Origin of the sequence: Paenibacillus solani, from assembly GCF_050475945.1 — a bacterium.
Taxonomy (GTDB): Bacteria; Bacillota; Bacilli; order Paenibacillales; family Paenibacillaceae; genus Paenibacillus_AQ; species Paenibacillus_AQ solani_A.
In genome coordinates, this window is record NZ_JBCMXJ010000018.1 from 1 (window position 1) to 57,671 (window position 57,671).

45 protein-coding genes (1 of these 45 running past the window's edge) are annotated in these 57,671 nt (G+C 49.5%); 27 read left to right on the forward strand and 18 right to left on the reverse strand.

Annotated elements, in window-relative coordinates; genetic code table 11:
- Positions 1-86 precede the first annotated feature (86 nt).
- On the reverse strand, positions 87-2,006 hold the full coding sequence (locus ABEQ74_RS23585) for a beta-N-acetylhexosaminidase (protein WP_430124626.1): 1,920 nt from the start codon (positions 2,004-2,006) through the stop codon (positions 87-89).
- Between the two features lie 385 nt (positions 2,007-2,391).
- On the opposite strand from ABEQ74_RS23585, the gene ABEQ74_RS23590 reads away from it, so the two are divergent.
- The 16 genes from ABEQ74_RS23590 to ABEQ74_RS23665 all read left to right on the forward strand — a co-directional run bounded on the left by ABEQ74_RS23590 (position 2,392) and on the right by ABEQ74_RS23665 (position 26,980).
- A complete protein-coding gene (locus tag ABEQ74_RS23590; RefSeq protein ID WP_430124627.1) occupies positions 2,392-10,005 on the forward strand; it encodes a pullulanase in 7,614 nt (2,537 codons plus the stop codon).
- A gap of 334 nt (positions 10,006-10,339) precedes the next feature.
- Entirely contained in the window at positions 10,340-11,149 is an 810-nt protein-coding gene (locus ABEQ74_RS23595) for a copper amine oxidase N-terminal domain-containing protein (protein ID WP_430124628.1), read from the forward strand.
- Positions 11,150-11,433: 284 nt separating this feature from the next.
- Positions 11,434-12,831 carry a stalk domain-containing protein gene (locus tag ABEQ74_RS23600; RefSeq protein WP_430124629.1) on the forward strand — a complete coding sequence of 466 codons (1,398 nt, stop codon included), beginning with the start codon at positions 11,434-11,436 and terminating at the stop codon, positions 12,829-12,831.
- A gap of 53 nt (positions 12,832-12,884) precedes the next feature.
- Positions 12,885-13,739 (forward strand): phosphate ABC transporter substrate-binding protein, encoded by an 855-nt coding sequence (locus tag ABEQ74_RS23605; RefSeq protein WP_430124630.1) that lies wholly within the window; start codon positions 12,885-12,887, stop codon positions 13,737-13,739.
- A 108-nt stretch (positions 13,740-13,847) separates the two neighbouring features.
- Positions 13,848-14,810: a phosphate ABC transporter permease subunit PstC gene (pstC, locus tag ABEQ74_RS23610; protein ID WP_430124631.1), complete on the forward strand. Its 963-nt coding sequence runs from the start codon at positions 13,848-13,850 to the stop codon at positions 14,808-14,810.
- Between the two features lie 2 nt (positions 14,811-14,812).
- Positions 14,813-15,721, forward strand: coding sequence for a phosphate ABC transporter permease PstA (gene pstA, locus ABEQ74_RS23615; protein ID WP_430124918.1), 909 nt, complete (start codon positions 14,813-14,815; stop codon positions 15,719-15,721).
- Between the two features lie 69 nt (positions 15,722-15,790).
- The gene (gene pstB, locus ABEQ74_RS23620; RefSeq protein WP_430124632.1) at positions 15,791-16,546 is read left to right on the forward strand and encodes a phosphate ABC transporter ATP-binding protein PstB; all 756 of its coding nucleotides are present in this window, start codon (positions 15,791-15,793) and stop codon (positions 16,544-16,546) included.
- Positions 16,547-16,965: 419 nt separating this feature from the next.
- Positions 16,966-17,712 (forward strand): hypothetical protein, encoded by a 747-nt coding sequence (locus tag ABEQ74_RS23625; RefSeq protein WP_430124633.1) that lies wholly within the window; start codon positions 16,966-16,968, stop codon positions 17,710-17,712.
- A 15-nt stretch (positions 17,713-17,727) separates the two neighbouring features.
- Positions 17,728-19,416: a VWA domain-containing protein gene (locus ABEQ74_RS23630; RefSeq protein WP_430124634.1), complete on the forward strand. Its 1,689-nt coding sequence runs from the start codon at positions 17,728-17,730 to the stop codon at positions 19,414-19,416.
- A 63-nt stretch (positions 19,417-19,479) separates the two neighbouring features.
- Positions 19,480-20,619: a toxic anion resistance protein gene (locus ABEQ74_RS23635; protein WP_430124636.1), complete on the forward strand. Its 1,140-nt coding sequence runs from the start codon at positions 19,480-19,482 to the stop codon at positions 20,617-20,619.
- A 307-nt stretch (positions 20,620-20,926) separates the two neighbouring features.
- A complete protein-coding gene (locus ABEQ74_RS23640) occupies positions 20,927-22,525 on the forward strand; it encodes an ABC transporter substrate-binding protein (protein ID WP_430124637.1) in 1,599 nt (532 codons plus the stop codon).
- A gap of 101 nt (positions 22,526-22,626) precedes the next feature.
- Complete coding sequence (locus ABEQ74_RS23645; protein WP_430124638.1) at positions 22,627-23,577, forward strand: ABC transporter permease; 951 nt, start codon at positions 22,627-22,629, stop codon at positions 23,575-23,577.
- 16 nt (positions 23,578-23,593) lie between these two features.
- Positions 23,594-24,499, forward strand: coding sequence for an ABC transporter permease (locus ABEQ74_RS23650; protein WP_430124639.1), 906 nt, complete (start codon positions 23,594-23,596; stop codon positions 24,497-24,499).
- A 20-nt stretch (positions 24,500-24,519) separates the two neighbouring features.
- Positions 24,520-25,542 (forward strand): ABC transporter ATP-binding protein, encoded by a 1,023-nt coding sequence (locus ABEQ74_RS23655; protein ID WP_430124640.1) that lies wholly within the window; start codon positions 24,520-24,522, stop codon positions 25,540-25,542.
- The gene (locus ABEQ74_RS23660) at positions 25,526-26,512 is read left to right on the forward strand and encodes an ABC transporter ATP-binding protein (protein ID WP_430124641.1); all 987 of its coding nucleotides are present in this window, start codon (positions 25,526-25,528) and stop codon (positions 26,510-26,512) included. Before ABEQ74_RS23655 ends, ABEQ74_RS23660 begins: the two co-directional genes overlap by 17 nt.
- A gap of 48 nt (positions 26,513-26,560) precedes the next feature.
- Positions 26,561-26,980 carry an OsmC family protein gene (locus ABEQ74_RS23665; protein WP_430124642.1) on the forward strand — a complete coding sequence of 140 codons (420 nt, stop codon included), beginning with the start codon at positions 26,561-26,563 and terminating at the stop codon, positions 26,978-26,980.
- A 162-nt stretch (positions 26,981-27,142) separates the two neighbouring features.
- On the opposite strand, the gene ABEQ74_RS23670 is transcribed toward ABEQ74_RS23665, so the two are convergent.
- The gene (locus ABEQ74_RS23670) at positions 27,143-27,556 is read right to left on the reverse strand and encodes a DUF2500 domain-containing protein (protein WP_430124643.1); all 414 of its coding nucleotides are present in this window, start codon (positions 27,554-27,556) and stop codon (positions 27,143-27,145) included.
- Positions 27,557-27,748: 192 nt separating this feature from the next.
- On the opposite strand from ABEQ74_RS23670, the gene ABEQ74_RS23675 reads away from it, so the two are divergent.
- The 3 genes from ABEQ74_RS23675 to ABEQ74_RS23685 all read left to right on the forward strand — a co-directional run bounded on the left by ABEQ74_RS23675 (position 27,749) and on the right by ABEQ74_RS23685 (position 31,923).
- Positions 27,749-28,138: a GntR family transcriptional regulator gene (locus ABEQ74_RS23675; RefSeq protein ID WP_430124644.1), complete on the forward strand. Its 390-nt coding sequence runs from the start codon at positions 27,749-27,751 to the stop codon at positions 28,136-28,138.
- A gap of 18 nt (positions 28,139-28,156) precedes the next feature.
- Positions 28,157-29,539 (forward strand): DUF5808 domain-containing protein, encoded by a 1,383-nt coding sequence (locus tag ABEQ74_RS23680; protein WP_430124645.1) that lies wholly within the window; start codon positions 28,157-28,159, stop codon positions 29,537-29,539.
- A 344-nt stretch (positions 29,540-29,883) separates the two neighbouring features.
- Entirely contained in the window at positions 29,884-31,923 is a 2,040-nt protein-coding gene (locus ABEQ74_RS23685; protein WP_430124646.1) for a bifunctional diguanylate cyclase/phosphodiesterase, read from the forward strand.
- Between the two features lie 863 nt (positions 31,924-32,786).
- Here ABEQ74_RS23685 and ABEQ74_RS23690 read toward each other — a convergent pair.
- Complete coding sequence (locus ABEQ74_RS23690; RefSeq protein WP_430124647.1) at positions 32,787-34,142, reverse strand: sodium-dependent transporter; 1,356 nt, start codon at positions 34,140-34,142, stop codon at positions 32,787-32,789.
- 330 nt (positions 34,143-34,472) lie between these two features.
- Between ABEQ74_RS23690 and ABEQ74_RS23695 the strand changes: the two genes are divergently transcribed.
- Positions 34,473-34,721, forward strand: coding sequence for a DUF896 domain-containing protein (locus tag ABEQ74_RS23695; RefSeq protein WP_430124648.1), 249 nt, complete (start codon positions 34,473-34,475; stop codon positions 34,719-34,721).
- A gap of 277 nt (positions 34,722-34,998) precedes the next feature.
- Here ABEQ74_RS23695 and ABEQ74_RS23700 read toward each other — a convergent pair whose 3' ends face one another.
- The 3 genes from ABEQ74_RS23700 to ABEQ74_RS23710 are packed head-to-tail and all read right to left on the reverse strand — an operon-like array spanning position 34,999 to position 37,347.
- Entirely contained in the window at positions 34,999-36,294 is a 1,296-nt protein-coding gene (locus tag ABEQ74_RS23700) for a glycosyltransferase family 2 protein (protein ID WP_430124649.1), read from the reverse strand.
- Positions 36,287-36,430: a hypothetical protein gene (locus ABEQ74_RS23705; RefSeq protein ID WP_430124651.1), complete on the reverse strand. Its 144-nt coding sequence runs from the start codon at positions 36,428-36,430 to the stop codon at positions 36,287-36,289. The genes ABEQ74_RS23700 and ABEQ74_RS23705 overlap by 8 nt, the downstream gene beginning before the upstream one ends.
- Positions 36,431-36,471: 41 nt before the next feature.
- A complete protein-coding gene (locus ABEQ74_RS23710) occupies positions 36,472-37,347 on the reverse strand; it encodes a GGDEF domain-containing protein (protein ID WP_430124652.1) in 876 nt (291 codons plus the stop codon).
- 265 nt (positions 37,348-37,612) lie between these two features.
- Between ABEQ74_RS23710 and ABEQ74_RS23715 the strand changes: the two genes are divergently transcribed.
- Positions 37,613-38,545 carry a sigma-70 family RNA polymerase sigma factor gene (locus ABEQ74_RS23715; protein WP_430124653.1) on the forward strand — a complete coding sequence of 311 codons (933 nt, stop codon included), beginning with the start codon at positions 37,613-37,615 and terminating at the stop codon, positions 38,543-38,545.
- On the opposite strand, the gene ABEQ74_RS23720 is transcribed toward ABEQ74_RS23715, so the two are convergent.
- The 6 genes from ABEQ74_RS23720 to ABEQ74_RS23745 all read right to left on the reverse strand — a co-directional run bounded on the left by ABEQ74_RS23720 (position 38,514) and on the right by ABEQ74_RS23745 (position 46,531).
- Positions 38,514-38,960 (reverse strand): carboxymuconolactone decarboxylase family protein, encoded by a 447-nt coding sequence (locus tag ABEQ74_RS23720; RefSeq protein ID WP_430124654.1) that lies wholly within the window; start codon positions 38,958-38,960, stop codon positions 38,514-38,516. The two genes, ABEQ74_RS23715 and ABEQ74_RS23720, sit on opposite strands and share 32 nt — an antisense overlap.
- 217 nt (positions 38,961-39,177) lie before the next feature.
- A complete protein-coding gene (locus ABEQ74_RS23725; RefSeq protein ID WP_430124655.1) occupies positions 39,178-40,824 on the reverse strand; it encodes a DUF4179 domain-containing protein in 1,647 nt (548 codons plus the stop codon).
- On the reverse strand, positions 40,811-41,344 hold the full coding sequence (locus ABEQ74_RS23730; RefSeq protein ID WP_430124656.1) for an RNA polymerase sigma factor: 534 nt from the start codon (positions 41,342-41,344) through the stop codon (positions 40,811-40,813). The genes ABEQ74_RS23725 and ABEQ74_RS23730 overlap by 14 nt, the downstream gene beginning before the upstream one ends.
- Before the next feature lie 273 nt (positions 41,345-41,617).
- A complete protein-coding gene (locus tag ABEQ74_RS23735; RefSeq protein WP_430124657.1) occupies positions 41,618-44,422 on the reverse strand; it encodes a glycoside hydrolase family 3 C-terminal domain-containing protein in 2,805 nt (934 codons plus the stop codon).
- A gap of 268 nt (positions 44,423-44,690) precedes the next feature.
- Entirely contained in the window at positions 44,691-45,440 is a 750-nt protein-coding gene (locus tag ABEQ74_RS23740) for a Crp/Fnr family transcriptional regulator (protein WP_430124658.1), read from the reverse strand.
- A gap of 26 nt (positions 45,441-45,466) precedes the next feature.
- Complete coding sequence (locus ABEQ74_RS23745) at positions 45,467-46,531, reverse strand: FAD:protein FMN transferase (protein WP_430124659.1); 1,065 nt, start codon at positions 46,529-46,531, stop codon at positions 45,467-45,469.
- Between the two features lie 158 nt (positions 46,532-46,689).
- Here ABEQ74_RS23745 and ABEQ74_RS23750 point away from each other — a divergent pair, with 158 nt between their 5' ends.
- The 5 genes from ABEQ74_RS23750 to ABEQ74_RS23770 are packed head-to-tail and all read left to right on the forward strand — an operon-like array spanning position 46,690 to position 50,118.
- The gene (locus ABEQ74_RS23750; protein ID WP_430124661.1) at positions 46,690-47,070 is read left to right on the forward strand and encodes a NusG domain II-containing protein; all 381 of its coding nucleotides are present in this window, start codon (positions 46,690-46,692) and stop codon (positions 47,068-47,070) included.
- Positions 47,054-47,599 (forward strand): Gx transporter family protein, encoded by a 546-nt coding sequence (locus ABEQ74_RS23755; protein WP_430124662.1) that lies wholly within the window; start codon positions 47,054-47,056, stop codon positions 47,597-47,599. Before ABEQ74_RS23750 ends, ABEQ74_RS23755 begins: the two co-directional genes overlap by 17 nt.
- A gap of 14 nt (positions 47,600-47,613) precedes the next feature.
- Positions 47,614-48,486 (forward strand): ATP-binding cassette domain-containing protein, encoded by an 873-nt coding sequence (locus ABEQ74_RS23760; protein WP_430124663.1) that lies wholly within the window; start codon positions 47,614-47,616, stop codon positions 48,484-48,486.
- On the forward strand, positions 48,435-49,292 hold the full coding sequence (locus ABEQ74_RS23765) for an ATP-binding cassette domain-containing protein (protein ID WP_430124664.1): 858 nt from the start codon (positions 48,435-48,437) through the stop codon (positions 49,290-49,292). The genes ABEQ74_RS23760 and ABEQ74_RS23765 overlap by 52 nt, the downstream gene beginning before the upstream one ends.
- Positions 49,293-49,326: 34 nt before the next feature.
- Positions 49,327-50,118 (forward strand): energy-coupling factor transporter transmembrane component T family protein, encoded by a 792-nt coding sequence (locus tag ABEQ74_RS23770; protein WP_430124665.1) that lies wholly within the window; start codon positions 49,327-49,329, stop codon positions 50,116-50,118.
- Positions 50,119-50,954: 836 nt separating this feature from the next.
- On the opposite strand, the gene ABEQ74_RS23775 is transcribed toward ABEQ74_RS23770, so the two are convergent.
- The 6 genes from ABEQ74_RS23775 to ABEQ74_RS23800 form a co-directional block, all read right to left on the reverse strand.
- Complete coding sequence (locus ABEQ74_RS23775) at positions 50,955-51,956, reverse strand: polyprenyl synthetase family protein (protein ID WP_430124667.1); 1,002 nt, start codon at positions 51,954-51,956, stop codon at positions 50,955-50,957.
- Between the two features lie 35 nt (positions 51,957-51,991).
- On the reverse strand, positions 51,992-52,429 hold the full coding sequence (locus tag ABEQ74_RS23780; RefSeq protein WP_430124668.1) for a hypothetical protein: 438 nt from the start codon (positions 52,427-52,429) through the stop codon (positions 51,992-51,994).
- A 121-nt stretch (positions 52,430-52,550) separates the two neighbouring features.
- Positions 52,551-54,422: an FAD-dependent oxidoreductase gene (locus tag ABEQ74_RS23785; RefSeq protein ID WP_430124669.1), complete on the reverse strand. Its 1,872-nt coding sequence runs from the start codon at positions 54,420-54,422 to the stop codon at positions 52,551-52,553.
- A 46-nt stretch (positions 54,423-54,468) separates the two neighbouring features.
- The gene (locus ABEQ74_RS23790) at positions 54,469-55,380 is read right to left on the reverse strand and encodes an FMN-binding protein (protein ID WP_430124670.1); all 912 of its coding nucleotides are present in this window, start codon (positions 55,378-55,380) and stop codon (positions 54,469-54,471) included.
- A 160-nt stretch (positions 55,381-55,540) separates the two neighbouring features.
- A complete protein-coding gene (locus tag ABEQ74_RS23795) occupies positions 55,541-56,473 on the reverse strand; it encodes a dihydroorotate dehydrogenase (protein WP_430124671.1) in 933 nt (310 codons plus the stop codon).
- Positions 56,454-57,155 (reverse strand): dihydroorotate dehydrogenase electron transfer subunit, encoded by a 702-nt coding sequence (locus ABEQ74_RS23800; RefSeq protein ID WP_430124672.1) that lies wholly within the window; start codon positions 57,153-57,155, stop codon positions 56,454-56,456. The genes ABEQ74_RS23795 and ABEQ74_RS23800 overlap by 20 nt, the downstream gene beginning before the upstream one ends.
- A 164-nt stretch (positions 57,156-57,319) precedes the next feature.
- Here ABEQ74_RS23800 and ABEQ74_RS23805 point away from each other — a divergent pair, with 164 nt between their 5' ends.
- Positions 57,320-57,671: the 5' portion of an NAD(P)H-dependent oxidoreductase gene (locus tag ABEQ74_RS23805; protein WP_430124673.1), read on the forward strand. It continues 185 nt past the right edge of the window; 352 of the gene's 537 nt are visible here — the first part of the coding sequence; the start codon lies at positions 57,320-57,322; the stop codon falls past the right edge of the window.

The following is a 57,671-nucleotide window of genomic DNA, read 5'->3' on the forward strand; positions in this document are numbered from 1 at the left end:
CTTTGAGGGGATAATACCAATACCGGGGCTTTTTCGTTATGGTTGGTGAATGACATGAACTTGAAAATATCCGACGACCCTTATCCTTAAAACGGATTCAGTACATGATAGAATGCGTTAGGAGAAGCCATGCGGTAATAATGACTGCACCAGCCGACGCCTTTATGGTTGTCGCGGTTTGTTGTGCTGAATACCAACCGCTCTTGCTCAAGCTCTTCGATTCGGTTGATGCGTCCCTCCGTGAACTCCAGGATACGGAATGAAGCGGTATCCAGGCGGGTGATGACACCGCCATAACGAATGTCGATGACTTCCCACCCGAACGGCTTGAACATGCGATGCCACTGCGTACGGTGAGCGATTCGCAGTTCCTGAACCGCTGAAGAGATCGCCGGCAGCACATTTTTGGCCATCTGTTTCAGGGTATCGGTATCTTGGCGGTCATAGGCCTGCTTCAGCGCAATTCCAATCTCGCTCTTGCGTTTGAGGACTGTACACAGCTTCTCTGGCATTTCAAACAGATAGTCTAGCTCTGCGCTGGAATCGCGCTTCTCACGTATACTTTGCTCCAATTCGGCATAATGGTTGGACAGGTCCAATCCCTCAATCTGCTTGTCGAATAGCCCGAGGAGTACGTCTTGATAGAGCAGGAACTTTGAAGGATTGCTCTGCTTGGCATTGTTGGGTTCCTGGCCGGGAATCTCGTCCAAATCCTTCAGCTGCAGGAATGTATCCATGTCGATGCCTGTGCAGAACTTCACGCGTTCCGCCAGTTGAGCCTGGGAAGGTTTCTGTTCCGAATAGGCATGCTCGGCATAGAGCTGCAGCCCAAGCAGAGCAGCGAACGGATTCCCTTCATTACCGTCATCACCCCACATCGTAGCATATACCTCGCGAATTCCTTCCTGCTTGCAGACTTGCAGCGCAACATCCGAAGCGTTTAGGGACAGGCCATAGTTAACACCGAAGGTGTTGAAGATCCAGACGGCACCGGCAAACACCAGATTACAGCCGAGCGGACGGTGATTGGCAATAAGCTTCTCATAGTCCTCGGGCTCTTGGTGGCTGTAATCCCAATACACCATGTCCACATCTTTCGGAATACGGCGGGCCATCTCCTCTGGAATGGCAGTTTCTTTATCGTAATACGCCGCGTCACCGCCTCCGCCGGAGGCGAGCTTCAGGAACATATCGCTCCACATCATCGGTTTCAGGCCGCGCTCACGGACAACAGCGAGAACTCTGTCCAGATGGTCAATCATAATATCGAAACGACTAACATAGCCGTTATTATCCAAATATTTTCCCCGTCCAAGCTCTTCCGCCTCGTCCATTCCGATATGGATCTTGTTGCTGCGGAATGGGGCGCTTGCTGTCTCGATCATCCGTTCAATCAGAGAATCGGTCTGCTCGCTGCCCACGAGAAGGGCACCCTTCGTATCGCGATAATGACGGATAGGCTCCCATTTCAGGAACTCTTCTAAGTGTGCCAGGGTCTGAATGCTTGGAAAAGCCTCAATGCCGAATTGGTCGGCATAATCGTCAATTTCTTTCAGTTCTGCTTGTGTATAACGGCCCCGCATATAGCCAAAGTACGGCTCGCCTTCGATCTGATAGGTATCTTCCATATATAACATGACGCTGTTCATTCCCATCAGAGCCATCTTATTCAGCATGAGCTTGAAGCTGTCCACGGTGAGCACGGCATTACGGGACAGATCGAACATGGGCCCGATTTGGTCAAATTGCTGGTTCTCTTGAAGGTGGAATGAGTCGCTCTTGCGGCTATGTTGAATAAGCAAGCCAAGTCCCCGAAAAAATTGATGCTTCCTTCCGTATCGTATATAGGCTTGAGATTGATCCCGGCCAATCTGAAGTTCGCCATCCACTGACGATTCTACTTTAACAGGGAATCCGTCTTCGCCAATTGTTACATTCAGTTCATCCAGCAGCAGTTGTATACCAGGCATTACATGCGTAACGTCGCCCTCGAAACGAAGTTTCATTAAGAAGTCCCCCTGCACCCATGAATTATAAAAACATTATATCATTATAATGTTTAATGTTATGGGAATCGTCTGGGGAAATCAATAATAAGTTTGGATGAATTCCTCATTCGAGTTAGAAAATCTTTTTGAAGAATACGGCAAAATGTGGTTGACGACAAGATGCGGCGATACTACAATAAAAAAGTGCAAACGTTTACACTGTAATCGCTTTCAAATATCTAACCCATCTAATAAGTGTAACAACTTCTCTGCTATTGTCAGGTATTGTCACAGATTATTGGATGGTGACTTAATCCTATTTGTGCAAGCGTTTGCGCAAAGGGTGGTATCGAAATAGCATGAACAGCACGCAAGTCTAAGAACAGAAGGAGGCTATTTGTTAATGAGAATGACTGCAGCAAGTAAAAGAACGTGGTCCATCATCCTGATTTTTTCTCTAGTTATGTCGATGCTCGGCATTCCGCCGTCGGCGGTCCATGCCAAAAGCTCACCCAGCCAGGTCACTCTGGTAGGGGACTTACAGCCTGCGCTAGGGCATGGCTCGGAGTGGGATCCGGCAGCCGCTGCCACTACCATGAAAGATATGGGGAATGGTGAATACTCACTTACGGGGCTACTACCAGCAGGAACGTATGAATACAAAATCGCAATAGACGGTGATTGGACAGAAAATTACGGATTCGCCAATTATACGAACCCTCAGGGTTCTAATCAGGGCGACAATATCGTGATTAAGCTGGACCAGGATTCTGAGGTTACTTTCTATTACAACCACGGGACTCATCGAATCGCGGATTCTACATACTATACACCGCTCGAAGCGGATAAGCTTCCTAGAGTAATCGGCAGCTTTCAATCCGGTATCGGCGAAGCTGTGAACTGGTCCCCTGCTGATGCGCGGTTGATCATGCAGGATTCCAATTATGACAACATGTATACGGTTACAGCTGATGTGTATGGCGGTGATCATGAATATCAAATCGCTCTGGGCAGCGATGCGGCAAGCCAAGTATACCCGGCAAATCGGGAAGCGCTTAACCTGCCGCAAGACGTAAAGGTTACTTTCAGTTACAATGCCGAGAATCATGGGGTTGCAGCTCATTACAACGTACCAACAGATCCGGGAACTCCGGTCCCCGCTAACCACCTGCGGGTTCACTATAACCGGACTGATTCGAATTACAGCAGCATGGGGCTTTGGATCTTTGATGACGTCGCTGCTCCGTCTGCAAACTGGCCAACAGGAGCCACGCCTTTTCCAAGCGGACAGCAGGACAGCTACGGGGCTTTCGTTGATATCCCGTTAAAGGATGCGGCCCAAAAAGTCGGCATTGTCGTCGTGGACCGCATTAGCGGTAACAAAGACGGCGGTGACAAGAAGTTTGCACTACCTTCACCGGACATGAAGGAAGTATGGCTCAAGGAAGGGTTCGATACGGTATACAGCTTCGAACCAGTTGACCTTCCGGCAGATACTGTGCGCATCCATTATCAGAGACAGGATCAAAACTATATTTCCTATGGTTTGTGGTTATGGGGGGACGATGTCGCGGTGCCTTCGAAGAATTGGCCGTTAGACGCGACGATGTTCCCGGCAGGTCAAACTGATCGGTACGGCGCTTATGTCGATATCGCAATGAAGCCGAACGCTCAGAAGATCAACTTCCTTGTATTGGATCCATCCAAGGGAGATGCCGGTAAAGACGGCGGTGACAAGGGCTTCACCTTGGTGGATCGATATCAGCATCTGTTTGTGAAAGAAGGAGACAACACCGTTTATACATCTCCATACGGTGAAGTACCTACAGGGTTAGTGTCGGCAGAAGTACTGGCTCCGGGTAAAATCCAGCTTGGATTTACGATGACCGATGGATTGGAAGCGGATACGCTGAAAAATGAGCTCCAGATCAAGGACAAGGACGGCAATCCGGTAGCGATTCAAAACGTGAAGATCACCGGAAACACTACGATCGAAGTGTCAGCCTCATTCCAGCTGGATCAGATTCCGCTGAGCGTAACCTACGCAGGTAAAACCGTGTCGGCTTCAACTGGCTGGAGAATGCTGGATGAGATGTACGCTTACGATGGTGATGACCTTGGGGCGACATACCAAGCTGGGGGAGCGGAACTTAAACTATGGGCGCCGACAGCGACCGAGGTTACCGTGAACCTGTACAGCAAGGATAATGCAGAGAATTTAATCGGCAATGTCCCCCTGCATAAAGGCGATAAAGGGGTTTGGTCGGTTCAATTGAAGCCGGGAGACCTCGGAATTCAGGACTTTAGAGGATATTTTTATCAATATGAAGTGACCAACGATGGCGTGACCAAGACTGTGCTTGATCCGTATGCCAAATCGATGGCGCAGTTCAGAGTGAACACGAAGGGTGAAGCAGGACCTGACGGTGATACTGTCGGCAAAGCGGCTATCGTTGACTTGAGTCAAACGAACCCTGCGGGCTTTGATTTTGCGGACATTCCAGGCTATGAGCAGCGGGAAGACGCGATCATCTGGGAGATTCACGTTCGGGATTTCACCTCGGATCCAACGATCGAGAGCGACCTGCATAATGCAACTTGGGGATCGTATGATGCTTTCAAAGAAAAGCTGGAATACATTAAATCCCTGGGCGTCACCCATGTCCAGCTGCTGCCTGTAATGGCTTGGTATTACGGGGACGAAGCGGCCATGAAGAATCGGGAGCTGGAATATTCGGCAAAAGACAATGAGTACAACTGGGGGTATGATCCGCACAGCTATTTCTCGCCGGACGGTGCTTACTCCGAGGATCCTACGGATCCTGAGCTTCGAATCAAAGAATTGAAGGCAATGATTGATGCCATTCATGAGGCGGGCATGGGCGTCGTTCTGGACGTGGTGTACACACATATGGCTAAGGCAGAATTTTTGAATGATATCGTGCCTAATTATTATGCCTTCCAGGACGCCAACGGCAATTTCATCGGAGGCTTCGGCAACAATCTGGCAACGAATCACAAGATGGCCGAGAAGCTGATGGTGGATTCCGTAAAATATTGGTTCGACGAATACAAAATCGACGGCATGCGCTGGGACATGATGGGCGATGCCACGTATGAGGCCGTGCAGAACGCTTATGATGCAGCGGCAGCCATCAACCCGAAGGCGCTGTTTATCGGCGAAGGATGGGTCACATTCGGCGGCCATCTATCAGATCCTTCCCTTGCTGGCAAGGGAGCAGACCAGAACTGGATGGATAAGACGGACGACGTGGGCGTATTCTCGGATGAGTTCCGAAACGAGCTGAAATCCGGATTTGGCAACGAAGGTGAGCCGCGTTTCATTACGGGCGGCGCACGTGATATCCAGACGATTTTTAATAATATCAAGGCCCAGCCAAGCAATACGAAGGAAGATGATCCGGGTGACATGGTTCAATACATTGAAGCCCACGACAATCTGCCGCTGTACGATATCATAGCGCAGTCCATCAAGAAGGATCCTTCGATTGCAGCGAATGACCTGGAGATTCATAAGCGCATTCGCCTGGGGAACCTGATTACACTGACCTCGCAAGGGACTTCGTTCCTTCATGCAGGACAGGAGTACGGACGAACCAAGCAATGGCTCGGTCAAGGGGTACCTGAGCAGAAGTACCATGAGTTAGAGGACGAGAACGGGAACAGCTTCGGTTATTTCATTCATGATTCCTATGACTCCTCTGATGCCATCAACATGTTTGATTGGGAAAAAGCAACGAATGAGGTTAAGTACCCGGAGAATAACAAGACCCGGGAATATACAACCGGATTGATCGAGCTTAGAAAATCATCCGATGCTTTCCGCCTTGGCGATAAGTCCATGGTGAATTCCAATGTGACGCTCTTGCAGATTCCTGAAGTGAAGTCGAAGGATCTGGTCATTGCGTATAAGAATAAAGCGACGGATGGAACCGGCAACTATTATGTGTTCGTGAATGCGGATAACCAGTCGAGAACACTTACGCTTAGCGAGGATCTGACTTCCGGCATAGTCGTCGTCGATAACGATGAAGCGGGCGTGACCGGCGTTAAGACGAAGTCTGGATTTACGTTAACGTCTGGCTCGATCACGCTGGAGCCTCTGACAGCTGTTGTCATTAAGACGGATGCTGCGGCAGCTGTACTGCAAGCGATATCTGTGGATCAGGAAAGCTATTCCGTGCAGACAGGAAAAACGCATCAGACCACGGTGTACGCGGAGTACGAGGACGGCAGCAAACGGAGCGTAACGCGGCAAGCAGCCTACACCTCCAGCAACCCGCAGGTGGCTGCAGTAACGGCAGCTGGTCTGGTAAAGGGTATCTCTGAAGGAACCGCAGTCATTACTGCTTCTTATGGAGGGCTCCAGAAAGAGATTAACGTCACGGTTACAGCGGACGCCGTCGACAACAAACGGTATGTGCAGCTTAACTATATTCGGCCGGATCAGGATTATAAGGATTGGAATTTGTGGGTTTGGAATACGGGGGTAAAGAACGAGAAGATTGACTTTGAAAAAATAGAAAATGGTGTGGCTACTGTAAAGATTGAGGTGGCACCCGAAACGACAGGCGTTGGTTTTGTTCTGCGCAAAGGAACGAATTGGGATACGGCCAAGCAGGATATCCCGGATGATCGCATGATTCCGCTTCAGCCTGGCGAAGCCTTCACGAAGGTGAATGTGACCAGCATGGTGCATGAGCTGGACATCCTGCCGAGCATTACGGGGCCGACGCTTGTGGACGGTAATATTACGTTCTTTTATCGGGATGATCAGCTGTTCAGGGATGGACGGATGGATACTATCTCTGACGTGAAAGTGAAGATTAACGGGAAGCTAGAGACGATGGTCTACGTTCCTGACAAGGAATGGTTCAGTTTTACGCTGAAGGGCGTTGCTCCCGGAACGTACGAATACACTTTTATCGTCAATCATAACGGGATCACGAAGGAAATCACCGATCCGAAAAACACAGTGAACGGGAAGTCAGAAGTCATTTACCGCAAACCTGATGTAACTGTGGATGCTGAAGTGAATCCGGGCTCGATCTCTTACAACGAGAATGCAGTTCTAAAATTAAAGGCTTCCTCATCAGAGCCAGTCGACTATAACGAAGCCTATATCGACCTGACAGAGCTGGGCGGTCCGTCTAAAGTGAAGGTCGATACCGAGCTGCTAGAGCAGAGCATTGCTGTTAAAGATACGGTTGTAGCGGGCAGCAAGCGGATTCCTGTCACACTCGTTGACCAATACGGCAATAAGCATACAGGAGAAGCTGCAGTGACTGTGAAGCCAAGAACCGCAGGCGGCAAACTCGATTTCGATTGGGACGAAGCGCGCATTTATTTTGTGCTGACTGACCGTTTCATGGATGGGGATGCTTCGAATAATACGAATGTTGACAAGGATCACCCGGAAGCCTATCACGGCGGGGATTTCAGAGGGTTGATCGATAAGCTTGATTACATCGAGGATCTGGGTGTGAACACACTGTGGATTACACCGATTGTCGACAATATTGACTTCAATCAGGGCGTTGGATTCGGCGGGAAGCAATATGCATACCATGGCTATTGGGCCAAGGATTTTACGAAGATTGACGAGCATTTAGGCGACCTGGACACGTTTAAAGAGCTTATCGACAAGGCACATGACAGAGGCATCAAAATTATGGTGGACGTTGTCGTCAACCACACGGGTTATGGCCTGAAACCGGGTGACAATGCGCCTGGCATCACACAGCAGGATAAGGATCGCTTTAAAGATATGCTCCGTACGGATGGCCTTTCCGCCGATACGGATCCTGTTAAGGGCGAACTTGCAGGACTTCCTGATTTTATCACCGAAGATCCGGCTGTGCGCGAGCAGATCATTGATTGGCAGGCGGGTTGGCTGGAGCGAGCCAAAACCGACCGCGGAGACACGATTGACTACTTCCGCGTAGATACGGTGAAGCATGTCGATGAAACGACGTGGAAGGCGTTCAAGAACGCGCTGACCCAGCTTGATCCGAGCTTCAAGATGATTGGTGAATACTTCGGAGCTACCGTTGATAGCGACGGCGGAACGCTGCAAAGCGGACAGATGGACAGCTTGCTGGACTTCGGTTTCAAGGGGAAAGCCCAAGAGTTCGTAAACGGCAGTGTGGAATCGGTTGAGGCCTATCTGGCTGACCGTGAAGCAAAGCTGGATAACACCCGAATGATGGGACAATTCCTGAGCAGTCATGATGAGGTTGGCTTCCTGTCTCACTTCGTGGACGGCGACAAAGCGAAACTGATGGCGGCTGCAGCGCTGCAGATTACATCCAAAGGCCAGCCGGTCATCTATTATGGCGAAGAACTCGGACGCTCGGGCAAGAATGCCGGGGATATGAGCAAGGGTGAATTCAGTGAGAATCGTGGCGATATGCCGTGGGATCAGATGGAAGCAGAGAAGCAGCTGCTTACGCATTACCAGAAACTCTTGAACATTCGAGCGGCATATTCAAAAGTGTATTCAAAGGGAACACGCACCTCCCTTGCAGCTTCAAATGCCGATGGTTATATCGCATTTGATAAGGAGTATAAGGGAGAGCATATCGTGACCGCGATTCATGTGAAGAATGAATCAAAAGAAGTGAAGCTCCCGGTGCCTTATAAGGCGGGCAGCAAGGTGAAGGATCTTTACAGCGGCAGCATTTATAATGTAAATGCTGGTCAGACCGTAACCGTAGTCCTTCCGTCGATGTCAGATGGCGGGACTGTCATTCTGGCAGCCGTTCCAGGGACCGGAGGAGACAACGGCACCAATCCTGATGTTGGAGGCGGTGTTGTAAGCGAACCGGGTAGTGGAAATGGCAGCGGGGCAGCAGGAGGGAATTCGTCTGCCGATCCGGCAGTAAAACCGAATCCGGGTCAGCGTTTTGTCAACGAAGAGTCATTGCGCAGCGGACAAGAGAAAGTGACGATTCAGCTTGATGCCGTGGATATCGAAGTTATCTTGCCACTGACGGCAGCGGACATCCTGGGAGCGAAGCCGCTGGAGCTGAAGCGGGATGGTATGAGCATACAGCTTCCATCCGCACTGCTTAAAGCACTGCGCCAGCTCGTACCAGATGATCAGGCTAAGGATGCGGTGATCTCGTTCAAACTGGAAGAAGTTGCTTCGCAGACGGCTGCTTCGCTTGTAACCCAAGCAGCCGCTATCGAGAAGGCTAAATTAAAGCAAGGCAGCAAAATGTATAATTATATCCTGTCCGTTCAGACGAAAGACGGCAAGGTATATAAGCTGGAGCATTTTACGGCGTCTGTATTGCTCGGTCTTGCAGTCGACAGCAATATAAACGGTAAGCTGGCCGGCATCTATCATATCTCGAATCAAGGCCAACTGAATTATGCGGGCAGCAGGCTGGTAAACGGTCTGTTGACAGCAGAAGTGAGCTATTTCAGTAAGTTTGTCGTGCTGGAATACGACAAATCGTTTGCCGATTTGACGGGTCATTGGGCAGAGTTGGCGGTCAAAGAGCTTGCCGCCAAACAGGTAGTGAATGGCATGAGCGATACGTTGTTCAGCCCGAGCCAGCAGCTGACACGGGCACAGTTTGCGGCGATGCTCGTTCGGGCTCTGGGCCTTGAAGGTACGCAAAGTACGACCTTTACGGATGTGGACAGCAATGCATGGTATGCTTCCGCCGTTGCGGCAGCTTATCAGCATGGACTGGTAAACGGCAGAGGAAAGGACACTTTTGCGCCGAATACAGCCATCACCCGCGAGGAACTGGCTGTGATGCTTTATCGTGCATACCAGAGCACGGGGGAAGCTTCTTCTTCAACGAAGGCACCAGACCTGGAGGATCAGCAGTTAATTTCTTCATGGGCTGTCCGAGAGGTGAAAGAAGCCCTGTCCCTTGGTTTGATGAAAGGGCATGCCAATGGCAAGCTCGAGCCTCAGGGCAAGACGACTCGTGCGGAAAGCGCACAAGCCGTGCTTAATCTGTTGGCACTGTTGCCGTAATTGCACCAGCTCCTGTCTCAATTCGAGTATGGCGAAATGAGGACAGTGGTCCAATAGGCTGATCTGGAGTTGGGGAAGAATCGTAATATCTTTAGAGACGCAAGGAGCCTGGTCATAAACACATGACCAGGCTCCTTTTTTGTGCATATAGCATTAGCTTCGATCCCTGCATAACTTTGATGTAGTTCACTATATGATAACTGAAGCCGACTCGTGCCGGATGATCTGTTTCAATGGGGAGTTAATCACCATGAATATATTCATTATGACTGTAACCTTTAATTACTATAGTGCGTCTAAAAGTTAAAATCTTCAATAAAGCAGGAGGCTGTATATGTTTAGGAAAATAGCATCCGTTTTACTCGCATCATCTTTATTGGTTGCACCGCTTGCTTCTTATAGCTATGCAGCTAACGATATTGTTAGCATTGATAGTGGAAAATTAGTAAACAATCGGGTCTTTATCCCTTTACGGGCAGTATCCGAGAATTTAGGGGCAAATGTAAAGTGGGATCAGCAACAGAAAACGGTCACGATCCAAAGAGAAGATACTCAAATGGTTCTCACCATTGACTCCAAGAAAGTGCGTGTTAATCAAGCAGAGGTAACGCTTGATGTACCCGCGGAACTAAGCTATGGAGCCACGTATGTTCCTGTACGCTTTGTAAGCCAGACATTAGGTGCGGACGTAAAATGGAATCAGCAGGCTGGTCAGGCCACCATAATATTAGATGGAAAAAGTCTTTTAGTGACTGTTGGTAAACCATCTGTTCAATTACCATCATCCAAACGGATCACAGACCAGAGATTGAATACTTTGGTCAAAAAGCTAAATGAAGCGACCGATATCTCACAGATTAAACAAGTCCGCACTTATTTTAGTCCCTACTTTACGGACCGATTTATTAATTCAGTAATTCAGAACAAAGGTCTCCAAAACAACTTTAAATTCGAGACCATTTTCCAATCAGGAACAAGCTACACGAACAACACTACCGCAGTGATTACTCAAGCATCTGGATCTGATTCGAAATATGGATCTGGTCAAACACTTTATAGAAAAACTACTGTGATTTATACAGATAAGGGATGGAAAGTAGATGGAGTATCATTCTCCTTGGTTCAGGAAACTTTAAATCCTTAGGTTTTTCTACTAACGGCATATCAATTAGGAAGAGCCCTGGAGGAATCCAGCGGCTCTTCTTATTTTTATATCAAAATATTGACATTCATCTAACATTCCCAGCATTTTCCGTTTACAATCCGCTCCTATAATTACAATCAAGCAAGGTTACTAGATGGACAATCGGACGTTTGGGGGGATGAGCAAGATACGCTCTCATCAATAGAAAGAATAGTAGAGTCTCAGCAGCAGGTGAACGCAGACGTATACCAATAGAATGATATAAAGAAGGGTGACAAAAGCCAATGTCGATGAAAAAGACGTTCGTAGTTTCCATGGTTGCCGCAGTGCTGAGCACTTCTGTCGTTAGCGCAGGATCGGCTGCGCCAGCTGTAAAGCCTGCTGCCACTGCACAGGTGCAAAACTCCACATTCACCATCAATGGCAGCACCGTTGTGATTCGTTCTCTGGTGAAGCAAGGGGAGACGCTCGTATCGCTCCGCGATGTGCTTAGCGCAACTGGTGCGCAAGCAGAAATACATGACGGTACTACAACCGTGAAGCTGAATGGACATACCCTCGTCCTGAAGTCCAATTCAAAAGAAATTACGGTGGATGGCGTGAAGTCCACGTTGAAGCAGCCCGTCACAAACGTGGCTGGAACAAGTTATATCGCCCTACGGCCTTTGGTAACGGGACTTGGCGGAACGCTTGCCAGCCGGGCAGGAGTCCTGGAGATCAGCACAGTACCGTTGCTGGAAGGCGCGGAGAATCCTCGTTTTGCCGGTGAAAGCAAGCTGATTCTCTCCAAGAGCGATGAGCAAGGCAGAACGGATTATTTAGTTGATACGGCTAGCGGTAAGTTTGAGCTCCTGCTTACGACAAACGGCGGGTCCGATCTGGTGGTATCGCCAAGCGGCGATCAAGCAGCCTATACGGACGCAGAAGGTGCGGTGTACGTACTGGATCTGAAGAACAGAGCATCCCGCTTGATCACAAGCGATGCCAGCATTAAACCGGAGCTTGTGTGGTCAGCCGACAGCAGCGCCATCTTTTTCCTGCAAGGGGATAAGGGGACGGTGATTGCCAAGCTGAGTCTTGCCGACGGTTCCATCACGAAAATCGTGGAGGACAAGGTGGATTACAAGGAGAATCTGAGTGTTTCCAATGACGGGAAGAAGTTCGTTTACACCGTAACCACGCTCGGCACCGTAACCTCGGACACAACAAATATCGACGAAGATAACGTAAGCATTGATTTCTCTTCCAACCAGACGCAAATCTATTCATATAACAGCGAAGAATCGAAACCTATAGCTGTGCAGTTGACTGCATCCTCAGATGATAAAGTGTTTGTGCTCTCAAATGATGGGCAGAAGGCCTTCTATGTTAGCATTCCGTCAACAGATGATAAAGCAGTACTGCTGTCCGTGGATTCTTCCCAAAAAGCCGCCAAGGTGTTTGCCGATTACGATGTAGAGCAAGCGCTGCTGGCTGGAGGGGTTCTGTATGTGCTGGCAGCCCAGGATGGCAACAGCAGTGTGATCTACTCCATTAGCACAATGACGGGCAAACAAACCAAGCTATACACAGTACCCGCCGACGTAACTTCCATTACGGTTGCCGGTTCGCAAATCGCGATTGTGCAAGATGGTGTAGTTAAGGTGAGTGCAGGCGACAGCTGGAGAGCTGTTACGAAGTAATGTTTTCTCAAATGTAAACGATGATTTTCTAATAGGAGAGGGGTTTATATACGATGAAAAAATGGATGAAATCCTTGACGGCAATTATGGTGGCCGTATCCCTGGTAGGCGGCGCTTCGTCAGCTGCGGCAGCGAAGAGCAATTTGAAAGGAAATATTGTCATTAACGGTTCATCTGCACTGCTGCCGCTTACGCTGCAAGCTGCCAGTGAATTCAAGAAGGAGAACCCGAAGGTCAAAATTTCAGCCTCCGCGGCTGGCTCCATTACAGGTCCTCAGTCGGTACGAAAAGGCATTGCTGATATCGGTGCCGTGGATTGGGATGCATCCAAGGACGTGCCGGGATTTAACAAATTCGACGGTCTGGTAGCTCATCCGGTAGCGGTAACGGTATTTGCTGCCGTAGCCAATCCGAACGTGGGTGTGAACAGCTTGACGACGGAGCAGCTGCAGGATATCTTCTCCGGCAAAGTGACGAACTGGAAACAGGTTGGCGGCTCGGATGCCAAAATCGTTGTTGTTAACCGTAAGTTCGGTTCCGGCACGCGTGTTAACTTCCAACAGAAGGCGCTTGGTGGCAAGGAGTTTATGAACAAAGGCGACAACTACAAGGAAGTTGGCTCCAGCGGCGATATGAAAACGACAATCGAAACGACGCCAAATGCAATCGGATATATTGACCTTCCTTACGTAACCAGCAAGATGAAGGCACTGTCCATTAATGATGTGGCACCAACCGAGAAAAACGTGTTGAACGGAAGCTACAAGGTATGGGGCATCGGGTATTACATGACCAAGGGCCAGCCGACCGGCGCAACCAAAGCATTCATCGAGTATATCCAAAGCAGTAAATTCCAGAACGGTTCCCTGAAAAAGCTGAAATTCATTCCGCTTTCCGCTGTTAAATAAACGAATTTTCTATCGAATCCATATATACCGCAATTCATAGGAAAGGGTTAGCCAGCTTCAGCGCAAGGACGCCAAGCTGGCTTCTCTATGTGAAAGGAAGAACCCTTAATGATCGATATGAACCCACCTTCAAGCAGCAAGGCTCCTTCAGAATTAGGGCAAAGCTTTGCCAAGGTATCCGGTGCCAAGTTTGATCGAAAAATGCGCCTCCGCTGGTCCAATAAGCTGTTTCGTATAGTCTGCATTGGCAGTGCGCTTTTTGTTTGTCTGGTCTTGTTATGCATATTGGTCCTTATGCTTCGGACCGGCATTCTGACCTTTTCCAACGTATCGCTGGCGGAATTCTTCTTCTCTACCAATTGGGACCCGGAGAACGAGCATTATGGAGCGCTGACCTTTATTCTCGGCACGCTGGCGCTGACTAGCCTCACGATGCTGATCTCGATCCCGATCTCGGTCGTGGTGGCCGTATTCCTGGCGGAAATGACCCCGCCATGGCTGCGAAATCTGTTGCGTCCCGTGCTGGATCTGCTGGTAGGGATTCCTTCGGTAGTATACGGCTTTTTAGGATTAACCTTGCTGATCCCCTGGCTTCGGACAATTAGCGGGCATGATCTGGCTGACGGCCTGCTCGCGGCATCCATCGTTCTGACGATCATGGTGCTTCCGACAATCAGCCGAATCAGCGATGATGCAATCTCAGCTGTACCGAATAAGTACCGCAATGCAGCCTATGCGCTCGGTGCGAATCGTTTTCAAACCGTCATCCGGGTCGTGCTGCCAGCGGCGAGAAACGGCATCATGTATGCCGTGATCCTGGGCATGGCACGAGCGATTGGCGAGACCATGGCCGTGGTTATGGTCATTGGCAATACGGCCCAGCTTCCGAACAGTTTGTTTACGCCAACAGCGGTGCTGACCAGTAACATCGTTATGCAAATTTCGAGCGTTGAATTTGATTCCACTTGGAATTACGGCTTGTACATGATGGGCTTTATCCTGCTTGCCATCTCCTTATTGATGATTGTAGCGGTAAGAATGCTTCAGAAAAAAGGGGGACGCTATTCATGAGTTTGGGCACGAAAAAGCAGGCGAACCCCATTCCCTCATATACATTTGGCAAACGCAGAGGGACCTCCGTCCTTATGGATCGGCTGTTTACTGGGCTGGTATGGGGTGTAGGGATTGTCGTCATTTTATTTATTGTCGGACTTCTGTTTCTGCTTCTGGAAAAGGGTCTGCCCCAGCTTAGCTGGGATTTCCTCATTGGGCTTCCAAGCGAGATTGAAGAGGGGGGCGGGATCGGTCCGGCGCTGTTTAACTCGTTCTATGTGCTCTTCATTTCCCTCTTGATCTCCATTCCGATCGGACTGGCGGCGGGGATCTATTTGGCGGAATTTGCTCCAAACAACAAGCTGATTGAGATCGTACGTATTTGTGTGGAAGGGCTGTCCTCTGTTCCATCCATCATTTTTGGTTTGTTTGGCATTGCGCTGTTCGTGGAATTTTTTGAGATTGGTCTTACCATTCTGGGGGCGGCCGTTAGTCTTGCCTTCCTGAATCTGCCCGTGCTGACAAGGGTAACGGAAGAATCGATCCGGGCGGTTCCGGTTGAACTCCGAAATGCTTCATTTGCACTCGGCTCAACCCATCTGCAGACAATTCGCCGTGTACTGCTGCCGGTAGCCATGAACGGGATCATGACGGGCATCTGCCTGACAGCTGGCCGCGCATTCGGGGAGAGTGCCGTGATTATTCTGACAGCCGGGGTATCCACTTCCGGGGAAATGTGGGATTTCAATCTGTTCTCCCCGGGGGGAACGCTTGCCGTGCATTTGTGGTACGTTCAATCCGAAGCCATCGTACCTGATGCCCAGGAAATCGCGCAGAAGACAACCGCTGTTCTGATCTTCGTTGCTCTGCTCATTAATATCGTATTCCGTGTACCACTGTGGCTGAATTCAAGGAAAAACCAAGCATGACAGTAATAAATCCAGCAGATGCTTATGCAAACGGACACCATTTACAAAAACGCCGGGAGGGACACACTCATGCAGCCATTCGTTGACATCAACAAACTGAATTTGTATTACGGCGAATACCATGCGCTGAAAGACGTATCGATCGAGATCCCGGAGCGTGCGATCACTGCTTTTATCGGCCCGTCCGGGTGTGGTAAATCGACGCTGCTGCGGACCCTCAACCGGATGAATGACCGGATACCCGGAACGCGGATCGAAGGTAAAGTGGCCATCGGCGGAACGGATATATACCATGATGAAGTTCACGTCGAATCCCTCCGCCAGAAAATCGGAATGGTATTTCAGCAGCCAAATCCCTTTCCGAAATCCATCTATGATAATGTGGCCTTTGGTCCAAAACAGCACGGTGTTCGCAGCAAAAAGAAACTGGATGAAATTGTTGAGCAGAGCCTTCGCTCCGCTGTACTGTGGGATGAAGTGAAGGACGATTTGAAGCGGCCAGCTCTCAGTTTGTCCGGAGGACAACAGCAGCGCCTTTGCATCGCCCGCGCGCTGGCAGTTGAGCCGGACATCCTGCTCATGGATGAGGCAACCTCGGCGCTGGACCCGATCTCTACCTTCAAGATTGAGGAACTGACCCATGAGCTTAAGAACCGATACACCATCGTCATGGTCACACATAACATGCAGCAAGCGGCACGCGTGTCGCAGCAGACGGTGTTTTTTCTGAACGGTGAGGTTGTTGAATATGCACCTACCCAGCGGCTGTTCGCCAATCCAGCCGATTCGCGTACGCAGGATTATATCAGTGGCCGGTTTGGATGATAGAGTCCCTATCAATATAATAGAAGTCTTTCAGGCGTGATCTGAAAGACTTTTTTTGTGCCTTTTGTCGCATAACCATTGGATTATTTATGTAATTTTGATATAGTTACCCTACCTCTATATCTTGCTTGCCTCGGCTCGACTCCTCTGCTATTACAACGATTCTCTGCATCCCGCCATGGTTTTTTGGAAACAAGAAATGATCATGCGCGCCTCATATTAGCCAGGTGATGACTCAAAACAGAAGATTAAAATGTTGAATCGGCAAGCTTAACAAGAGGAAAATGCATCTAACTTCGAGATGAAACGTAGTATGTGTTATGTCCTTCGTTTTTTTCTGATATTTATGGATGATTGCTCTACCAATTGTCTAGGACGAATCCGTTTTCGCTCTTTGGGAGCAGGGGAGGTGTTAATTCTTGAATGGCTCGAAATCCGTGAAATTACTTCTGCTCATGGTGGTTATCGTGATTATGAATATCGTGCTGCTCTCGCCAGGACTGCTCGGATTTCAGATCGGCGGAGACAACGCTTTTCAGACCGCGTCGGTCATCACGTTATGGGTAATCAGCATTCTAGCCCTCTTTTATGGCAGCTATATATTGTTATTCAAGTCTCCGGCTGTGAGATCGATCCAAACGATTCAGACGCGGGACGATTATATAGAAGCGCTTCATCATTACCGCAATGTGAAGGTGCTGAAGAAGGATATTGCTCTGGGACTAGATCAATTGGAGCGAATTGAGATCAAGAGGGACGCGCTGCTGAATGTTCTGGCCCAACGCTTCGAACAAACCGAGCTCAGTTACAAGAAATTCATAGCGGTCATCGATGAGGTTGAGAAGCTGTTCTATCTGAATATTAGAGGGATTCTGAACAAGCTTGGCGTCTTCGCCGCATCCGATTTTGCCCGTATTGCCGATCAGCCCAAGGATTCTCCTTCATCCTTAAGTAAAGTCGCACAGAAAAAGGCAGCTTTATATCAAGAGTATCTGAGCTATGTGCGGGGTTATCTGGAGGCCAATGAGGAGATTATGCTCAAGCTCGATCAGCTGCTGCTGGAAATCTCGTTACTCGATAGTACCGACTACCGGGAAGTTGAGGAGATGCCCTGCATGAAGGAAATTGATAGTTTAATCAAGCAAACTAAATTATACAAGCAATAAGAGAGGGAGATGAGTATGCGAAGCAAAGGTAGCGCCTTTGTTGTATTAGTGGCGATTGCAGTGGTTGTGTTTGTTCTTGTCTATGCGGGGATTACCTTAACCTCCAATCTGGGCAAGAGCAAAACCGAGATTAACACGGAAGATGCAGCAAAGAAGTTAAACAAAATTTATAAAGATATAACGGTTACGACGGCGGACCCTATCAAAGGTCAAGTCGATCTGGACCCGGTTGCGGTTGCAGATTCGCTGCCGGATATATCGAAGTTCCCAATCTCGGTTGAGAATACAACGGACTTATATGTTGAAATCTTCTCCTCACCCGAGAAAGCAGGTACAGGCATTGACGGTTGGCTGAATGAGGTAGCAACCGAGTTTAATAAATCGAATCCGCAGGTGAACGGTAAACCGGTATCCGTGAAAATCCGTAATATTGCTTCGGGAACCGCAACCGATTACATAACCTCTGGAAAATACGTGCCGGATGCCTTTACGCCTTCCAACGAGCTGTGGGGAGAGATGGTCAAGGTACACGGTGTTAAAGCCGAGCTTGTATCCAAGCGCCTGACCGGTAACGTAACAGGTGTCGTAACGAAAAAAGCAAAATATGACGAGCTGGTGCAGAAATATGGCTCATTGAATGTCAAGACGTTGACGGATGCTATATCGAATAATGAGTTGGCGATGGGTTACACAGATCCTTTTGCAAGTTCGACGGGTTTGAACTTCCTGATTACAGCCCTCGAAACATTTGACAGCCAGGATCTGCTTAGTGAAAAAGCGGTCCAGGGCTTTGAGAAATTCCAGGTCAATGTTCCCTTCACGGCTTCCACTACGATACAGATGCGCGATGCGGCCAAGTCAGGCATGCTGGACGCTTTCGTACTGGAATACCAGACTTACGTCAATGCAGCAGATATGAAGAGTGGCTACGTCTTTACGCCGTTTGGCGTAAGACATGACAGCCCGCTTTACGCGCTGGGTAAATTGCCGCAGGAGAAGCTGGACATTATCAAACAATTCGCAGCTTTTGTAGAGCAGGACAAATATCAGAAGTTAGCTGAGAAAAAAGGGTTCAACGGCCTCAATGATTATCAGTCCGAAGTTAGCATGGTGGACAGCAGCCTGCTGCCGTCCGCACAGAAGCTGTGGAAAGAGAAGAAGGACGGCAATAAGCCGGTCACGGCTGTTTTTGTAGCCGACGTGTCAGGAAGCATGGACGGCGAGCCGTTAAGCCGCCTTAAAGAATCGCTGCTGACGGGACAGAAATATTTAGGCCGAGAGAACAGCATCGGTTTTGTATCCTATTCAACAGATGTAACCATTCAACTTCCTATCGGGAAGTACGATTTGAACCAGCAGTCGATGTTTGTCGGAGCGATCAACAGCCTTAACGCCAGCGGGCATACCGCAACCTTTGACGGCATCGTGGTGGCCATGAAGATGCTTCAGGATGAGATGGACGTTAATCCGGATGTGAAGCCGCTCATATTCGTGCTGAGTGACGGTGAGACGAACGTGGGACATTCCCTTGATGAGGTCCGGGGATTAATTGAAGCCTATAAGATTCCGGTATACACCATTGGCTATAATGCCGATATTCAGGCGCTTCAGAGCATTTCCAGCATCAATGAAGCAGCCAGCATCAATGCGGATACCGATGATGTTGTCTACAAAATCGGCCAGCTGCTGAATGTGCAGATGTAGCATCATCTAGAGATTTTTCTATATAGATAGGGTTAATTTCAATAGAATCTGGGAGGGGTTATATTGTCATTTACGATGGAAGTTATTAGTCCTGAAGAGATTAAGACTGCGATTGAAGAGCAGGTGAAGCCGGAGCCGGAGGAAGTCACACAGCTGAAGGAGCTGGCGGCAAACAATGTGCAGGCCATTATGGAGCTGGATATCGAATCGCTTGAGAAGCGAAGACAGGTGCTCCAATCCATTGACAATTTTGGCATCAACACCATGAGATCCTCCTCGGAGAAGAATGCGCTCCTGCAGGTACAGGTGGGAAGGTTATCAAAAACCGGAGATGAAGGCGGTCAAGTCGCCAAAGGGTTAACAGAGCTGCAGCTGCAGCTGAAGGATCTGGACCCAAGCGTTATGGATTTTGCGAAAAGCGGACTGCTGGGCATGGTGTTTAACCCACTGCGCCGATACTTTGCCAAGTTTCAGAAGGCGGATGCCGTCATTTCGGATATTATCGTTTCCTTGGATAAGGGGAAAACCGTATTAAGAAATGACAACACGACGCTGGAGATTGAACAGCAAGCCCTGCGCGAGCTCACCAAAAAGCTGCAAAAAGAAATACAGCTGGGCATGCTGATGGACACAGAAATCGAGTCCCAGGTCGAAGCCGCCAAAATCCGTCAGGAGTCAGAGGACAAAGTCCGGTTTATTACTGAAGAGGTGCTGTTTCCGCTGCGTCAGCGGGTGATGGATTTGCAGCAGATGCTGGTCGTGAACCAGCAGGGAATCATGGCGATTGAAGTGGTCATCCGGAACAACAAGGAGCTCATTCGCGGCGTGGACCGGGCGAGAAACGTAACGGTCACAGCGCTGAAAATCTCGGTTACGGTGGCCAGTGCCCTGTACAACCAGAAGATTGTCCTGAAGAAAATTGAGCTGTTGAACGAAACCACGAACAACCTGATCAGTGCTACCTCCAAAATGTTGAAGGATCAAGGAGCAGCTATTCACAAGCAGGCGCTGGAAACGAGCATTTCTGTCGACACGATGAAGCAGGCGTTCACGGATGTGTTGTCCGCTCTGGATTCCATCAGCACCTACAAGCAGGAGGCTCTCCCGCGGATGCGTGAGACGATTAATCAGTTCAGTGAGCTGGCGGTAACGGGTGAGGAGCAGATTCAGCGCCTGGAGCGCGGGCAGAAGCTGGGATTGTAGGAGAGAATAATAAGAGTGTGCGGTTATCATACCGCACACTCTTTTTTATTTAGTTCAGGAACGAAAGCTTCTTTTGTAATAAGCAGTGTAGGAATATGTCGAAAAAAATCATTTTCCCAAACAGGAAATTAATGCTATCCCGATCAAATATTGCATTGACAGTCCAAAACGAATCCATTAGTATGTTCATAACTTATTAAACCTACCAGATAACTTAGATTAAAGAGAGTGGTCGTTTCACAAGTTTGGGACAGGACATAATGTATGAAATTCCATCTGCATTTGTCTACTACATGGGGGGATACCAATGAATGCTAGAAAGCTAGGTTTGTTCTTATCATCGATTGTGCTAATGATGTTGATTGTGGCATGCGGCAATGACGCCGGCAAGGCGGAAGAAGGTGCAGCTGAAGACACAGGAAGTGAGAAGCAGGCCGAACAAAAAGAGTATAAAGACGAGCTGAACATTGCGCTTACGGCCCAGCCGCCTACATTGGATACCGCTTTGACGGTATCGGCCGTTGCGCTGGATACGGCAGGAAATATATTTGAGCAGTTATATACACTGAATGCAAACTATGAGCCTGTACCGGCACTCGCAGAATCTGTAGAAATAAGCGAGGATGGTTTAACGTATACATTCAGCCTTCGCCAAGGCGTGAAGTTCCATAACGGGAAAGAGATGACATCCGAGGATGTTGTAGCCTCGATGAACCGCTGGCTGGTAACTTCGTCCCGTGCGAAGGTGCTGCTGACGAATGCCAAATTCGAAGTCGTGGATCCATATACCGTGAAGCTGACCACCGAGACGCCAACATCGGATGTGTTGATTCTTATTGCATCGCAAGCGCAGTTCGGTTCGATCATGCCGAAAGAGATTGTAGAATCCGCACCGGCTGACGGAGTCAAGGAGTACATCGGCACAGGGCCTTACAAATTCCAGGAATGGAAGCAGGACCAATACATACATTTGGTGCGAAACGACGACTATCATCAATTAATAGATACGGAGCCTAGCGGATTTGACGGACGTAAAGAAGCTCCTGCCAAGGATCTGTATTTCCATTTTGTCACGGACCATTCCACGCGAATTGCCGGTGTTAAGACCGGACAGTATGATGTGGCGGACAGCATTCCGATCGAGAGTTATGATGAGCTGGCAGCGGACAAGAATATTAATCTGTTGTCATTCCCTGGGGGCGCGCTGACAGCTTTCTTTAATACCAGCGAGGGCTTGCTGAAGGACGTGAAGATTCGCCAAGCCATTCTTGCTGCGTTCAATAATGAGGAGATTATGTTGGCCAGCTTTGCTAAACCGGAGTTATATTCTTTGGCGCCAGGTTACCTGAATACAAACCAAGTGCAATGGTCAACCGACGCGGGAGCGGAGTATTACAACCAGTCGAATCCCGAGAAGGCCAAGCAGCTGCTGCATGAAGCTGGTTATAACGGCGAAGAAATTACGCTGCTGACAACCAAGGATTACAACGAGATGTACACCGCGACATTGGTCATTCAGGAGCAGCTTCGTCAGATCGGCATGAATGTAAAAGTGGAAAACTTCGATTTCCCAACATTCCTGGAAACGAAGAACGACCGCTCCAAGTGGGATATCTTTGTAGCCAGCACAGGGTACCAGCTTACACCGCCACAGCTGCTCGCGGTAAATCCTGATTGGGCTGGACTCGATAATGAAACGGTCAAGCAAGCGCTGATCGATATTCGCGGCGCATCTACGCCGGAAGCCGCCAAGCAGGAATGGGAGAAGCTGCAGGGCTTCCTGTATGAATATGCTTCCTCCACGGTAATCGGCCATTACAATGGCGTTGTTGCTACAACGAAGAAGCTCGAAGGCTTTGAGCTGTTCGAAGCACCGGTTGTGTGGAATGCAAAAGTAGCGAAGTAAGCCTATGTGGAGGGTGTTGCAAGTTACCGGTGTAACTTCGATAACACCCTCCTTTCTTGAAATTCGATTCATAGACCATGTACAAAAATGAGGGGTTTGTCGTGCTGGCTTATATTATCAAAAGATTATTGTCGCTGATTCCCGTATTGGCCGTTGTTACGATCGCTATTTTTCTCATCATCCACATAACGCCAGGGAATCCGGCGGCCGCGATACTCGGTATCGAAGCATCGCAGGAGGAAATAGAGCAGCTGAATCGAGACCTTGGCTTGGATCGCCCGTTACTCGAACAATATACGAGCTGGGTAGCCCATGTATTCAAGGGGGATCTGGGAGATTCAATCTTCATGAATCAGCCGGTTAGCGAAGCCATCGCAGAGCATATCAGCCCCACGCTTTCGCTAGCTATTCTAGCGCAGGTGATCGCAATTATATTGGCGATTCCCTTTGGGATGATTGCAGCCTATAAGAGAGGGTCGGCGGCGGATTATTCGTTAATGGGGCTATCCTTGCTGGGCATGGCAGTGCCAAGCTTTCTGCTGGGGTTATTCCTGATGCTATTTGTTGGCGTTAAGCTGCAGTGGCTGCCTGTGGCGGGATATGAGCCGCTAAGCAGCGGACTCTGGGAACATATGAAGTATCTTATCCTTCCGGGCATATCGCTTGGAACGATCCAAGCGGCGCTTATCACGAGGATGACTCGTTCGTCGATGCTCGAAGTGCTGAATTTGAATTTTATCAAAACAGCCAGATCCAAAGGCTTGCACGAGATGAAAGTGCTGTTCAAGCATGCTTTTCGCAGCGCATTTTTGCCCATTCTGACCGTCATCGGCCAAACGTTCGGCACCTTGGTGACGGGGGCCGTGGTCGTAGAGGCGATTTTCAATATTCCCGGACTCGGTCAATTGATATTGAATTCCATCGCCAGAAGAGATTTCGCGGTCATCCAGGGAGTAGTGCTTGTCGTCACGCTCATGTACGTTACCATCAATCTGGTCATCGACTTGCTATATGGCGTGGTTGATCCGCGTGTTCGTTTGGAACGCAAATAAGAAGAGGTGTAACAGGATGGCTACTGTTCAGGAAAAAGAATATGTTGCACAAATCAGCAAGAAGCTGAAAAAGGAACAGCGTGCGTTAGGATACCGCCGTCTGAAATCTAACTATGGGCTGCTGATCGGAGCGACCATCTTTGCAATCTTAGTATTGCTGGCGCTAATCGGACCGCTTTTCACAAGCTATGGTCCATATGACATGAAGGTGGTGGAGCGTTTAACTGCGCCAGGAGCTCAGCACTGGCTGGGAACCGACGAATTTGGCCGGGATTTGTTAACCAGGCTTCTGTATGGCGCCAGAGTGTCGATCAGCGTCGGACTTGCCGTTGCCCTGCTGTCTTCAGCACTTGGACTTATTATTGGCGTCTATGCCACATACTTCAAAACATTGGATCATATTCTCATGCGTATTTGCGACGGATTGATTGCGATTCCGGGCATCTTGCTCGCCATCGCCTTAATGGCTGCACTCGGCGCATCGGCTATAAATGTCATCATGGCGCTGACGATTGTATTCACGCCGAATATTGCCCGGGTTGTCCGCTCCGCGGCGCTGGTGGTGCGTGAGCAGACCTATATTGAGGCGATGCATGTGCAGGGAGCAAGCGCAACGCGCATTATATGGCAGCACATCGTGCCCAATACGCTGTCTCCTCTCTTGGTTCAGGCGACATTCGTATTTGCAGAAGCGATCATCTCGGAGGCTGCCCTTAGCTTCTTGGGAGCAGGGATTCCTGCGCCGGAAGCCAGCTGGGGGAATATTTTGCAAGCCAGTAAACTTGTGATTTACAAAGCATGGTGGATAGTTGTATTCCCCGGCACTGCGCTCGTTCTGTCTGTCCTCAGCTTAAATCTGATGGGGGACGGGCTGCGGGACTTGCTGGATCCCCGTGTGAAGCAGAAGTCGAGAAAGTCTTAAGAAAGGCTGGAGGGTGTTCCATGAGTAAAGAGCCTCTACTGGAAGTGAATAATTTAAAAACACATTTTCATACCGAGCGCGGAAAAGTAACGGCCGTGAACGGCGTCAGCTTCTCCATGAACAGCGGCGAGATTATCGGTATTGTCGGGGAATCGGGCAGCGGCAAGAGCGTAATGTCTCAATCCATCATGCGATTGCTGGATCATACGGATGCGGTCGAGTACGAGGGCGAGGTTATTTTTGAGAATGAGAATCTGCTCTCCCTCTCACAGTCTCAATTACGATCGATTCGGGGAGACCAAATCTCCATGATATTTCAGGATCCGCTTACCTCCCTGAGTCCTGTATATACGATTGGAAACCAAATCGGCGAAGCCATACGGCTCCATCAGAAGAAGTCCAAGAAAGAAGCCCATCAGCAAGCTGTCGAGATTCTGCGGATGACAGGCATCCCCTCTCCGGAGGTGAGGGTGAACGAATATCCTCATCAGCTGTCCGGAGGAATGCAGCAGCGGGCGATGATTGCCATGGCGCTTTCCTGTGAACCGCGTCTGTTGATTGCGGATGAGCCGACAACTGCGCTAGATGTTACGATTCAAGCGCAGATTTTAGAATTGATTGCTGACCTGAACCGCAAGATGGGTATGGGCGTGCTGTTTATAACGCATGACCTGGGCGTTGTATCGGAAATCTGTACAGGCGTGAAGGTGATGTATTTGGGACAGATCGTTGAAGAGGCTCCTACAGAACAGCTGTTTCAAACACCGCTGCATCCTTACACGCAAGGATTGATCCAATCCATCCCCCAGCTGGAAGGGGACAGGAATGAGCCGCTTCATGTCATTGAGGGAACGGTGCCGTCCCTGACGGACATTCCGCAGGGCTGCGGGTTCTCTACACGATGCCCTTATGCCGATGAGCTGTGCCGTACCTCCGAGCCGCCCATGCGAACAGCTGATACAGAGCATCGCGTGAAGTGCTGGCATTACGAAGCCATAAACAAGCTGGAAGGGAGGGAGACAACCGTTGGAACAAGCAAATGAGCAATCCATTTTAACAGTAAGCTCCCTTCACAAGCAGTTTCCGGTGTATGGATCATTCGGCAAGCTATGGGGTGCCAAGGCGTACGTGAACGCCGTAACGGATGTTTCGATCCAGTTGTACGAAGGAGAAACCTACGGTCTGGTTGGCGAATCAGGCTCTGGCAAAAGCACGACAGGACGCGCGATCCTGGGTTTAACCCAGGCAAGCCAAGGGAACGTCTTATATGGGAATCGCGATGTGGCGGCCATGTCGAAGGAGGAAATGCGAAAGTTTCGCAAGGATGTTCAGCTTGTTTTCCAAGATCCATTCTCTTCCCTCAATCCAAGAAAAAGGATCGGCCGGATGCTGGAAGAGCCTCTAATCATTCATAAGATGGGGGACAAGGCGGAGCGTCAGGAACAAGTATTTCGTATCCTGAAGACGGTAGGTTTACAGCCGGAGCATGCCTTTCGGTTTCCCCATGAATTCTCTGGCGGTCAGCGCCAGCGGCTGGGATTGGCGCGAGCACTGATCATGAACCCGAAGATTATCGTGTGCGACGAGCCGGTCTCCGCCCTGGACGTATCCATCCAGTCGCAAATTCTGAACATGCTCAAGCGGCTGCAGCAGGAACTGAAGTTAACGCTGCTGTTCATTACGCATGATATCAGCGTGGTCCGGTATATATCGGATCGAATCGGCATTATGTATCTCGGAAGAATCATGGAGGAAGCATTGACGGATGATCTTTTCCTTGAGCCCTTGCATCCTTATACGAAAGCATTGTTCTCGGCCGTACCCGATTTCAACCGCAGCCGATTAAGGGAACGGATTATGCTGCAAGGAGAAATCCCGTCCCCGATATCGCCGCCCAACGGCTGCGTGTTCCATACGCGCTGCCCATATGCAACGGATGTCTGCAAGACAGACATACCGGCTGTGAGGGAAGTGAGGCCGGGTCACAAAGTAGCCTGCCATCTTGTTGAGTAGAGCGCATAAGCATGATATACAATCTTAATCAAAAAGGAGAGCATGACCATGACAACGTTAAAAATCGTAGAGGGTCAGGATCAAATATTCAATGAGGCAGGATTTCAGATTGCTGGAAATCACGGCCCGAATCTGGAAGGCGGCCTGTCTCCTAAAGAGCTGCTGGAAGCGTCTTTGGCGCTATGCGTGTCCATCTCACTTCAAAAAATAATGGCCTACGACGGCGTGGATTATGATAAGTCTTCCATACATATTGAAGTTTCATCGGTAAAGGCAGAGGATAAAACGAATAAATTCTCGCATTTTAACGTGCTTGTTACACTGCCGTCATCGCTGGAGCCCGCCTACAAGGAGAAGCTGAAATCGGTCGTTGAGCGTGCATGCACCATCGGCAATACGCTGAAAAACGGGGCTGTCGTTGAACTGACAGAAGCGAATGAGCCCATTGAAACGAATAATCAATCGTAATAGCAAAGCTTGCTTGGCGTATGATGAATTCCGTAGTCAATAAATGAACAACAGCCTTAGTCCCGCTTGGTCCCGCGGAGCTAAGGCTGTTGTTCTCAAGAGATCATGTTGTGTATGCGGAGTACGTACTGCATCTACATGGATTCATTTGATAAAAGGATGTTACAATGGCTGCTGCATTTCCCGCTCAAAGGCGACGATCCAATCCCCTTGAATGGCGGCATAGCCGGTGTCTCCCTCTACCACCAGACCGTACAGATTCTTGACATCAAGGAACTCTCTGCGCTCTCCATTATCAAATTCAAGTGTAATGTAGTAGTACGTGCGGGATGAATTGCTGGAATGCATCATACCATTGTTATCGTTCTGATGATTGGTATGGTGCCGGACGTCCATACGTTTGGAGACAACCCGGGCATACTCGGACGTGCGCGGTGATTTGGCATTTTTAACATAGCGGGCGCCATTGAAGATCAGACCTCCAATCACAACCACGAATCCGATTCCAATTATAATGGGGACTAGCGTGAACATAAAATCAAAACCTCCGCCAAAAGACGGCCCCTGGGGCATCATAGAAGGAACTCCTCCTGTCCGTTATTCTTTTATTGCTTATATGTACGGCAAAGATCAACAAAATGTTTCAATTTTTGGAATATCTCTATGATTTAAGTATTATTTGTATTACAATGAATAATACTTAATGTATGAACATAAAGAGAAGTATACGTATTACATAAACATATGGGTAGAGGAGCGGATCTTACGATGATTATTTCATTGCAACTGGATAATGATGTCCCTCTGTATGAGCAGCTTCGCAATCAGATTGTTATCGGCATTGCTACAGGTGAACTTGAACCGGAGGAGAGGCTGCCCACGGTTCGCCAGCTGGCAGATGATCTGGGAATCAATACGATGACGGTAAACAAAGCGTACTCCCTGCTTAAACAGGAGGGCTATATTGTGATTGATCGCCGTCACGGTGCTAAGGTGAGCCCGCTTCCACAGCATCGCTCCGAACCTTCACCGGAAATGATCGAAGAGCTTCAATTGATCATTGCCCAGGCGTCGATTCAAGGAATTGGTCTTGCCCGTTTCCAGGAGCTGTGCTCCAGCATTTTCTCCTCTATGGCTTATCCGCAGTCTGAATCATGAGAAAGAGAGGTGATTGACTTGCTAACCGTAATTCTGACCATTAATGCCATCATCTGTTACGTAGCCCTGCTTGCAACGTATAAACCGCAGGCTAAATACAAGAATGGCATGTTATTCTCGGTTACCTTGCCGGAGCATGCGATGGAGCATGAGGGGATTCGTAACATACAAGCACAATTTAATAAAAGAATGAACCAGACGAGTTTAGGCGTGCTGCTCACCTATATCCCATTCTTTGTTCTCCGCCCATGGTTCGCGTATCAGACGATCTATTTTTTGCTATGGCTGATGGTCTTTATCGTCATGATGGTCCTCCCGTTCCGGAAAGCATTTCGGCAGACGCTGGCGTTAAAGCGTGAGGAAGATTGGTTTGTCGGGTCCAAGCGGATGATTCTAGGCGACTTGCGCGTTGCGCAGATGAAGAACCGGCGCTCTGCCTCGCTATGGCTGTTTCTCATTCCTGCAGGAATGTCGATTGCACTGATGCGTTGGGCCGTGTCCAAGGACTCCCAGCTGTGGGGCCTGGCGATTGCCGGAATGGCGATGACGGTTCTTTTCTTCCTCATATCACTTGCGATGCGGAGGACGAAAGCTAAAGTATACAGCATGGACAGCGAAGTCAATCTCGTATTAAATCAGGCAAAACGCCGGGCTGTCTCTTATCTGTGGCTATTCATGGCTATCCTTGAGAATGTCTTTTTCCTGCTTGTGTTTCTATCCATACTGAAGGAGAATCCATCCATGAATGGGGTCTGGCTTACGCTCACACTCTTGTTTACGGCCATTCCGGTAGGGCTGGTGATTGCGGTCTATTACCGAATTCAATCCCGGGAGCGGGAGGTCCTGGAAAGTGACGGCAAAACCATTTATACGGACGAAGATGAATATTGGGCGAGCGGCATTACCTACCATAATCCGAATGACAAGAGCATTTTGGTAACGAAGCGGGTGGGCATTGGAGAAACCATAAATACAGGAACCCTCGTTGGGAAAATAATCGCATGGGGGACGGTTGCACTCTTGGCGGCAGTCATCTTTGGGACTTCATTTTTGCTGATTCGTTCCGATTTAACATCGCCTGAGTTAACCGTCACATCGGATCATCAGATTGAGATTCACTACCCGATGTATTCCTATAGCTTCGATTTGGCAGACATCCGTCAGCTGTCACTCGTGGAAAGCGTTCCGTCCGGTTCCAAGACAAATGGCGAGTCCACCACTAAGTATGCCCGCGGTCATTTTCGACTGAAGGATATCGGCAAATCGAGACTGTATCTGTACAAGAATAATCCTCCCTATATCCAGTTCAAGCTGGATGACGTGTACATTTTCTATAACGAAGAGGATCCCGTCAAGACCAAAGAGTTGTACGAGAAGTTGAAAGAGATGACAGGGGAGTAACTTCTTCATATCATAACGTCTGTTCAACTTGCAAATAGCAATTATAATGATGTATAGCTGCAGATCCTGCATTCAGGGTCGCAGCTTTTTTGTAATAACGGTAAGAGAATCTTCTTGCTTTCTACTACGATAAAGGAACGGGTTCAGCCATTGATAGATTATATGGTTCTTAAGTCCTGTTTTTACTATAATGGCATGTCTTAAGATAAAGATTGTTGAGAAATTGACTAGTTTCCTGACGTATAATATGAAAAAACCTTCATTTTTGAACCATTAACAGATAGAAAACGTATGAACATTATAGGACCTAAGAATGACAACAAAAGGGAGTGGACACAGCTCAGATGGAAGGCACTTATAACTTATATATCGTTGCGCTTTCGGTCGTGATTGCAATTCTTGCATCATACTCTGCATTGAATATTACGTCTCAAATCTGGGAGGCACACGGAAAGTCCAAGTTCTTTTGGCTGTTGGGCGGTGCCGTGGTTATGGGAAGCGGCATTTGGTCCATGCATTTTGTCGGTATGCTGGCAATGCGCATGAATATGGATGTGAAGTACGATGTCTTTCTGACCATTATATCGATGCTGGCTAGTGTTATCTCCTCCTTTATCGCGTTTTATATTACGATGCCCAAGGATATTAATTGGTTCAAAATTGCTATTGGCGGGCTCGTGATGGGAAGCGGTATTGTGACCATGCATTACATAGGAATGAATGCGATGATCATGTCCGCAGACATCCGGTATGATCCCGGTCTTTGGGTGTTGTCCGTCATCATCGCCTTGGTGGCTTCCTACGCAGCATTATTATTGTTTCTGCGTTTTCGGCACCATGGCAAGTCCAGTTTTGGCAAATGGGGCTCGGCCGTCATTATGGGTTTTGCTGTCTGCGGAATGCATTATACAGGCATGAAGGCCGCAAGATTTGAATCTCATGCCGGAATGATCATGGAACAGTCACAGTCGATGGAATTTTTCCTTTTGTACAGTGTGACCGTTACGATTTTTGTTATTTTGTTGATCTCTTGGGGGGCTATGTTCCTGGATCGGCATGTGCTTGAAAAGCTGGCCTTTCAGGATGCGATTACGGGATTACCCAATAGAAATGAGATGAATCGATTCTTTGAGACCCATTCTGGAACAGAAGAGATCAGTATCTTATTCGTGGATTTGGATCAATTTAAGGCGATTAATGATACGCTCGGGCATAATGTGGGGGATTTGCTGGTCCAGGAAGTAGGTAAGCGTCTGAGCCGCTTCATTCACAGCGGGCAGCAGGTCTTCCGCATCGGAGGGGATGAGTTCCTAATCATTCTCCAGCAGAGCGATCCGGTGTATGCCCAGCAGGTAGCCGAGGACGTACTTGAGAAAATAAAATGTGTATATCATATCGACGGCAACGAATTGTATGTGACGGCCAGCATCGGTGTCAGCATTGGCTGCGTTCACAGTTCTGATCGTACTACGCTGCTCAAGAATGCAGATACTGCCATGTACAAAGCGAAAAGGCTCGGCAAGAACCAGCAGTGCCTCTACAGTGAGGAGATGGGGATGCAAGAGGTTCGTAAGATGGAGTTGGAGAAGGACCTGCAAAGAGCGCTGGAGTTAAAGGAATTCTTCATTGTATACCAGCCCAAATGGAATGTGCAAACTGACCGCTTGGTAGGGTTTGAGGCATTGATACGTTGGAGACACCCGCGATTAGGTGTGGTATCTCCGCTCGAGTTCATTCCGATTGCCGAGGAAACCGGACTCATTATCCCGATGACCCGATGGATGCTGGAGGAAGCGTGCAAACAGTCTAAAGCTTGGCAGGAGAGAGGTATCGTCCAGCCGGTCTCGGTCAATTTATCGATCCGGTTATTTCAAAGCGATAATCTGATCGAACTCGTACAGCATGTACTGGAAATGGCGAATCTGAAGCCGCATCTGTTAGAGCTTGAGATTACAGAGTCCATGGTACTGCATGATGTGAATGAAGTCATCCGTCAGCTTGGTGGCATCCGTGCCTTGGGAGTCAAGGTTTCCATGGACGATTTTGGCACCGGCTATTCTTCGATAGGACTCTTGGATCGGATCCCGATCGATGCATTAAAGCTGGATCGTCTATTCACGCATGATTTGGACACGCCCAGCAAGCGTGCGATCATCAACGCCATTGTGCTCATGGCAGAGAACCTGCACCTCGACGTCATTGCTGAAGGTGTGGAGAACAAGGAGCATATCGACTTTTTAACCGAACTGGGATGCCATGTTATGCAAGGGTACTATTATGGCAAGCCAATGGATATTCAAGAGGTCGATATCTGGATGTACGAGCATGGACATAAGGTAGAAGAGACGGAATTCTTTGAGAACGATAAAGTGGAAGTGACATAACGAATATAAGCCATAGCGGGCACGTGAGGTGTCCGCTGTGCTTATACCGACAAAAGATGATGCGTTCTGATAGGACAAAACGATGTATCCGCCACAACCCATGATGAATCGGAGGAGACGATGACGAAGTCTGCTGTTTCCTGGATTTAATTTACGTTTAAGATAGAAAAAGATAGATGTCATATAAGATTTGAACGTGAAACATAATTTCAATAGGGTCCATCTGGAGTAAGGTCAGATCGGCATGAGGTGATGTATGTCTATTCGTCTGGAAATAGAAGTCGTGTGTGCTCAGCTTGGAATTGACATCAATAAATTTTTAAGGGAAGCTCCGAAAGACAAGAATAAACCCGAAAGCCCTCCTCCCAAGTCTTCTTCATAATTTCAAGTTTAGTCCTTTGGATCAAACCTCTACCGTTACTTCTAGAATATTTAGGGTCCACTTGGTCATTAGTTGATAGCAGCGAAACGAAGAACCATACAGCAACACGACACCGACAACATGGCTGTTAGCTGAATACTCCTCTACTGCACAAGATGCAGAATCATTTCAATAAGGATCATCATATATAATCATCGATTGCCGTCTAAATCAGGTGTCATTATTTCTCGGGAAATAGCTGATCTAAGCGAAACTTGCGAATTATTTAGTAATTTGCTCTAAATAATTCCATATAGATATTGCTATTAAATTAACATCCTCAGGGATATCAAACAGATGATTACAGTATAACTGCAACATGGTGATGGGAATACCGATCATGTACGTATTCATTCTATCGCCTGCTTTTTAATAGGAGCGAGCATGTAAAAAGGCAATCCCAACCGTCTCCGTGTGACGATGGGATTGCCTTGGTCTCAGGTTAATCGAACTTGATTACACCTGTGGTATGGAGCAGCACCAGCACTACGAGAACCGGTGCAACATAACGGAGCATGAACAGCCAGATCCGGAACCAGCCGGCTTTGAGGCCAGCGGAGTCAGCTGCCTTTTTCCAGAAGTAGCCTGCGAAAATGGTAGTGATGAGACCCCCGATCGGGAGCAGAATGTTAGATGTGATGAAATCCAGCCAATCGAAGAAGCTCTTGCCGCCGATATCGCTAAGCCCGGGTATAATACCAAAGGACAGCACGGAAGGCAGACCGACAAGCAAAGTCAGTACGCTGATGAACACCACTGATTTCGTTCGTCCCCAATGCCAGCGGTCCATAATGTACGAGGTCGGTACCTCAAATATGGAGACTGCAGAAGTTAAGGCAGCGATGGCTAGCAGTACGAAGAACAACCCCCCGAACAGAGCACCCAGCGGCATGGCCGAGAAGGCAGCTGGCAGAGCAATGAAGACCAAGCTTGGTCCTGCATCCGGCTGAATGCCGAACGAAGCTGTTGTCGGGAAGATGATAAGTCCGGCAATAAACGCATAGATCAGGTCACCTGCTCCAATGGCGATAGTTGCCTGACCGAGCGATTGCCGCTTATCTACATAAGCGCCGTAGGTCAATAGAATACCCATTCCCAGCGAGAGTGAGAAGAAGGCATGCCCCAGTGCGACCAACGCCGCTTCCGGACTGAGCTTGGAGAAGTCAGGATTCAAGAAGAAGGAGACGCCTTCACCTGCTCCTGGCAAGGTTACCGCACGAATCATTAACACGATCAGAAGAACAATCAGACTCGGAATTAACACCTTGTTGAACTTCTCGATGCCTCCCGAGATGCCTTTAGCTACCACCCATCCTGTAATCGCAATCGCAACCACTTGCCATATGACAGGCATGTACCCGTCCGTAAATGTCGTAAATTGACCGCTAAAATCGGTGTTGTTATACAGATTTCCGCTAAACGACAGGACTGCATAATGAAGCGTCCAGCCTGCGACAATGACATAGAAAGTCAGAATGAGAAATGGAGCGATGACCTGGAGTAACCCGAGATGACCGAACACTTTGGGCCCGCCCGCTTTAACGAAGGAAGTCGCTGCGCTTCCCCGTCCTGCTCGTCCAATGGCCAGTTCTGCCAGTAGTAAGGGCAACCCGATCACAATGAGACAGATGATAAAAAGTAAAAAGAAAGCCGCTCCGCCATTTTCTCCTGTAATATAAGGGAATTTCCACATGTTACCGAGACCAACGGAGCTGCCGATCGCAGCCAGAATAAATCCGGCTGAGGAGAAACGGTCCTGTTTCCCTGGTGAAGCTGTCTTGCTGTGTTGAGACTTCATAGATGTTCCCCCAGTTGCGTTTAAAGTTAAGTTCCTCTATTATATTTCAAGTTCTGTCAGAAAGGCATAAGTATTTTTTCCTAAGGGAGGAAGAACTGTATTATTATTATGCCGTGAAAACAAAGTTTCCCATACTAATTAACCAAAATTTGCAAACCAATAAACTTTAAATGCTAAGTTTAACGATATGAAAAGATTTTAGATAGGGCAAATCTCACAAATGTATCCTGCAGAAGATGAAATTTGGAGAGTATTGACAAATATCTTAGATTGCTGTATCTTTATATTAAGATAAAATTCCACAACAGGAATAATGAAAAGAGGGATATCATGATCAACAGCTTGACGCGAATTAATGAATTGGCCCACAAACAGCGGAATGGAGCCCTCACTGCTGCGGAAAAAGAAGAACAACAAGCGTTGCGCAAGGAATATCTCCGTGAGATTCGCGGACAGGTGCTGAGCACCTTTTCCGGATTAAGCATCGTCGATCCTGAAGGCAACGACGTAACACCTGAGAAACTTCGTCTTGAGCAGAAGAAGCTGAGAGAAGATGAAGCAAGGAATGCAGATATTTAGTGACGGCAGTGATATCTTAGGATAAGGATAAACGCAATCATATTAGGAAGGGTATCTCACCCTAAATATAGATTCAAACATTTTAACTCCAGTAAGTTCTTGCGAACTTGCGGGAGTTTTTTCATATAACGGAACTAGAATTCCATATGCCTGTAGAAGAATAAGCACGTCATAGGGGGATGTGCATGAAAAAAGAGCGAGTTGTGATGATGGTGGCCGCATGGCTAACCAATCCTGCTCGCTCTTATTCGCTATTCAATCAAAATGCACAGCTCTTCTAACCAAACCGCTCCGTCTTGTACCATTTGGATTCCCTGCCTGTAATCTTGTCCATGATCATGGAGTAGAAGGCCTTAACGGATATGACAAGGAACAGCTGGGCGTAGGTGAAGTAGGAGACGCAGGATAGAATAAAATTGCGGGTGTTGCTCTGGCCAATATCGGTCGCAAGCGCCAGATTAATTTGCAGCACGTAAATATAATACATGAGTGCCCAAGCAATAATAAGGTACACATAGACGTCGCCTTGAAATTGAAAAGGGGAGACAACAGCCGGATTAAACAACGCGATGATCTGATACACAATATTGGCGATAAAGATAATATCTGAAATAATGATAGCAATCATGAACCAGAAATAACTGGCCGCGTAATACAGTACATGAAGCTTGATCCGCCAGCTTGAATGGTCAAACAGATGATGAATATTATCGGTAACGACGCTGTAGTTTCCTTTGGCCCAGCGCTCTCGCTGCTTCATGTATACTTTCAAATCCTCGGGCTCCTGCTGATATGCCTCAGCTTGCGGTGCTAGGGCGATAAGCTGTCCCCGGGTCAGAATTTCGAATGAGATCGCGGTATCCTCCGTGATCGCCTGCTCGTCCCAGCCTCCAATATCCCGAATGAGTGCGGTTTTCACGATGAAATTCGTGCCCGGTATGGTGCCCAGCTTAAATAGCTGCCATAAACCGGTATGGTGCACACGCTGGATGGTCACCAGCTCCAGATTAATACATTGGGAGAGGAAGTTTCGCCCGCGGTTACGGGCTTTGTTGCGTCCGAAGACAGCTCCGTAGCGCTCAGGCTCCTCCATGGCTTTCTGGGTCAGAAATAGCAGTGCATTCTTCTCGGGGGCGGCATCAGCATCGTACACACAGATCCATTCCCCCGTGGCCTGCTTGAGCGCGTCATTCAGCGCTCCCGATTTGCCGCCGGTTCCCGTTCGCTCCAGAATAAGAAAGTCACGGTCCTGATAACGTTCATTGGCTTTTAGTGCCCGTAGACGCTCGGCGGTACGATCCTTGCAATTGTCGGCGATGACAATCACCTGCATTTTGTGATGCGGGTAGTTCATCTGTAGAATATGCTCGACCGTCGCCTGGATAACCAGTTCCTCGTTATGAGCAGGGACCATAACCGTTACGGTGGGGAAATCCTCCAGATTGCTGGGGTTCACCAGCTTCTGGCGGTTTTGGTTTCGAATGAACAGAATGGCACCTGCCATAATAATGATCGATTCAAGGACGGCAATCCATATACTGACGATGGAGACAACCAACAGAAAGTCAGTCACTGAATCTCCCCCGATCATATTTTCGTTTGACTTTCGCACGGAAGCTTAGTGTGGAGATCGTCAGAATAATGATAACGATGAAGAAAACAATACTAACCCCGATGCATAAAGGGATAAACCAGGTGGTGTACGACATAGGATAGCAGCCCCCTTGTGTAATCATGGTGTTTCACGGGGTTAAATATACTCCCCGATCAGGTCGGTTTCGGTGTTCCGTTCTAATGCCGAGATCACATCATCGATATTTTCGTATCGGCTGAATTGCTCCTTCTGGAACACAAGACCGCCGGCGCGGACGACAAGCTTGAGGGACATGCCCTTTTTATCGCGGAAAGGCACATTCATCATGGCGACTTTGATGCGATCCATCAGGCTTTTGAGATATTCCGGCTTGGTGAGCGGGCATAGAATGATGAAACGGCCTTCTCCAATAGAGAACTTATAATCCTCATAACGAATCTGCTTCTGAATCGTGTTAGACAATTCCATAATCAGTTTGGCAAAACGGTGGGAGCCGACAGATTCTCTGGTCAGTGGTAGAAAATCAAGCTTAAACATCATGATACAGAAGCTGTACTGATCTGAGTAACGATTGGCCAGATTGGCTTGTTTGATCAGCGTATCTTCGAAGGCATCTTTGCTGCCTAGTGAGGTGTCAATATCGATATCCGGGTTGGTTTTTCTCAATTGCTCGAGGCGCCGGATGAATCTTCGGCTTCGGACCAGTGCCAGCTTGATGAAGATGGCAACGGCAGTATTGGCGGGCAGCAGCAGAATCCAGGACAGTGTGAGCGCATTGATCGGAGCCAGAGTGGATAACCATACGAAATACGTGACGAGGTACACAAAAACGGCAACCGTCGAAACGCCTACCGGAAGAAAAAAGCCGATCAATAACGCGGCCAGCGTACCCATACTGAATAACAATTCCGTGAAGCTAAAGTGTTGGTTTGCATAAATGTTCAAGAATATAAACAACTGTTGAAACATGGCGAGAGCAATCAGCAGAAAATAACCGAGTTCGACGCGACGTAAAGGGGTGGATTTTTTCATATTTTCCCTACTTTCTAAGCTCGTAAACCTATTATGCTGTAGTGAGGACATTCCATATGTTATTTAAAAATTACCCAATTGTCGATAGATTTATCGAACCATGTCAAATTTTGTATAGTAAATAACAAATTTTATGTTTTTAGGCCTTTGAATTTCCCTTTTAAGGGGGTTTCCGGGAACGCAGAAAGGTAGATAGTAATAGAGATTAACGCTTGAGATGTCACAGTCGATAAGGTTTGTTTGTCTTATAAGTGGCGCAGCTTTCATGCCGAAAAATATACAGAGCAAGAAGGTGTATCTGATGCGATTGGATCAAATGTATAGCGAATATAAACCGATGATGTTCGGGCTGGCCTACCGGATGCTGGGGATAGCAGCGGATGCGGAGGACATCGTGCAGGATGTATTTTCTCAATACTTGCAGAAGGATCGGGGAGAAGTGCTGAACGAGAAAGCATATTTGGTCAAAATGACAACGAACCGCTGCATCAACCTGTTGAAGTCGTCCAGACGTCAGCGCGAAACATACACCGGTCCCTGGCTCCCGGAGCCATTACCGGATGTTGAAATGCTGCGGTCCGATCCTGTGGAACGCCGCGAAACGCTTGGTTACGCCTATCTGGTGCTGCTTCAACGGTTAACGCCGCTGGAGCGCGCTATTTATATCGCCAAGGATTCGCTTGGTCTTGAATATCAGGCCATAGCAGAGATGCTTGGTAAGACGGAGATCAGCTGCCGCAAGACGTTCAGCCGTGCCAAACAGAAAATGGGCCATCATTCGGAGAGGCCGGTGGGGGAATGGACCCGGACGGAACAGCAGGAACGCTTTGTTGAAGCCTTCCTGCGGGCGTCCGATATGGGTAATTTCAAGCCGCTGCTGTCTTTCCTGAAGGAAGAGGTTACGCTGCTATCGGATGGTGGCGGCAAAGTGAGGGCGGCCATCAATCCGATCCTGGGCGTGGAGCGGGTACGTGCTTTCTTTGAGGGATTGTCTGCCAAGGGCTCGTTTCGAGAAGGCTTTGAACCTGTCTCCGTAAACGGAGAGCCCGGTTTATTACTGAAGCGGGACGGCAGGGTTTCGAAGGTGCTGACGGTAGAGTGGGAACCCGACTTATCCGGTATCCGGCATATCTATCTTGTAGTGAATCCGGATAAGTTGCAGCTTTTTAATCGAAACAGCCCGGGAACATCCCTGTAGCAACGGCGATCCGGTTCCAGGCATTAATCGTGGTAATTGCCATGATCAGATCGACGAATTGCTTCTCGTCAAAATGTTTGCGCACACGTTCGTATACCTCTGCAGGAACGCCGGCCTCGGACAACTTGGTCACGTACTCTGTCAATTCGATGACGGCCTTTTCCTCGTCCGAATAGATCGGGACTTCTCTCCACATTGGCAGCAGGAGGAGACGATCCACACTCTCGCCAACGGAGAGCAAGTCCTTGGAATGCATATCTGCGCAGAAGGAGCAGCCGTTAATCTGTGATGCCCTGAGCTTAATGATCTCGTATAGCTTGTGGTCGAGTCCGCTTTTCTGGGCCCCTTGCTCTAAGGCAAGCAGCGTTTTGAAGGCTTCGGGATTGGCCGACCGGTAATTCATTCGTAGTTCCATGTTCATTTCCCCTTTAAGGTGAGTTTTTGAAGTTCACCCATAAGACAGTCTGCCGTACAGAATTGTGACATGTTTCAGAGAGAAAAAGAAAAAATCCTTAAGTGATGCGATGAACGAAAGGCTAAAAAGAAAAGGCGCTTCTAGGCAGAAGCGCCTTTTCGGGTTACCGTTCAAGTCCATCGTTGAGGGTTTCTTTGTCGTTTATTATGCGTGATATTTATTGTCCAGCCTTAAGCGGAACGCGAAGGACATCGTCTCGTTTATGGGTGGTATATTTCGAAATATACACCTCAAGTTCGGTCTTGTCGAAATTCTCATATACGTCCATATGTTTATTATTGTCATCGCCGAATAGGCTCATCATGGCAGGCTTCCCATAGTTACGTTCTTTATCATTAAGATAATAGGTTTGGTTGACCCCGCCAAATTTGTTGTCCGAGCTTGATGATTCCACGTAGAGATTGTTGTCCTTCATGTAATAGGTCCATGTGATCGGATAATCTGCAATGCTGGACGTTACGCTTTGACGCTCAGCCGAAATGCCAGTTAAGCGGATCGGATTGTTGTCTCCGTCATATACATCGACGCGATGCTTGGCGACCAGGGACACCGGCTGGTTCAACAGGGAGGCTGCATTCAGTCCGGCCACTTCAAAGCGCAGTTCCGTTTTATTGGGTTGTCCCTGAACATACTCTATATTTCCGCCCAGTAGTGTTCCACCTATATTCAGTTGGTATTCCATGTAAGGAACCTGCGTATATTTTTCTTCATGGTTCAGGATCAGACGGACTTGGGTTGGCGTAATGATCATTTCATGGATCTTCGTTCCACCAGGCAGCTGATCAACAGGGATATTCAGCGTTTCCTTAAACGTTCCACTGTCCATTTGTTTCTTGGACAGGGCCATATTTAAGCTCCAAGTACCCTCTGCGGTTTCAAGTGTGCGATCATAAGTAAGCTGGAAGGTAGTTCCTTTTGCAAGCAAATGGTCGGACTCGAATTTTTGCTGATTTATAAATTCTCCGGCTGCACCTGGGGTTCCATTAAAGGAAGGCTCGGTTTCCTTGATTCTCTCACCCTTGTCATTGATGGCCTGTACTCGCACCCAGCCTTTACTGCTCATCTCAGGATCCGTATACGTAATGGCCGTTCGGAGCAGGACATTTCCATCGGATTGATCGAATGACTGCAGGCTCACGCTGTCAATGCCATCTTTCTGGATAGGGAATACCTGTGTATTGGAATTACTAGGGTCGTAGTTGAGGGACTGTGTGCCATCGCCGGTAAAATGGATATTCTCCATGGCAAACTCAATATCTGCCATCTGGCCATCAGCGACCCAATCGGTTTCAAAATACCCTTGGAACACGCCCAGTTTCTCGTTCCACTGATGGGAGTCACGGCCCTCAATGGTACGACCATCCTTATCTTTAAGCCCAATATGATCAAAGGCGACTTGCTTACCAGCCTGTGATCCAGGATCCAGACTGTAGAGCATGACCGTCCGGTTCTCATCGATAAACGCCGTGTGGACCGTTAAAGTTATGCCATCCTTGGTAACGGATTGCTCAATCGTCTGGCCAAGCCCCTGCTCCAATGCGGTCTGGATACCGGCTCTGTGAGATAGAAGATTAGACCAGTCATAGTTTAGAGCTGCATAGACCGGCGTTGCCATCAAGGCGACGGATATCCCCGTGATGATCGCAATACGTTTTCTTTTTCGCGTACGAAGCGGAACCGATTCACCCACGGCCACCTTCAATTCGTCCTGCTGGATACTGCTCCACATCCGATCAAAATCTGGATAAGATACGTTATTCGCCGTTTTCATCTGGTCCTTCAGATTGTTCTCAAAACGATCCATATTGGTTCTCTCCCTTCAGCCAGAAGCTGTGATTATGTTCAAGTTTCTTGCGCATGATTTTCAATGCTTTGTGAAGCCTTGATTTAACCGTCCCTACAGGGATCTTCAACGTTTCGGCGATTTCCGCCATTGACATCTCACCGATATAGCGGAGCGTGACAACGGCCATCAGCTTATCCGGAAGCTGCCGTAGTAATTTCCCCCATTCCGCCGCCGCTGCCTTTTCCAATACGATGGTGTCTACGGATTTAACCGATGCGGTGGTCTGCTCGTGGAGCCACTCGACCTGGCTTTGCTTGTCCCGCTGGGTCTGATTCCTTCTAAGTAGATTTAAGCAATGGTTCATTGCGATACGCATAATCCAGGCGCGTGTATGCTCAACGCTTCTCCAATCCTGGCGAAATACGGTGACAAATACGTCGTGGCAGAGATCTTCCGCATCCTGCGCGTTCCGCAGCATGTAATAGCAGGTGCGGTACACATCCTTGTTATAAGAATCGAATAACTCGCGTTCCGTCAATCCAAGGCACTCCTTTCTTCTTGTTATGTCTAATAAACAAATGACCCTTGGAAAGGGTTCATCTTTTTTTGCAGCCTTTACTTAAATGCAGGGAAGGGTTAAAGTCCGTGTCCAATTACTGTTGATTTCATTCTAACAAAAAAAGAACATCTGCCCCCCGAAATAAAAGAAGGGCAGATGTTCTATGAATATCTATAAAATTAGAAGCCGCCGACAGGATCGAATGCAACCCGCCGGTTAAGAGCATGTCTATAGTGGGTAACTTTCGATGGCTTAAGATATACGGAACCAGCTGATTTGTACTTCGCCTTTAATGTTAAGGAAGACGTCAGCTCGTCCAGTTAATCCTGTCAGCTCCGCTTGAACCGTTGTCCAGGCTTGGCGTCCACCAGTCGGCAGAATCTTGCAGCTTCCGGCTGCAGGGCCATCCGGGCTGCCGGTCTTAATAATGATTTCTCCGCCTTGGATATGCCCGCTTACTCTGGCTTCGAACATGCTCGAGGCATCGCCCAAATCCACGTCATGGAAAGCGATCCATCCGGTATCGCCAGTTATACGAATACTCTCGCCGCCTTCCCGGCACTCATCCAGGAAAACATCTTGGTAGTCGTCATAATTAACCGCTCGCACAGGCTCACGCAGCATGCGTGGAGGGATTGTTTCACCATGGACTTGAAGGACGGCAGTTTCCTGTAGTTGACTGGAGGAGGGGCCAACCATGAGTGTGTAGGTCCCTTTCTCGACGCAATAGCGGTCCCTGGTAACATCCCAGAACGCTAGATCCTCCGCTTTAAGCTCAAAGCTTACCGTTTCCGAAGCGCCAGGGGCCAGATGGATACGCTGGAAGCCCTTTAACGTTTTGAGAGGACGGACGACACGGGAGGAGTCGGCTTTTATGTAGAGCTGAACTACCTCATCGCCAGCTAGTGGCCCCTTATTCCTCACGGCAACAGTGACGATGACGCTTCCATCGGCGGGTATTTCCGGCTCACTTAGCGACAGACCGCTGTAGTGGAAGTGGGAATAGCTGAGACCGTGACCGAACGGATACAGCACGTCTCCGTCAAAATACTGATAGGTCCGTTTCCCTTTGATGATGTCATAATCCATGAGATCCGGAAGCTGCTCGATTGACTTATACCACGTCATGTTTAAACGGCCGCCCGGATTGTAATCTCCGTACAGCACATCGGCCACCGCATGGCCCAGCTCCTGCCCGGCGTGGGATGTAAAGAGAATGGAGGGCACATGCTCCTGTTCCCAGTTCACGGCGAATGGATATCCGCCTACGATGACCACCACGGTATCGGGATTGGCTTCGTACACCGCCTGAATTAAGGCTTGCTGAGCAGGTGGGAGGGTAATGTCGGGACGGTCGATCGTTTCCTTGCCATTAATGAACGGACTGTTTCCAACGAAGATCAGGACAGTTTCAGCCGATGCGGCCGCAGCTGCTGCCTCAGCGATGCCATTCTGGACCGTTTCAATGGCAAATGGCGTTGCCGCCTCCCCGGTACGGCCAACCGCCAGCTGTCCATTCTCATTCACTAGGATCGGCTTGCCCTCCCAGTTGTTCATGATGAAGTTTCCATCCGGCAGCGCTTCAAAGCCGAAGGCCTCCTTCACGAACCAGCCGCGAGCTTCGTCAGCTGCTGCGTGCAGTCCCATCTCCGTTTCCATTACGAATTTGCCGTTGTCGACAAGGCGAAGCGTCACCGAGCCCCAGCCCCAGTCGTTTTGCTCGAACACAGCTGCATGCTCAGCTTCCGCTGTACTTAAAAGCGGTCCGCCATTCTCTGCTGAAGATAAGGACACATACTTACCGCTAATAGCAGAACGAAGACGTATCTGGTCTAATCCGGTATGAAAATGGACGCTGCGGTCCTGCATTTTCTCCTGCACGCCCTGCAGCGGCGTAATCCGGTATGGAGGCGTGCCGCTGTACCAATCCGTAAACGCTTCGTTAGCCAGTGGCCCGATGACGGCTACGGATTTCAACTGATCACGATTAAGGGGCAGAAGTCCTTTATTTTTCAGCAGTACGATGGATTCCCTGGCCGCTCGCAGAGATAATTCGGCATGCTCAGGCGCGCATAGCCTCGACTCGGGCACATGGCTGTAAGGATTCCGCTGCTCAGGATCGAATTCCCCTAGACGGAAGCGGACACGGAAAGTATTGCGCAGGGCATGATCCAGATCCTGCTCCTCAAGCAATCCTTGCTCTAATGCGTCACGAAGAGCACGGAAGGAGATATCCTGATCATCGGTAATGCTGTCGATACCGGCTTTGACGGAGCCGGCAACAGCCTCTGCATAAGAAGACACATACTGATGATCCATAACGGTGCCGAGCACGTCGCCCGCGTCTCCGACTACGAAGCCGTCCATGCCCCATTCCTGTTTGACGATGGTGTTTACTTCATGGTTCAGGTTGCAGGGGATGCCATTGATGCCGTTATACGCGGTCATCATGGAACCCGCTTTGCCTGCGCGGAATGGTGCTTCGAATGCCTTCAAATAATACTCGCGCTTGTTTCGCGGATCAATGCTTACCGATGCGCTGCCGCGGTTAACTTCATTATTATTGCCGTAAAAATGCTTCAGGGTGGCCACCGTTTTATAGTAGAAGGGGTGATCTCCCTGCATGCCCTTCACAAGTCCGGTAGAAAGTTCCCCGGTCAGATAGGGATCCTCGCCGTAGGCTTCCTCCGTACGCCCCCAGCGCGGGTCGCGCTCCATATCCACCGTGGGTGCCCAGACGGTGAGTCCATTAATGGCCCGATCGCGCTGGTAGTACACGCGGGCTTCATCTGCGATGACCGATCCGATCTTCCGCATTAGCTCAGGATTCCAGGTACATGCAAGACCGGTATTTTGCGGGAACACAGTCGCTTCGCCAAGCCATGCCACCCCGTGGGCGCCCTCGGTGCCATGTTTATATTTGTGCACGCCAAGGCGGGGGATTTCCGCCTGGTATTGGCACATTAATTCGATTTTCTCGTCCAGTGTCAAACGGGATACAAGATCGCTAACCCGCTGTTCCAGCGGGAGATCCGGATTCTGGAATGGAAATTTCATCAGCAGGACCTCTTTTCTATGTATTAATGGTATGGAAACGCTATCAGATATCCGTGCAGCCATAATATCAGGGCAGGCAGATGCTGCGGACGGACAATTCTATCATAACGTTCAAACCAGGGTCATAATACACTAGAAATTAGCGTTGTTTTCATATAATTATTGGACGGGAGCGGGTAGATTCGGTGTCTGAAATCGATGAGCGTGAACACGAGGTCGAAGTGGGCGGGCGGGCTTGGCAGAAGAATCCTGTAGCGTGAAGCTCCTATTACATACGGCAAATTTCCTTGGGGCAAGACTCACAGTGGCAAATATTGCGTAAATAATCCGGATCATTGAGTATAATGCGTCCTCGTTCAGTTGAAATCACGCCATTATCCTTAAGCTCGTTCAATATACGATTGACGCTTTCCCGGGTAGAGCCGATCATTTCCGCCATCTCCAGATTCGTTATTCGCTTACCAATCATGGACCTGGCGTCCTTTCCTGTTCCATTTGTACCGTACATATTGTGCAGCCGCAGCAATAGTGAGCACAGGGCACCAGATTTGCCATGCAGCAGCAGATCACGCAATTTGCTTTGTGTCGTGCGCTGCATCAGCGCCATCCAACTCATATATTCCACAGCGAAATCTCCGTTGCTGCGTATGATGGTATCTAGTTTTTCCTGAGGGATGACCCCAATCTCACTATCCTCTAGGGCTTTTGCTTCAAATTGATGGACGGCTCCTCCCAAAGAGTTGGGTTCTCCGAACAAATCGCCGGGAATGTGCAGCGAGAGGGTAGCAGACATGCCCCCCTCAAGCAGCTTGGATACTTTCAAGCTTCCCCTGTTTACAAAATACAATCGATCCGCACGATCGTTTTCCTCGTACAGATAATCACCGGCAAACAGTAGAACAGGTTCGGCCATATCCCGAATTAAGGTAAGATTCGCCGGTGAGAAGACAGAGGAAGTAGCTGCTGGATACAGCCCTCCGTTCCTTAAATTCGACCTTGTACTCCTGCTCTGTTTCATACAATCTACTCCTTTTTGTTAGTTTATTATTTCGCAAGCTGATAATCCTCATTGGTCAATTTGAACGTATCGGTCAGACCTGAGGTAAGGTAGATTTGATGGTCAGTGGTGACGAAAATAGCCTCGGCATCGCCCCGGCTTTCGACGAATCGTCGTCCTTCATCGAGCCCAAGTGAGAAGACGGACGTCGACATGGCATCAGCATCCATGGATGTGTCAGTCACAATCGTGACGCTGAGCAGGTCATTATCGACCGGATACCCGGTAAAGGGGTTTAGAATATGGTGATACAATTTCCCATCTGCTTCGAAAAAGCGTTCATATACGCCTGAAGTCACGATAGTTTTGTTGACGACTTTCAGTGTGCCCAGGTGCTGGCCACGCTTTTCCCCCGGGTCTTGAATACCGATGTTCCAGGGTGAACCATCCGGTTTCGCGCCCATCGCAAGGATATTGCCTCCGAGGTCGATGATGGCTGAGTGGAAGTCCTGCTGCTGTAAGTAATCGGCGATAACATCTGCTGCATACCCTTTGGCGATGGCCCCCAGATCCAGCGACATTCCTTCTCTCTTCAGCAGAATGGCATGCGTTTCCGGATTCAAGACTACATCCTTGTAGTTCATTCGCTGCACAGCGGCCGTCAATTCATCCTCTGCCGGCACGGCAGGATTCTCGCTGCCGATTCCCCAGAGGTCTACAAGCGGACCAATAGTTGGTTCAAAGTGCCCGCCGGAGGCTGCAGCGTAATCAATGGCGGTCTGGATGACCTTGAATGTATCGTCAGATACACTTACTTCCTTTTTCCCAGCGGCTTGGTTCACTCGGTCAATCTCGCTGCCTGCCAGCTGCCGGTTCATTCGCTGATCGATCCTCTCGAGCTGTGCGCCGATTTCTTCGAAATGCTGTGAGGTCATCCGATCATCGTACACACGGACGCTTACAATTGTATCGAATATAAAATAACGTTCGGTTGCCGGTTCAATGGTGGCGGCGGTCTTCTGATCTGCTGTAGATGAACAGCCCATAGGACCAACCAACAGCAGGGCAAGCATGGTGAATAGGCTGATGTAGGAAAGCAGCTTCCTGTGCATGACAGTGCCTCCTCTTTTATTCCTGATACTTTCTTCTACGAGTTCCGATGATCTCAGCGTATCAGACCAGCCCCCTTCTGAATGTGAGAAAAATCATTTCTGGCCCTTGCCGCAGCCCTGATAATGAAGATAAGCAAAGCGAACTGGAGAGATGCTGAATGAAACGTGGAGATATTGGAATAGCGCTCGTACTGATCGTTGCTGTTGCCTGGTTTGGAATTTCCAAATTTGTAGGTGATGACGGAGCGGCACAGGGCACCTATGCCGTAATCGAAGTGAATGGCAAGCATTATGATACCGTGGCGCTTACGGAAGAGTCACGAGATATAGAAATTCGGACAGAGCGGGGATATAACCTCTTGAGAGTCTCACGCGGAGGGATTGAGATGATTGAGTCTGATTGCCCCGATCAGCTCTGCGTGGGGTTTGGTCACATCCATGAGGTGCATGACACCATCGTATGTTTACCCAATCGTGTGTTTGTCGAAGTGATCGGAGAACAAACCGAAGGAAGTGAGCCGGATGCCGTTGTCAACTGATCCTTATGCGCTTCGCAAGCTGGTGGTGATATCCATCTGCGCATCCTTGTCAGTCGTGCTTGGCATTGTGGAAGCTCTGATCCCGTTTGCAGTGACGATTCCCGGCGCAAAGCTGGGCCTGGGCAATATCCTGGTGCTGACCTGTCTGGTTTGTCTCGGAGGCCGAGATGCCCTGTGGCTTATTGTCTTAAAGACCTTGCTGACAGCCTTCATACTGGGAAGCTTCTCGACTTTTCTGTTCAGTATGTTTGGCGCCCTTGCCAGTTATCTGGTCATGTATATCATGCTCAGGCTGGGAGGAACTCAATTCAGTTTAACAGGTGTAAGCATAGCTGGGGGCGTGGCACATAATGTAGGCCAATTGACGGCAGCCTCGCTGGTGCTGGGAACCACGAAGATCTATTATTATCTGCCATTCCTACTGGGGGCGGGTATCGTGACAGGGATTTTTGTCGGATGGGCTGCCAAGCATCTGATCGAGTCCTTAGGGCGTATCGATCCGTTCGGGATGTTTCATACGGAAAGCTAAGGAGGCGTTAGAACATGGGCACAATCGAGAAGTCAGAGCATGCCGTCCTGCTCAAGCATGTATATTATGGACAGGGCTGTACGAGTGTGCTCAAGGATGTCTCCCTGGCAATCCCTCATGGTCAGTGGGTATGTATCGCGGGAAGAAATGGGGCGGGGAAGTCCACGCTGATTCGGCTTCTGAACGGATTGCTTCTCATGACCAGAGGACGCATTCTGATTGATGGAGTGGAACAAAACGGCTGCACGCTGGGTGAGATTCGCCGTCATATCGGCATGGTGTTTGCCAATCCCGACGATCAGTTTGTCGGTCTGACTGTAGAGGATGACATTGCGTTTGGTTTGGAAAATCTATGTCTGAGCCGTGAAGAAATGCAGCAACGGATTCAGATGTATGCGGAGCGATTGGACATTGTTCATCTGCTGCATCGGCACCCGGCAACACTGTCCGGTGGACAGAAGCAGCGGGCAGCGATTGCTGCCGTGCTGGCAATGGAGCCTGCCATCATCGTGCTGGATGAAGCAGCCTCCATGCTCGATGAGATAGCAAAGCGAGAGCTGCTGGATCTGATGCGGGCCATGCATGGCGAAGGCAGGTACACGATCATTTCCGTCACGCATGACGTGGAGGAGATGGCCGAGGCAGACCGGATGATCGTGCTGGATGGCGGGATGATCGCAGCGGACGGCAGTCCCGGGGAACTGCTGTTGCAGGAGGATTTGCTCCAGCGATGCAGGCTGAAGGCCCCGTTTGCCCTCCAGCTATGCCGGGAGCTGAAAGCGCGGGGGATCGATATCGGCGAGCTGGTTAGGGAGAAGGAGGTGCTGGAAGCGTTATGGGCATATCATTCGAAGAGGTATCCTACTGCTACCGGGACCGGGGGATGACCCCCATTCCGGGTCTCGACGGTTTTCATCTGGAGCTGGAGGAAGGCCGAATGATTGCCGTTCTCGGGGCACCGGGTTCGGGCAAGTCGACGTTCCTCCAGCATTTGAATGGATTAATTCGGGCGGATGAGGGAGTGATTCGCATACTGGACTATCGCCTCGATTCAGCTGAGAAGGGCAAAATTCCTGTCAGCCTGCGGCAAAGGATCGGCCTGGTATTTCAATATCCCGAACTGCAGCTGTTTGAAGAGACAGTGGAGAAGGATTTATTGTTCGGGCCGCTTAATTTCGGACGAAGTAAGGCTGAGGCTGCCGAGGCTGTCCGTAGGGCAGCTTCCTTCGTGGGCTTGGATGAGGAGCTGCTAGCGCAGAGTCCCTTCAAGCTCAGCTCGGGTCAGATGCGCAAAGCGGCAGTGGCCGCAGTGTTAGCGGCTGATCCCGATATTCTCGCCTTGGATGAGCCTACGGCTTCTCTCGATCCAGCTAGCCGTGAGGATTTGATGCAGCGGCTGCACGGATTAACGAGGAGCCAAGGCAAGACGGTTCTCATCGTCACCCACCGGCTCGAGGAAGTCGCAGCCTATGCGGATGAGTTCGTTGTGATCAAGGACGGCAGAGTCATATTTCAAGGAACGGCTCGGGAACTGGTGCACCGGCAGGAGGTGCTCGAGCAGGCAGGACTGATGGCTCCATCGTCTATGCGAATGGCGGGCAAGCTGGCAGCCCTGCTTGGAGTACAGCCTGCGGAGATGCCGCCGAATGCAGCGGCGCTGGCAGATTGGTACGCAGGACAGCTTGAATTGTAGGAAGGGCAAAGCTTAAGGTGAAGGGGGAACGAGGATGAAGCGAAAGATCATCTTGGGCCGCTATATGGAAGGTGACTCGTGGATTCACCGTCTGGACCCGCGTGCCAAGACAGCTGCCATGCCGCTGTTTATGGTTGCCGTGTTTCTGGTAGATGGATATGCAGGGGTGCTGGCACTGCTGTTGTTCACGGCGGCGGTGATTTGGGCCACAGGTATCCCGTACCGCTATTACTTCAGAGCCATGAAGCCGCTGATGTTTCTGCTGCTGTTCATCCTGGTATTTCACATCCTGTATGATGCTGGCGGCGGGAAACTGCTGGATGTGGGCGCATTCAAGGTGTATTCCGGCGGATTGGAAAAAGGTATTGTGTCCGCTTCACGAATGGCGCTGTTCATCATGCTGGCGGCAGTCATGACCTTCACGACCCAGCCGGAGCAGCTGGCCCAGGGACTGGGCAGCCTCCTGCGGCCGCTAACCTATGTCGGTGTGCCGACCGATCGTCTGGTGCTGATGCTCGGCATTGCCCTCCGGTTCATTCCGACCATATTCGAGGAAGCCGAGCGGCTGTGGAAGGCACAACAGTCCAGGGGACTGGACTTGTCATCGCAGCCGCTGAAGGAGAAGGCACGGCTGATCATCGCCCTGCTGGTGCCTGTAACGACAGGCGCGTTCCGGCGAGCTATCGGGCTTGCCGATTCCATGGAAGCCAGAGGCTACCGGCTGGGTGCGCCGCGGAGCAGGTATCGGATCAATGTATGGAAGCGGGCGGATACGCTGTTTATTGCGTTGTTCCTGCTGCCTGTGGCCGTGGCCGCGCTTCTGTAATTTATGGCTTGAAGGAAAGGTTATTCAGAACCAGGTGGATGAATTGCTACAGCTTGTTGGCTCTGATGCGTTTCTAATGTTTTTTACATTTCCCTGCACCATTCCAGCAGACGGTTCTGCAAAAAGCACTGCTCCGAACAGGAGCAGTGCTATTTTTGTTATCCGTATTCATGCATTGGCGTTGGCGTTTACCCTGATAGGCCGGGTCCACGGACCGGCAAATTTCCTTCATGCTAAGGCCCTGCTGCCTTCCGTCCATGTACAACAGACTAGGCAGAACTGGGGTACGTGCATGGCGTAAGCGAGCCATCATTCTCTTAAGGATAGTAGCAATTGCGGTTGCTGCCGTGGCCCACATCGCCGTAACCACAATAGCATGGGATAATGATGGGGTAATCGGCGTGTAGAATCGCTGAATTGTATTCTCTTACATTGAACATATCAGAAGAGAATTACCTTCATTCAACACGTAGTCGCCTTTTCGTCAGCCGGCTCCAAAATCCTCTGCATACAGGATGTAGCCGCCATATGAACCGCTTGTCACTTGCATGCTATCCCGTATTTGAATGTTTGCAGGATAAGAGCCATCACCTGTTTCACACGCTCTCTTTCTTTAGAGCCAATAAATAGTGGAAGGAAGGGGGAAATTTGAGCGCGGCCCCCCACGAGGATCGTGAATATCCACGAAAATTAAAGTTACACCAGCAGGAATAACACTTTAAAGCCCAGGTCGCAGGGGGCCTTTAAGCCGGGTTAATCTCTCTTTATGTCAAACAGGGATGCATCCGCGCTGGATGCATCCCTGTTCATATTTATTCTATGGATTATTGATCGGTTTAGGGCAGAAAATATTGGAGCAAGGCCTGTAAATCTTCCTGGGCCGGGTGGTCGGCGAACTCGCCGATCATAAGCTGTGCTTGCTGCGCATAAGAGTGTGCAAGCTGTTCGCTCTGCTCGATTGCTCTGCTTAAGGTAATACCGATGATCACATCATCCATGTCAGCCTCCGCGGAGTGGGGGCCGAGCTGTCTGATCTGTGGTGCAAGGGCAGGATCGTTCAGAGCATAGATTACGGGCAGGGTAATGTTTCCGTTTCGCAGATCGGCGCCTGCCGGCTTGCCAATCGCTTCCTTGGACTTCGTAAAATCGAGCAGGTCATCCCGGATTTGAAACGCCATGCCGATGGCTTCCCCGATTTGGAAGAGTCGTTCAGCAATAAGGGAATCCGCTTGCGCTGCTTCTGCGCCTGCTTTCAGGCAATGGGCCATTAGCAGCGCTGTTTTGCAGCGTGTCTTCTCCAAATATTGTTCCATTGTCAGATCATAGTTGAAGCGATGATGCAGCTGATCGTATTCACCCATGCAAAGCTCGGTTACCAGTGCTGCAAGCTCGGCTAACCGGTAGGCTTCTTCTTCAGAAACATTTTCGCTGCTCCCGTCCGGTTCACCATTTGATTGAGCGGCCCATTCAATGGCGCGGGCAATCATATAGTTGCCGATCTGAACAGCTGTCTGGATGTCAGTGGTCTCATGCAGGGTTGGCCTGCCGCGCCGCATATCGGATTGATCGATGATGTCATCATGTACAAGCGAGGCCATGTGAAGATACTCAAGCAGTACAGCGGTTTTCATCACGGCCGAATCGTGGCCGTTATCTCCGAAACGGCTGCCGATCACCACCATGAGCGGCCGCAGCCGCTTGCCACCAGCGTTAATAAGATCTATGACGCTGCTTAGCACAACGGAAGGGGGAGTGAGGTCACGATCCGACGTGACCACCTCCTGGAGCAAGCGGTCGAAGGAAGCAAGATCCATTCCTATCCGGTTATGAATATTCATCTCTATCATCGCTCCTTTACCCTAAGGTAAACTCCTTATGCGCTCCGTTGCTCGAGATAGCTGCGCACCTCGCGCTTCAGCTCTTTCAGCAGGATTTCGGGTGGTACCTTTTTCAGCAGGTTCAGCTGCATGCGCTTGTGAAATGGGAGAAGCCGGGACAGCAGCTTCCACTCCTTTCGCTTGACGGCAATCCGGTACATGAGGCCGGTCAAATAATCGCCATCAAGCAGCATGCGTGTCAGTCTCTCGTTGTCTTGCACTTGCAGCTTACCGTGCCGATCTAATGCGGTATGAATGAGCATGCAGCATGCCAGCACCGTCATTTTACGGGAATAAGCGAGTTCATAAGCATTAAGCATGTCGGCGATGTCTCTCACAGGCCGATTATCCATCTCCATCCAATCGATATCCGTTCCGGAATCGATATGCGACCGAAGCAGGTCGATCGTATCTTGTAACAGCTTCATATCCATCTTAATTGACTCCTTCCGGAAGGCTCGTGTTGATTAGAGTGTACATGCAGGCGTAAACAGCTTATGCTGCGAACCGATAAGGATAAAAGGATAAGCAATACTTACATTGAATAGTGGACGTTTAGTCCGTGTATACGTACCATCGCTTGACGAGCGGTATTCGTTTCCATACCTTCTTCAGCCAAGGATACACGTAATAGTCGAGCCCGAATGTGCTGCCGGATCCGCCGATTAAAGCAATGCCTGCGGCCAGATACCATAGCATTTCGTTAGGCGCCATTCCGGATACCCAGACCATGGCACCCATGGCAACGCTGACTACAGCAGCAGGTGCAGTGAACAATCCGATGATGAGCAGAATGCCGACAACTAGCTCGGCCAGTACCATCGAGGTCTGAAATACGTAAGCGAGCGAAGTATAGCCGCCGTCGCCAGTGTAGAACATCAGGTTCATGGACCAATCGACGATCGATTTCATGAAATCCGGCACCGGCAGAGCAGTGACCGCTTCCTGGGTGTAAGTCGATGCAGCAGATACCACATCAGCTGCCCCGGCACCTGCAGCATCACCGGCAGCAGAAGCTGCGCTTACGCCATCAACGGCCTTGGCAGGAATCAGGAAGACCTTATCCGGATCGTTTATTATTTTATGAAGCTTGTCCCATCCTTGGGAGAACCACATCCATCCCGCGAAAATACGTAGCGGTACGAGCCAGAAATTCGGTGACCGTTTGGCAAAATGTCCGCCCACGAAGCTCCGGTTGTGCCGGACGTGGAAGAACTCATGCAGCAGGTAATGGTACACTTTATTGAAGCCGCATACCTGGAACAGATAGAGCATATTGATCATATGCTTGACGAGCATGGCGGGGAAGCCGCTAAGCTTGAACATATGGTTCGGTACGCCGACATTGGCAACTCCGTAGCGGCTGCCGATACAAACCATGGTGCCGTGGAAGGTCGGTTTATAGGATTTCATCGGTTTGTTTGATAGTTCAGCTACGATGTTATGCGCAATGACTGGAGCCGCAAGTTCGGCATTTTCCACCATTTGAGGAACGGGTGCAGCCGCGCCTTCAGGAATGTAGAAAATATTGTCCCCTACAACATATACGTTCGGATGAGCAGGGATTTGCAGCTTGTCGTTAGTCAGAATCCGTTTGCGCCCTTTTTGCTCGACATCCATGCTGCCTACAACGTCAGAACCTTCAACACCTGCAGTCCAGATGACAGTTCTGGATTTGATGTCGCTGCCGCCGACAGTAACGCCGTCCGGTTTCACTTCGGTAATCTTGGAGCCTGTAATAATATTGACGTTCAATTTGCGCAGCCGCTTCTCAGCTTTGCGTATTAATGGTTCGGGCAAAATCGGCAGGATCTTGTCAACCATATCGGCTACGTGAAGGGTAACTTCACTCGGATCTACATGGAACTCCTTGCATAATTGCTGAGTGAATTCTGCCAGCTCACCGATCATCTCCACACCGGTGAATCCGCCGCCGACCACAACAAAGGTCAGCATTTCCTTGCGGACTTGCGGATCACGCTGGAGGACCGCTTTACGGAACATGTTCAAGGTGTGTTCCTTCAGGCGTACCGCATCTTCATAGGACCATAGAGTAAAGGCGTTCTTATCGGCACCCGGAATACCGAAGAAGGTCGGCTTGCTGCCGGTTCCGATGACCAGATAGTCATAATGATAGGTTTGTTTGTCACCGCTAAGCGTTTGACCTTCGAAGTCAATGCCGCCGATTTCATCCAGCACCACATCTACGTTGCGGAACCCAGAGAATACTTTCTTCAGGTCAATTTTGATGGAATCTTCCTCGACCCGGTTAGCAGCCACTTCATGCAGTTCAGTCAGCAGGGTATGATACGGCTTGCGGTCAATGAGTGTTATCCGCAAATCCTTCTGTTTGCGCAGTCGTTTAGCCAGCTTCTTGGCGGTAAGAATACCGCCATATCCGCCGCCCAGCACGATAATCTGTTTCATGCGAATCTCCCCTCAAGGATAGTTGTCTTATATGGATCGCTGGTGCTTATTTCGCGCCTTCAAGTGCTTTTGCTGCCAATTCTACAAATCCGCTGACATGGATGGACACACCGGAAATCGCATCGGTTTTTCCATCTTCACTTGTGACGATGGCTTGCGGATCTTGTTTTTCAATCAGATACTGTTCAGCTTGATGTGCCTGCTCATGCCATTCGGATTGAGCTCCGCCGTTCTTCATGCCGTATTCGCCAGATTTGGAACGGGTAACCTTGTCAGTACCGCCGTCTTTATGAATGCCGTTCCAGCTTACAGCAACGATTTTGCCGTTGATAACGGTAATGTCGACAGTTTCTTTCCAGCCCGAGTTAGCGTCGAAGTCAGCTGCTTCCGCGTGATAGTTGCCATCTTTGTATGCTCCTGCTTCAACGGGACCTGCTGCCAGCGCTTTGGCTGCAAGCTCTGCAAATCCGCTGACATGGATGGATACGCCCGACACGGCATCCGTGTAACCTTCGCCATTCACATTCAAGCCGTCAATGGATTGCTGAACTACGAGATACTCCTCCATTTTGGCTGCCTGCTCATGCCATTCCGCTTGAGCGCCGCCTTTTTCCTTCATGCCGTAAAGACCTTTTTCGGAAGCTGTCTTTTTGTCCAGGCCGCCGTCTTTATGAAGACCATCCCAGTTAGCGCTGACGATTTTGCCGCCTTCAACTTTAAAGGCTACGAGTTCCTTCCAGCCGGAGTCTTCTGCATACTCGCCTTCGGCGTAGTATAAACCGTCTTGAAGATTTGTACCTTCTTGTGACGGTTGTGTCGCATTTCCTGTGTTATCTGTGTTTTGGCTCTCTGTTTGCTTGTCTGTATTAACCGGTTCCTTGTCGCCGTTGCCCCCGCAACCTGCCAGCAGTGCAAATATTAGCATGACGGAAAGAGATAGAGAGAGTGTCCTTTTCATTCTGTTTTCCTCCTATTGATTTGTGAATTAGTTCACAAATATGTTCTTGAGTTCATTGTAGTCTTTAATTGGTTTGTTATCGGTGAAAAAAATCACATCTGGCCTCAATGCAATCAAGCTCAGAAGAGTTATGCTATTGCCTTATGAACAGGTCATGAGGTTAGATGATGCCTCGAATGTCATCCAGGGAATGAATGCCTTCGGTTTCCATTAATTGAATCAGTTCTTTAGCAAGGGTATTGCCGGCCCGCAGATTGATGAAGTTATAGGTTCCGATCTGTACGGCTGTGGCACCTGCCATGATGAATTCGAGGATGTCTTCAGCGCTGCTGATCCCGCCGATTCCAACGACCGGGATGGAAACAGACCTTGCTACCTGATGAACCATTCGCAGCGCGATTGGCTTGATGGCTGGTCCGGATAGGCCTGCATAGGCTCTGTCAAATACGCTTCGCCGCTGCCGGATATCAATGGCCATTGCTTGAATCGTATTGATTAGTGAGAGACCATCCGCGCCTTCGGCTTCACACATTTTTGCCATCTCCCTCAGGTCCTTCGCCCCGGGAGAGAGCTTGACGAGCAGAGGCAGAGATGTCGCTTTACGGACTGCACGGACCACTTCCTGGGCCTGCTCATTCTCAATGCCGAAGGCAAGTCCGCCTTCCTTGACGTTGGGACAGGAGATGTTGAGCTCGATCATGTCGACCGCTCGTTTTCCTGATGCACTTAATGCAAGACTGGCCTCGGTAAGGAGCTCGGCTCCTTCTATGTATTCTCGTATCGTGCCGCCGCCAAGATTGACAATGACCGCGGTTTCGTGCGAGGCCATCTCGGGTAATTCTTGTTCCAGAAAAGCCCGTATGCCTGGATTTTCAAGACCCACGCTGTTCATGATACCTGATGGTGTTTCGTAGAGCCGTGTACCAGCATTGCCGGGCCGGGGACTCAGGGTCAATCCTTTGGATACAATGCCTCCGAGCTTGTGCAGTGGATACAGGTCTGCATAGGGTTTTCCAAATCCGAATGTGCCCGAAGCAGCCAAAATTGGATTTGATAACGGTACGCCTGCCAGTTCACAATCGATGGAGATCATTCCAGTTCACCTCCCTCGCCGGAAATACGGGGCCATCGATGCATACTTTGCGGTTTGTACCTGCGATCGTTAACGTGCAGCTGTTGCATGCCCCGATGCCGCAGCCCATCCGTTTCTCGATGGATACATAGAGTTTGGCACAGGATCCCTCGGCTTTTTGAGCAAGGCTCCGCATCATAGCGACAGGCCCGCAAGCATATATCGTGTCATAACGGCTCGGGTCTATAGCATCTACGATGGTTCCGCCGGATTTGATAGTCACATCATGGCTCGCTTCGTTGAAGCCATCGACTCCGAATGGCAAGCCGGAATATCCCAGAAATACGCTGGCTCCTGAGATTCCCCTGGCTGCCAGCAGCATCGGGGCTATCCCTATGCCGCCTCCAACCAGTGCCGTCCGGCCTTGAGGGTCAGGGAACCCTTGTCCGAAAGGGCCTTCCAGTTGAATCCGGTCACCTGCTTGGAGAGCCGACAACAGCTTAGTACCTGTTCCCTGTACGCGATATAAGAAGGATATGGAATCGGCTGTCAGATCATGAACGCTGATAGGCCTTGACAGCACAGGATAGGTATCCCAGCAGCGAAGCATGAAGAACTGTCCCATTCGTGCCGGATAGCTGCCTTGTACGGTAAGTCGATAAATACCGGGGGCCAGCTTAACATTGTGAATAACTAGGGCCAAATTCTTGGTCCTCCTCCCTTGGCGTACTTGTTCCGCCCGTTATGTTCCTTGCTACAGTATCACAGACCAATCGCGCTACCTGTGACATTTCTCATATTCGCAAATTGGCGAATCTTGATACCTTTTGGGTAATCACACAGGAGAAGAAAGGATGGGGATCCTACATGAAAACGCTCGTGATCGCCGTACATCCGGGTCTGCAAGAAGGCTCACGGATCAACCGCAAATTGACAGAGACAGTGAGGCATAGGGATGGAGTGACGGTGCATGACCTCTATCAGCAGTATTCCGATGGACAGATCGATGTGGGGGCCGAACAGCAATTGCTGCTGGAGCATGATCGCATCGTATTCCAATTCCCTTTCTGGTGGTACAGCTCCCCGCCGCTTCTAAAGCATTGGTTCGACGAAGTACTGACCTTCGGGTGGGCATATGGCCCGGGAGGCGACAAGCTTCACGGACAAGAATGGGGCATTGCGGTTACAACAGGTGGAACGGTAGAAGCTTACGGAAGTG

What these genes read in the sequence shown, in the direction of transcription:
- ABEQ74_RS23585 (WP_430124626.1), bottom strand. Translation starts at nt 2,006, where the DNA reads ATGAAACTTCGTTTCGAGGGCGACGTTACGCATGTAATGCCTGGTATA.
- ABEQ74_RS23590 (WP_430124627.1), top strand. Translation starts at nt 2,392, where the DNA reads ATGAGAATGACTGCAGCAAGTAAAAGAACGTGGTCCATCATCCTGATT.
- ABEQ74_RS23595 (WP_430124628.1), top strand. Translation starts at nt 10,340, where the DNA reads ATGTTTAGGAAAATAGCATCCGTTTTACTCGCATCATCTTTATTGGTT.
- ABEQ74_RS23600 (WP_430124629.1), top strand. Translation starts at nt 11,434, where the DNA reads ATGTCGATGAAAAAGACGTTCGTAGTTTCCATGGTTGCCGCAGTGCTG.
- ABEQ74_RS23605 (WP_430124630.1), top strand. Translation starts at nt 12,885, where the DNA reads ATGAAAAAATGGATGAAATCCTTGACGGCAATTATGGTGGCCGTATCC.
- pstC (WP_430124631.1), top strand. Translation starts at nt 13,848, where the DNA reads ATGATCGATATGAACCCACCTTCAAGCAGCAAGGCTCCTTCAGAATTA.
- pstB (WP_430124632.1), top strand. Translation starts at nt 15,791, where the DNA reads ATGCAGCCATTCGTTGACATCAACAAACTGAATTTGTATTACGGCGAA.
- ABEQ74_RS23630 (WP_430124634.1), top strand. Translation starts at nt 17,728, where the DNA reads ATGCGAAGCAAAGGTAGCGCCTTTGTTGTATTAGTGGCGATTGCAGTG.
- ABEQ74_RS23640 (WP_430124637.1), top strand. Translation starts at nt 20,927, where the DNA reads ATGAATGCTAGAAAGCTAGGTTTGTTCTTATCATCGATTGTGCTAATG.
- ABEQ74_RS23650 (WP_430124639.1), top strand. Translation starts at nt 23,594, where the DNA reads ATGGCTACTGTTCAGGAAAAAGAATATGTTGCACAAATCAGCAAGAAG.
- ABEQ74_RS23655 (WP_430124640.1), top strand. Translation starts at nt 24,520, where the DNA reads ATGAGTAAAGAGCCTCTACTGGAAGTGAATAATTTAAAAACACATTTT.
- ABEQ74_RS23665 (WP_430124642.1), top strand. Translation starts at nt 26,561, where the DNA reads ATGACAACGTTAAAAATCGTAGAGGGTCAGGATCAAATATTCAATGAG.
- ABEQ74_RS23670 (WP_430124643.1), bottom strand. Translation starts at nt 27,556, where the DNA reads ATGATGCCCCAGGGGCCGTCTTTTGGCGGAGGTTTTGATTTTATGTTC.
- ABEQ74_RS23675 (WP_430124644.1), top strand. Translation starts at nt 27,749, where the DNA reads ATGATTATTTCATTGCAACTGGATAATGATGTCCCTCTGTATGAGCAG.
- ABEQ74_RS23685 (WP_430124646.1), top strand. Translation starts at nt 29,884, where the DNA reads ATGGAAGGCACTTATAACTTATATATCGTTGCGCTTTCGGTCGTGATT.
- ABEQ74_RS23690 (WP_430124647.1), bottom strand. Translation starts at nt 34,142, where the DNA reads ATGAAGTCTCAACACAGCAAGACAGCTTCACCAGGGAAACAGGACCGT.
- ABEQ74_RS23695 (WP_430124648.1), top strand. Translation starts at nt 34,473, where the DNA reads ATGATCAACAGCTTGACGCGAATTAATGAATTGGCCCACAAACAGCGG.
- ABEQ74_RS23705 (WP_430124651.1), bottom strand. Translation starts at nt 36,430, where the DNA reads ATGTCGTACACCACCTGGTTTATCCCTTTATGCATCGGGGTTAGTATT.
- ABEQ74_RS23710 (WP_430124652.1), bottom strand. Translation starts at nt 37,347, where the DNA reads ATGAAAAAATCCACCCCTTTACGTCGCGTCGAACTCGGTTATTTTCTG.
- ABEQ74_RS23715 (WP_430124653.1), top strand. Translation starts at nt 37,613, where the DNA reads ATGCCGAAAAATATACAGAGCAAGAAGGTGTATCTGATGCGATTGGAT.
- ABEQ74_RS23720 (WP_430124654.1), bottom strand. Translation starts at nt 38,960, where the DNA reads ATGGAACTACGAATGAATTACCGGTCGGCCAATCCCGAAGCCTTCAAA.
- ABEQ74_RS23725 (WP_430124655.1), bottom strand. Translation starts at nt 40,824, where the DNA reads ATGGATCGTTTTGAGAACAATCTGAAGGACCAGATGAAAACGGCGAAT.
- ABEQ74_RS23735 (WP_430124657.1), bottom strand. Translation starts at nt 44,422, where the DNA reads ATGAAATTTCCATTCCAGAATCCGGATCTCCCGCTGGAACAGCGGGTT.
- ABEQ74_RS23740 (WP_430124658.1), bottom strand. Translation starts at nt 45,440, where the DNA reads ATGAAACAGAGCAGGAGTACAAGGTCGAATTTAAGGAACGGAGGGCTG.
- ABEQ74_RS23745 (WP_430124659.1), bottom strand. Translation starts at nt 46,531, where the DNA reads ATGCACAGGAAGCTGCTTTCCTACATCAGCCTATTCACCATGCTTGCC.
- ABEQ74_RS23750 (WP_430124661.1), top strand. Translation starts at nt 46,690, where the DNA reads ATGAAACGTGGAGATATTGGAATAGCGCTCGTACTGATCGTTGCTGTT.
- ABEQ74_RS23755 (WP_430124662.1), top strand. Translation starts at nt 47,054, where the DNA reads ATGCCGTTGTCAACTGATCCTTATGCGCTTCGCAAGCTGGTGGTGATA.
- ABEQ74_RS23760 (WP_430124663.1), top strand. Translation starts at nt 47,614, where the DNA reads ATGGGCACAATCGAGAAGTCAGAGCATGCCGTCCTGCTCAAGCATGTA.
- ABEQ74_RS23765 (WP_430124664.1), top strand. Translation starts at nt 48,435, where the DNA reads ATGGGCATATCATTCGAAGAGGTATCCTACTGCTACCGGGACCGGGGG.
- ABEQ74_RS23770 (WP_430124665.1), top strand. Translation starts at nt 49,327, where the DNA reads ATGAAGCGAAAGATCATCTTGGGCCGCTATATGGAAGGTGACTCGTGG.
- ABEQ74_RS23775 (WP_430124667.1), bottom strand. Translation starts at nt 51,956, where the DNA reads ATGAATATTCATAACCGGATAGGAATGGATCTTGCTTCCTTCGACCGC.
- ABEQ74_RS23780 (WP_430124668.1), bottom strand. Translation starts at nt 52,429, where the DNA reads ATGGATATGAAGCTGTTACAAGATACGATCGACCTGCTTCGGTCGCAT.
- ABEQ74_RS23785 (WP_430124669.1), bottom strand. Translation starts at nt 54,422, where the DNA reads ATGAAACAGATTATCGTGCTGGGCGGCGGATATGGCGGTATTCTTACC.
- ABEQ74_RS23790 (WP_430124670.1), bottom strand. Translation starts at nt 55,380, where the DNA reads ATGAAAAGGACACTCTCTCTATCTCTTTCCGTCATGCTAATATTTGCA.
- ABEQ74_RS23795 (WP_430124671.1), bottom strand. Translation starts at nt 56,473, where the DNA reads ATGATCTCCATCGATTGTGAACTGGCAGGCGTACCGTTATCAAATCCA.